The sequence below is a fragment of the Pseudomonas sp. rhizo66 genome (assembly GCF_031931925.1).
Classification (GTDB): Bacteria; Pseudomonadota; Gammaproteobacteria; order Pseudomonadales; family Pseudomonadaceae; genus Aquipseudomonas.
Genome location: NZ_JAUJWZ010000005.1, coordinates 54,849 through 112,519, shown reverse-complemented (window position 1 = coordinate 112,519; position 57,671 = coordinate 54,849). Strand labels below are relative to the sequence as shown.

Annotated in this window: 48 protein-coding genes (2 of these 48 cut by a window edge); 23 read left to right on the top strand and 25 right to left on the bottom strand. The window is 60.9% G+C overall.

Annotation, left to right across the window (positions count from 1 at the left end):
• The 3 genes from ubiX to QZR14_RS07840 all read right to left on the bottom strand — a co-directional run.
• A protein-coding gene (gene ubiX, locus QZR14_RS07850) for a flavin prenyltransferase UbiX (RefSeq protein ID WP_128613637.1) crosses the window boundary here: on the bottom strand, nucleotides 1-337 show its 5' portion. 311 nt of this gene lie to the left of the window's left edge; only the first 337 of its 648 coding nucleotides appear in the window; it begins with the start codon at nucleotides 335-337; the stop codon falls past the left edge of the window.
• Nucleotides 334-1,683 (bottom strand): UDP-N-acetylmuramate:L-alanyl-gamma-D-glutamyl-meso-diaminopimelate ligase, encoded by a 1,350-nt coding sequence (gene mpl / locus QZR14_RS07845; RefSeq protein ID WP_250607731.1) that lies wholly within the window; start codon nucleotides 1,681-1,683, stop codon nucleotides 334-336. Before mpl ends, ubiX begins: the two co-directional genes overlap by 4 nt.
• A 777-nt stretch (nucleotides 1,684-2,460) precedes the next feature.
• Nucleotides 2,461-4,374, bottom strand: a complete 1,914-nt coding sequence (locus tag QZR14_RS07840) for a sigma-54-dependent Fis family transcriptional regulator (RefSeq protein ID WP_250608127.1) — start codon at nucleotides 4,372-4,374, stop codon at nucleotides 2,461-2,463.
• 301 nt (nucleotides 4,375-4,675) lie between these two features.
• Here QZR14_RS07840 and exaC point away from each other — a divergent pair, with 301 nt between their 5' ends.
• The 10 genes from exaC (at nucleotide 4,676) to QZR14_RS07790 (ending at nucleotide 16,809) form a co-directional block, all read left to right on the top strand.
• The gene (exaC, locus tag QZR14_RS07835; protein ID WP_250608125.1) at nucleotides 4,676-6,196 is read left to right on the top strand and encodes an acetaldehyde dehydrogenase ExaC; all 1,521 of its coding nucleotides are present in this window, start codon (nucleotides 4,676-4,678) and stop codon (nucleotides 6,194-6,196) included.
• A 177-nt stretch (nucleotides 6,197-6,373) separates the two neighbouring features.
• Nucleotides 6,374-7,825, top strand: a complete 1,452-nt coding sequence (gene eat, locus QZR14_RS07830; protein WP_311996264.1) for an ethanolamine permease — start codon at nucleotides 6,374-6,376, stop codon at nucleotides 7,823-7,825.
• Nucleotides 7,826-7,877: 52 nt separating this feature from the next.
• Nucleotides 7,878-9,272 (top strand): ethanolamine ammonia-lyase subunit EutB, encoded by a 1,395-nt coding sequence (locus QZR14_RS07825; RefSeq protein WP_311996263.1) that lies wholly within the window; start codon nucleotides 7,878-7,880, stop codon nucleotides 9,270-9,272.
• Complete coding sequence (gene eutC / locus QZR14_RS07820) at nucleotides 9,269-10,102, top strand: ethanolamine ammonia-lyase subunit EutC (RefSeq protein ID WP_442967389.1); 834 nt, start codon at nucleotides 9,269-9,271, stop codon at nucleotides 10,100-10,102. The genes QZR14_RS07825 and eutC overlap by 4 nt, the downstream gene beginning before the upstream one ends.
• Nucleotides 10,103-10,217: 115 nt before the next feature.
• Complete coding sequence (locus QZR14_RS07815) at nucleotides 10,218-10,679, top strand: GNAT family N-acetyltransferase (protein WP_007910890.1); 462 nt, start codon at nucleotides 10,218-10,220, stop codon at nucleotides 10,677-10,679.
• Between the two features lie 229 nt (nucleotides 10,680-10,908).
• Nucleotides 10,909-11,559, top strand: coding sequence for a DedA family protein (locus tag QZR14_RS07810; protein WP_034153744.1), 651 nt, complete (start codon nucleotides 10,909-10,911; stop codon nucleotides 11,557-11,559).
• Nucleotides 11,560-11,563: 4 nt separating this feature from the next.
• Nucleotides 11,564-12,376 carry a zinc-dependent peptidase gene (locus QZR14_RS07805; RefSeq protein WP_311996261.1) on the top strand — a complete coding sequence of 271 codons (813 nt, stop codon included), beginning with the start codon at nucleotides 11,564-11,566 and terminating at the stop codon, nucleotides 12,374-12,376.
• 112 nt (nucleotides 12,377-12,488) lie between these two features.
• Nucleotides 12,489-13,016: an inorganic diphosphatase gene (gene ppa / locus QZR14_RS07800; protein WP_008052339.1), complete on the top strand. Its 528-nt coding sequence runs from the start codon at nucleotides 12,489-12,491 to the stop codon at nucleotides 13,014-13,016.
• Nucleotides 13,017-13,239: 223 nt separating this feature from the next.
• Complete coding sequence (locus QZR14_RS07795; protein WP_311996260.1) at nucleotides 13,240-13,986, top strand: S24 family peptidase; 747 nt, start codon at nucleotides 13,240-13,242, stop codon at nucleotides 13,984-13,986.
• 1,266 nt (nucleotides 13,987-15,252) lie between these two features.
• On the top strand, nucleotides 15,253-16,809 hold the full coding sequence (locus QZR14_RS07790; RefSeq protein ID WP_250608115.1) for a methyl-accepting chemotaxis protein: 1,557 nt from the start codon (nucleotides 15,253-15,255) through the stop codon (nucleotides 16,807-16,809).
• Between the two features lie 60 nt (nucleotides 16,810-16,869).
• Here QZR14_RS07790 and QZR14_RS07785 read toward each other — a convergent pair whose 3' ends face one another.
• Genes QZR14_RS07785 through QZR14_RS07760 form a run of 6 tightly spaced genes read right to left on the bottom strand, consistent with a single transcriptional unit; the run spans nucleotide 16,870 to nucleotide 27,065 of the window.
• Nucleotides 16,870-17,682: a YfaP family protein gene (locus QZR14_RS07785; RefSeq protein ID WP_311996259.1), complete on the bottom strand. Its 813-nt coding sequence runs from the start codon at nucleotides 17,680-17,682 to the stop codon at nucleotides 16,870-16,872.
• Nucleotides 17,683-17,685: 3 nt separating this feature from the next.
• Nucleotides 17,686-19,305: a DUF2300 domain-containing protein gene (locus QZR14_RS07780; RefSeq protein ID WP_311996258.1), complete on the bottom strand. Its 1,620-nt coding sequence runs from the start codon at nucleotides 19,303-19,305 to the stop codon at nucleotides 17,686-17,688.
• Between the two features lies 1 nt (nucleotide 19,306).
• Nucleotides 19,307-23,881 (bottom strand): alpha-2-macroglobulin family protein, encoded by a 4,575-nt coding sequence (locus QZR14_RS07775; RefSeq protein WP_311996257.1) that lies wholly within the window; start codon nucleotides 23,879-23,881, stop codon nucleotides 19,307-19,309.
• Nucleotides 23,878-24,528 (bottom strand): DUF1175 domain-containing protein, encoded by a 651-nt coding sequence (locus QZR14_RS07770; RefSeq protein WP_034153738.1) that lies wholly within the window; start codon nucleotides 24,526-24,528, stop codon nucleotides 23,878-23,880. Before QZR14_RS07770 ends, QZR14_RS07775 begins: the two co-directional genes overlap by 4 nt.
• Nucleotides 24,513-26,225, bottom strand: coding sequence for a DUF2138 domain-containing protein (locus QZR14_RS07765; protein WP_311996256.1), 1,713 nt, complete (start codon nucleotides 26,223-26,225; stop codon nucleotides 24,513-24,515). The genes QZR14_RS07770 and QZR14_RS07765 overlap by 16 nt, the downstream gene beginning before the upstream one ends.
• 48 nt (nucleotides 26,226-26,273) lie before the next feature.
• Nucleotides 26,274-27,065, bottom strand: a complete 792-nt coding sequence (locus QZR14_RS07760) for a YfaP family protein (RefSeq protein WP_250608107.1) — start codon at nucleotides 27,063-27,065, stop codon at nucleotides 26,274-26,276.
• 509 nt (nucleotides 27,066-27,574) lie between these two features.
• On the opposite strand from QZR14_RS07760, the gene QZR14_RS07755 reads away from it, so the two are divergent.
• From QZR14_RS07755 to QZR14_RS07740, 4 genes are all read left to right on the top strand, one after another.
• Nucleotides 27,575-27,817 (top strand): exodeoxyribonuclease VII small subunit, encoded by a 243-nt coding sequence (locus QZR14_RS07755; protein WP_003228627.1) that lies wholly within the window; start codon nucleotides 27,575-27,577, stop codon nucleotides 27,815-27,817.
• The gene (gene ispA / locus QZR14_RS07750) at nucleotides 27,814-28,701 is read left to right on the top strand and encodes a (2E,6E)-farnesyl diphosphate synthase (protein WP_311996255.1); all 888 of its coding nucleotides are present in this window, start codon (nucleotides 27,814-27,816) and stop codon (nucleotides 28,699-28,701) included. Before QZR14_RS07755 ends, ispA begins: the two co-directional genes overlap by 4 nt.
• Before the next feature lie 91 nt (nucleotides 28,702-28,792).
• Complete coding sequence (gene dxs, locus QZR14_RS07745; protein WP_250608104.1) at nucleotides 28,793-30,691, top strand: 1-deoxy-D-xylulose-5-phosphate synthase; 1,899 nt, start codon at nucleotides 28,793-28,795, stop codon at nucleotides 30,689-30,691.
• Between the two features lie 141 nt (nucleotides 30,692-30,832).
• Complete coding sequence (locus QZR14_RS07740; protein WP_311996254.1) at nucleotides 30,833-32,731, top strand: TonB-dependent receptor domain-containing protein; 1,899 nt, start codon at nucleotides 30,833-30,835, stop codon at nucleotides 32,729-32,731.
• A gap of 102 nt (nucleotides 32,732-32,833) precedes the next feature.
• Here the strand turns inward: QZR14_RS07740 and QZR14_RS07735 are convergent, their stop codons facing one another.
• From QZR14_RS07735 to nrdR, 12 genes are all read right to left on the bottom strand, one after another.
• Entirely contained in the window at nucleotides 32,834-33,634 is an 801-nt protein-coding gene (locus QZR14_RS07735; protein WP_311996253.1) for a cobalamin-binding protein, read from the bottom strand.
• Nucleotides 33,634-34,053, bottom strand: a complete 420-nt coding sequence (locus QZR14_RS07730; RefSeq protein ID WP_250608101.1) for an MFS transporter — start codon at nucleotides 34,051-34,053, stop codon at nucleotides 33,634-33,636. Before QZR14_RS07730 ends, QZR14_RS07735 begins: the two co-directional genes overlap by 1 nt.
• Entirely contained in the window at nucleotides 34,050-34,667 is a 618-nt protein-coding gene (gene ribA / locus QZR14_RS07725; RefSeq protein WP_016984117.1) for a GTP cyclohydrolase II, read from the bottom strand. Before ribA ends, QZR14_RS07730 begins: the two co-directional genes overlap by 4 nt.
• A gap of 221 nt (nucleotides 34,668-34,888) precedes the next feature.
• A complete protein-coding gene (locus QZR14_RS07720; protein ID WP_311996252.1) occupies nucleotides 34,889-35,641 on the bottom strand; it encodes a substrate-binding periplasmic protein in 753 nt (250 codons plus the stop codon).
• A 37-nt stretch (nucleotides 35,642-35,678) separates the two neighbouring features.
• Nucleotides 35,679-36,182 carry a phosphatidylglycerophosphatase A family protein gene (locus QZR14_RS07715; RefSeq protein ID WP_007910933.1) on the bottom strand — a complete coding sequence of 168 codons (504 nt, stop codon included), beginning with the start codon at nucleotides 36,180-36,182 and terminating at the stop codon, nucleotides 35,679-35,681.
• On the bottom strand, nucleotides 36,179-37,144 hold the full coding sequence (gene thiL / locus QZR14_RS07710) for a thiamine-phosphate kinase (RefSeq protein WP_311996251.1): 966 nt from the start codon (nucleotides 37,142-37,144) through the stop codon (nucleotides 36,179-36,181). Before thiL ends, QZR14_RS07715 begins: the two co-directional genes overlap by 4 nt.
• Before the next feature lie 27 nt (nucleotides 37,145-37,171).
• Nucleotides 37,172-37,672, bottom strand: a complete 501-nt coding sequence (gene nusB / locus QZR14_RS07705) for a transcription antitermination factor NusB (protein WP_123448286.1) — start codon at nucleotides 37,670-37,672, stop codon at nucleotides 37,172-37,174.
• Nucleotides 37,669-38,145, bottom strand: coding sequence for a 6,7-dimethyl-8-ribityllumazine synthase (gene ribH / locus QZR14_RS07700; protein WP_003228649.1), 477 nt, complete (start codon nucleotides 38,143-38,145; stop codon nucleotides 37,669-37,671). Before ribH ends, nusB begins: the two co-directional genes overlap by 4 nt.
• Nucleotides 38,146-38,236: 91 nt before the next feature.
• The gene (ribBA, locus tag QZR14_RS07695; protein WP_039761895.1) at nucleotides 38,237-39,328 is read right to left on the bottom strand and encodes a bifunctional 3,4-dihydroxy-2-butanone-4-phosphate synthase/GTP cyclohydrolase II; all 1,092 of its coding nucleotides are present in this window, start codon (nucleotides 39,326-39,328) and stop codon (nucleotides 38,237-38,239) included.
• A 16-nt stretch (nucleotides 39,329-39,344) separates the two neighbouring features.
• Nucleotides 39,345-40,007, bottom strand: coding sequence for a riboflavin synthase (locus QZR14_RS07690; protein ID WP_093434480.1), 663 nt, complete (start codon nucleotides 40,005-40,007; stop codon nucleotides 39,345-39,347).
• Nucleotides 40,008-40,054: 47 nt separating this feature from the next.
• Complete coding sequence (gene ribD / locus QZR14_RS07685) at nucleotides 40,055-41,188, bottom strand: bifunctional diaminohydroxyphosphoribosylaminopyrimidine deaminase/5-amino-6-(5-phosphoribosylamino)uracil reductase RibD (RefSeq protein ID WP_250608098.1); 1,134 nt, start codon at nucleotides 41,186-41,188, stop codon at nucleotides 40,055-40,057.
• Nucleotides 41,185-41,649, bottom strand: a complete 465-nt coding sequence (nrdR, locus tag QZR14_RS07680) for a transcriptional regulator NrdR (protein WP_007910946.1) — start codon at nucleotides 41,647-41,649, stop codon at nucleotides 41,185-41,187. Before nrdR ends, ribD begins: the two co-directional genes overlap by 4 nt.
• Nucleotides 41,650-41,777: 128 nt before the next feature.
• Between nrdR and QZR14_RS07675 the strand changes: the two genes are divergently transcribed.
• The 3 genes from QZR14_RS07675 to trxA all read left to right on the top strand — a co-directional run bounded on the left by QZR14_RS07675 (nucleotide 41,778) and on the right by trxA (nucleotide 43,924).
• Nucleotides 41,778-42,242 carry a YbaY family lipoprotein gene (locus QZR14_RS07675; protein WP_311996250.1) on the top strand — a complete coding sequence of 155 codons (465 nt, stop codon included), beginning with the start codon at nucleotides 41,778-41,780 and terminating at the stop codon, nucleotides 42,240-42,242.
• Nucleotides 42,239-42,904: a class I SAM-dependent methyltransferase gene (locus tag QZR14_RS07670; RefSeq protein WP_311996249.1), complete on the top strand. Its 666-nt coding sequence runs from the start codon at nucleotides 42,239-42,241 to the stop codon at nucleotides 42,902-42,904. Before QZR14_RS07675 ends, QZR14_RS07670 begins: the two co-directional genes overlap by 4 nt.
• A 147-nt stretch (nucleotides 42,905-43,051) precedes the next feature.
• Complete coding sequence (gene trxA, locus QZR14_RS07665; RefSeq protein ID WP_311996248.1) at nucleotides 43,052-43,924, top strand: thioredoxin; 873 nt, start codon at nucleotides 43,052-43,054, stop codon at nucleotides 43,922-43,924.
• Between the two features lie 88 nt (nucleotides 43,925-44,012).
• Here the strand turns inward: trxA and QZR14_RS07660 are convergent, their stop codons facing one another.
• Nucleotides 44,013-44,372, bottom strand: a complete 360-nt coding sequence (locus QZR14_RS07660; protein ID WP_311996247.1) for a hypothetical protein — start codon at nucleotides 44,370-44,372, stop codon at nucleotides 44,013-44,015.
• A gap of 135 nt (nucleotides 44,373-44,507) precedes the next feature.
• Between QZR14_RS07660 and QZR14_RS07655 the strand changes: the two genes are divergently transcribed.
• The 5 genes from QZR14_RS07655 to QZR14_RS07635 all read left to right on the top strand — a co-directional run bounded on the left by QZR14_RS07655 (nucleotide 44,508) and on the right by QZR14_RS07635 (nucleotide 48,696).
• Complete coding sequence (locus tag QZR14_RS07655) at nucleotides 44,508-45,107, top strand: DUF2796 domain-containing protein (RefSeq protein ID WP_007910957.1); 600 nt, start codon at nucleotides 44,508-44,510, stop codon at nucleotides 45,105-45,107.
• A 133-nt stretch (nucleotides 45,108-45,240) separates the two neighbouring features.
• On the top strand, nucleotides 45,241-45,951 hold the full coding sequence (locus tag QZR14_RS07650) for an ABC transporter ATP-binding protein (protein WP_016984101.1): 711 nt from the start codon (nucleotides 45,241-45,243) through the stop codon (nucleotides 45,949-45,951).
• A 1-nt stretch (nucleotide 45,952) separates the two neighbouring features.
• Nucleotides 45,953-47,218, top strand: coding sequence for an ABC transporter permease (locus QZR14_RS07645; protein WP_034153719.1), 1,266 nt, complete (start codon nucleotides 45,953-45,955; stop codon nucleotides 47,216-47,218).
• Nucleotides 47,219-47,229: 11 nt separating this feature from the next.
• Nucleotides 47,230-47,748 carry a DUF3299 domain-containing protein gene (locus QZR14_RS07640; protein ID WP_250608092.1) on the top strand — a complete coding sequence of 173 codons (519 nt, stop codon included), beginning with the start codon at nucleotides 47,230-47,232 and terminating at the stop codon, nucleotides 47,746-47,748.
• A 249-nt stretch (nucleotides 47,749-47,997) separates the two neighbouring features.
• The gene (locus QZR14_RS07635; RefSeq protein ID WP_250608091.1) at nucleotides 47,998-48,696 is read left to right on the top strand and encodes an OmpW/AlkL family protein; all 699 of its coding nucleotides are present in this window, start codon (nucleotides 47,998-48,000) and stop codon (nucleotides 48,694-48,696) included.
• A 468-nt stretch (nucleotides 48,697-49,164) separates the two neighbouring features.
• On the opposite strand, the gene QZR14_RS07630 is transcribed toward QZR14_RS07635, so the two are convergent.
• Together QZR14_RS07630 and QZR14_RS07625 are read right to left on the bottom strand one after the other, a co-directional pair.
• Nucleotides 49,165-50,097 carry an NAD-dependent epimerase/dehydratase family protein gene (locus QZR14_RS07630; RefSeq protein WP_250608090.1) on the bottom strand — a complete coding sequence of 311 codons (933 nt, stop codon included), beginning with the start codon at nucleotides 50,095-50,097 and terminating at the stop codon, nucleotides 49,165-49,167.
• Nucleotides 50,090-50,974: a sugar nucleotide-binding protein gene (locus QZR14_RS07625; protein WP_250608088.1), complete on the bottom strand. Its 885-nt coding sequence runs from the start codon at nucleotides 50,972-50,974 to the stop codon at nucleotides 50,090-50,092. Before QZR14_RS07625 ends, QZR14_RS07630 begins: the two co-directional genes overlap by 8 nt.
• 322 nt (nucleotides 50,975-51,296) lie before the next feature.
• Between QZR14_RS07625 and QZR14_RS07620 the strand changes: the two genes are divergently transcribed.
• Nucleotides 51,297-55,583: a DEAD/DEAH box helicase gene (locus tag QZR14_RS07620; RefSeq protein WP_311996246.1), complete on the top strand. Its 4,287-nt coding sequence runs from the start codon at nucleotides 51,297-51,299 to the stop codon at nucleotides 55,581-55,583.
• Between the two features lie 142 nt (nucleotides 55,584-55,725).
• Here the strand turns inward: QZR14_RS07620 and QZR14_RS07615 are convergent, their stop codons facing one another.
• Nucleotides 55,726-57,671, bottom strand: partial view of a mechanosensitive ion channel family protein gene (locus QZR14_RS07615; protein ID WP_311996245.1) — the 3' portion only. It continues 151 nt past the right edge of the window; only the last 1,946 of its 2,097 coding nucleotides appear in the window; its start codon lies off the right edge, out of view; its stop codon occupies nucleotides 55,726-55,728.

Genomic DNA, 57,671 nt, shown 5'->3' with positions numbered 1-57,671 from the left:
TGCCCGTGGAGCAAGGCACCACCACCATCGCCGCCGGAGCGCCCGAACCCGAAGCCACCGGTGACATCCAGTCTTCCTTGCCGTAAACGCGGATCTGCCCGGCGGCGGCTCCGGTGTATTCGGTCAGGAAGGCCTGCATCATCTGCGGCTTGGGCGGCAGCGTGACATCAGTCTCGGTGGCCATCACCAGTTGCGCAGCCTTGGAGATCAGGAAGTGCACCTCGCGATCTTCCCGCACCAGGCAATCGAGCAGGCGCAAGCCGTACTGCGCGCCAGACGCGCCGGTCATCGCCAGCGTGATGCGTTCCGGGCCGCCGTGCTGGGAAAGAGTGTTCATTTCAGCGCCTCGGCGAGTTTTCCGTGCAGGCCGCCGAAGCCGCCGTTGCTCATGATCACCACATGCGTGCCGGGTTGCGCCTGGCTCTTCACGCGTTCGATGATGCCCTCCAGCGAATCGCTGACAATCGACGGCACCGTGCACAGCGCGGCGGTGCCGGCCAGATCCCAGCCAAGGTTGGCCGGGGCGTACCAGATCACTTGATCGGCATCGACCACGCTGTCGGGCAGACCGTCACGATGCGCGCCGAGTTTCATCGAGTTGGAGCGCGGCTCGATGATCGCGATCAGCGGCGCGTCGCCAATGCGCTTGCGCAAGCCGTCGAGAGTGGTGGCAATCGCAGTCGGATGATGAGCGAAGTCGTCGTAGATGGTAATGCCGCGCACTTCGGCGACTTTCTCCATGCGGCGTTTGACGTTCTTGAATGCGCTCAACCCGGCAATGCCCATCGATGGCACCACGCCAACATGCCGCGCCGCCGCCAGAGCAGCCAAGGCGTTGGCGACGTTGTGCTGACCGGTCAGCTCCCACTCGACGGTGCCTTGCGACACGCCTTCGAACATCACTTCGAACGCCGAGCCGTCTTCGCTCAGCAGTTTGACCTGCCACTGTCCGCCGGCACCGGTGGTCTGCACCGGTGTCCAGCAGCCCATTTCGATCACCCGCTGCAAGGCCGGCTCGGTAGTCGGATGAATGACCAGGCCTTCGCTTGGAATGGTCCGCACCAAATGGTGGAATTGCCGCTCGATAGCCGGCAGATCCGGGAAGATGTCGGCGTGATCGAACTCAAGGTTATTGAGGATCGCGGTGCGCGGGCGGTAGTGGACGAATTTCGAGCGCTTGTCGAAGAAGGCGCTGTCGTACTCATCGGCTTCGATCACAAAGAACGGCGTGCCGCCCAGGCGAGCAGACACCGAGAAGTTCTGCGGCACGCCGCCGATCAGAAAGCCCGGACTCATGCCGGCGTGTTCCAGGACCCAGGCGAGCATGCTGCTGGTGGTGGTCTTGCCGTGCGTACCGGCAACCGCCAATACCCAGCGACCTTGCAGCACATGGTCAGCCAGCCATTGCGGGCCGGACACATACGGCAGGCCTTTGTTCAGGACATATTCCACCGCCGGATTGCCGCGGGACATGGCGTTGCCGATCACCACCAGATCCGGTGCCGGATCGAGTTGCGCCGGGTCGTAACCCTGCGTCAGCTGAATGCCCTGGGCTTCCAGCTGCGTGCTCATCGGCGGATAGACGTTGGCGTCGGAGCCGGTGACGTGATGGCCCAGCTCTTTGGCCAACACCGCCATCGAACCCATGAAAGTCCCGCAGATACCCAGAATATGAATGTGCATAGTCGACCTCGTAAAACATGGCCGCAGGTTAGCGTAGGGAGGGGGAAATCGCACTCTTTAGGTGAGGGGCGGGACTGGTTGGGCCTGGCATTTTCGCTCGACTGTAGATTGCGGCCCCTCACCCCAGCCCTCTCCCGAGGGAGAGGGAGCCGATCTCGGTCGCTTTCAAATCCCGAGTTAGGCTCAATATTTCAGGTCGGCGTAAATCGCCAAAGCACTTCGATCAGTCACCTCTTCCTCTGGGAGAGGGAGCCGATCTCGGTCGCATTCAAATCCTGAGTTCGGCTCGATAACTCAGGTCGGCGTAAATCGCCAAAACACCGCGGTCAGTCCCCTCGCCCCCGGGAGAGGGAGCCGATCTCGGTCGCTTTCAAATCCTGAGTTAGGCTCAATATTTCAGGTCGGCGTAAATCGCCAAAACACCGCGGTCAGTCCCCTCGCCCCCGGGAGAGGGAGCCGATCTCGGTCGCTTTCAAATCCTGAGTTAGGCTCGATATTTCAGGTCGGCGTAAATCGCCAAAACACCGCGGTCAGTCCCCTCGCCCCCGGGAGAGGGAGGCGATCTCGGTCGCTTTCAAATCCTGAGTTAGGCTCGATATTTCAGGTCGGCGTAAATCGCCAAAACACCGCGGTCAGTCCCCTCGCCCCCGGGAGAGGGAGCCGATCTCGGTCGCTTTCAAATCCTGAGTTCGGCTCGATATTTCAGGTCGGCGTAAATCAGTAGAGCGACCCGGTCAATCCCCTCTCCCTCTGGGAGAGGGCTAGGGTGAGGGCCTTCTAACTGACACGACGCTCAATGCCATGCTTACGCAGTTTTCTATAGAGCGTATTACGGCTGACCCCAAGCTGTTCCGCTGTATGCGTCATGTGCCACCGCGTCTGCTCCAGCGTTTTAAGCAGCGCAATCCGCTCGGCGTCTTCCAGGGGATGTTCAGACGAATCAGGCTGCAAAATCGGCACCCGCCCCTGCCGAATCATCACCGGCAAATCCTCCAGCCCGATCCGCCCTTCATCACACAACGCCGCCAACGTGCGCAGCACATTGCGCAACTGGCGCACGTTGCCCGGCCAGTTGAAGGCCAGCAACGCCTGACGCGCCGACTCGTTGATCAGGATCGTTTCTCCACCCGCCTCCTCGGCCAACAGGAAATCCAGCAACTGCGATTTATCACTGCGCTCGCGGAGTGCCGGCAGTGCCACTTCCAGCCCGTTGAGCCGGTAATACAAATCCTCGCGGAAGCTGCCGTCCGCAACCCGCTCCAGCAAATTGCGGTGGGTGGCGCTGATGATCCGCACATTGACCGACTCCGGCTCGCCGCCAATCGGCACCACTTGCCGGTCTTCAAGCACCCGCAACAACCGGGTCTGCAAGGCCAGCGGCATATCGCCGATTTCATCGAGGAACAACGTACCGCCATCGGCCTGCTGCAACTTGCCGCGCATGCCATCCTTGCGCGCGCCGGTGAAGCTGCCGCCGCGATAGCCGAACAGTTCGCTTTCAATCAGGCTCTCAGGAATCGCCGCGCAATTGAGCGCGACGAAGGCTTTGTTCGATCGCTGGCTGGCCTGGTGCACAGCCTTGGCGAAGGCTTCCTTGCCGGAGCCGGTTTCGCCATTGATCAACAACGGCACATCTCGCTCGAAGACGCGCAGCGCTTTGCGGAAGTCTGCCTGCAAGGCCTCATCACCGAGACAAATGCCCGACAAGCGCGCGGGTGCCGGAATGACCGGTGCAGGCATGATCGGCGTCGGCCTGCGCGATTCGCCGCGCAACACGGCAAACAGATGCCGACCGTCGCGGGTGCGCAACGGCCAACTGGCGCTGGCATGGGCACTGGCGCGGCCAAGCAATTCATCCAGCGAACAATCGAAAAACGCCTCGACCGGTTTGCCCAGCAAGCCACCGCGAATATGCCCGAGCAGGTTCAGCGCACTCTGGTTGACCGCACTGATCCGCCCTTCGCCGTCAAACGCCAGCAGCCCTTCGCTGAACAAACCGACCGATTCTGCCTGCAAGTGGAAACGCAGCAACCATTGGTTATCGAAACAACGCAGGAAGTAGCAACTCTCGATCATCTTCGCCGAGAGGTTGACCAGCGCCATGGTGTGAAACTGGCTTTGCCGCGAGACATCGTGGCGCGCCGAGGACACGTCGAGTACCGCGAGCAGTTCGCCATGCGGGTCGAACACCGGACTGGCCGAGCAGGTCAGGCCGGTGTGACGGCCGCGAAAATGCTCGTCTTGATGAATGGTCAGCGCCTGCCGCTCGACCAGGCAGGTGCCGATGCCGTTGGTGCCTTCGCAGGCTTCGCTCCAGTCAGCGCCGAGCCAGAGGCCGGCACGTTCGAAAATCTTGCGTTCGGCCGGCGCGGTGACGCAGTTGAGGATCACCCCGCGAGCATCGGTCAGCAGCACCGCGTGGCCGGCGCCGGAGAGTTGTTGATGCAGGCTGCTCATTTCATTGCCGGCGATCTGCAACACTTGCTGCAGACGTTCGCGGCTCTCCAGCACACGGCCGTGCTCAAGTACCGTCGGCGCCATGCTCAGCGCCGGGTCGAGGTGATAGTCCTCCAGACAGCGCAGCCAGGAACGGGCAATCGACGGGTCGGCACCGGGCCCGTGCAGATGCGGTTTGCCCTGGGTCACGGTGAGAACCTGTCGGGCATGGCGACTCAAATGGTTGTCGTGCATTTCTTATTGTTCTCCCCGGGGTTCGACGGCCCAATGCTGAGGTGACGCCCAGCATCCTCCAGCCATCGACGCATTGCAATGCTGGCAAGACTGCCCGGTCACTGGCTGTGCCAAAAGCGGTACAAACTGTCACCCCCTCTGTACCGAAACCATCACAGGCGCGATCCACTCGTCCGACAAAAATCACGCAAGGCCTTGATCTACCTGCCCTGCACGGCAGTGGCCCGACCTTTGCTCTACGCTTATAGCAAGCGCACTTGCGCGTTTCTCTAATAAGTACAAAGCCAAGGAGAACATCATCATGCGTTACGCTCACCCCGGTACTGAAGGCGCCAAAGTCTCGTTCAAGAGCAAGTACGGTAACTACATCGGCGGCGAGTTCGTCGCGCCTGTCAAAGGTCAGTACTTCACCAACACCTCGCCAGTGAATGGCCAACCGATTGCCGAATTCCCCCGCTCCACTGCCGAAGACATCGACAAGGCACTGGACGCCGCCCACGCCGCTGCCGATGCGTGGGGCGCGACCTCCGTGCAGGCGCGCTCGCTGATCCTGCTGAAAATCGCCGACCGCATCGAAGCGAACCTCGAACTGCTGGCGATCACCGAAACCTGGGACAACGGCAAAGCCATCCGCGAAACCCTCAACGCCGACATCCCGCTGGCCGCCGACCATTTCCGCTACTTCGCCGGGTGCCTGCGCGCCCAGGAAGGCAGCGCTGCCGAAATCGACGGCAACACCGTGGCTTATCACATCCATGAACCGCTGGGCGTGGTCGGCCAGATCATCCCGTGGAACTTCCCGCTGTTGATGGCTGCCTGGAAACTCGCTCCGGCACTGGCTGCCGGTAACTGCGTGGTGCTCAAGCCTGCCGAGCAAACCCCGCTGGGCATCTGTGTACTGATGGAGTTGATCGGCGATCTGCTGCCGCCGGGCGTGCTCAACGTGGTGCAAGGGTTCGGCAAAGAGGCCGGCGAAGCCCTGGCCACCAGCAAGCGCATCGCCAAGATTGCGTTCACCGGCTCGACCCCGGTCGGCTCGCACATCATGAAGTGCGCGGCCGAGAACATCATTCCGTCCACCGTGGAACTGGGCGGCAAATCGCCGAACATCTTCTTCGAAGACATCATGCAGGCCGAACCGAGCTTCATCGAAAAAGCCGCTGAAGGTCTGGTACTGGCGTTTTTCAACCAGGGCGAAGTGTGCACCTGCCCTTCCCGCGCGCTGGTGCAGGAATCGATCTACGACGAATTCATGCAAGCAGTGATGAAGAAAGTCAGCCAGATCAAGCGTGGCGACCCACTGGACACCGACACCATGGTTGGCGCGCAGGCGTCCGAGCAGCAATTCGACAAGATCCTGTCGTACCTGGAAATCGCCAAGGGCGAAGGTGCCGAGCTGTTGACCGGCGGCAAGGTGGAAAAACTCGAGGGCAGTCTCGCAACCGGCTACTACATCCAGCCGACCCTGCTCAAGGGCACCAACAAGATGCGCGTGTTCCAGGAAGAAATCTTCGGCCCGGTGGTCAGCATCACCACCTTCAAGGACGAAGCCGAAGCCCTGGCAATTGCCAACGACACCGAGTTCGGCCTCGGCGCCGGGCTGTGGACTCGCGACATCAACCGCGCCTACCGCATGGGCCGCGCGATCAAGGCCGGTCGCGTGTGGACCAACTGCTACCACCTGTATCCGGCGCATGCCGCGTTCGGCGGGTACAAGAAATCCGGCGTTGGTCGTGAAACCCACAAGATGATGCTCGACCACTATCAGCAGACCAAAAACCTGCTGGTGAGCTACGACATCAATCCGTTGGGGTTCTTCTAAACCTGCAGCACTGATCGTTCCCACGCTCTGCGTGGGAATGCAGCCGGGACGCTCCGCGTCCCACCAAAGCCGAACGCAGAGCGTTCGTTGAGGCATCCCCACGCAGAGCGTGGGGACGATCATGCTACCCACCGGCAAAAAAGCCGGGCCAATAAAACAATAAGAACGGTGAAACCTATGCCTAGCGAATCCCCGGCTGGCGCTCCGGCGACCGGCGCCTCCGTCGACTTTGAAAAAGTCGGATCGGATTACTTTCAACAACGCGAACTGAAAAAAGGTGCTGCCGGCTGGGTACTGCTGGTGGGGCTGGGCGTGGCCTACGTGATTTCCGGTGACTATGCCGGCTGGAACTTCGGCCTCGCTCAGGGTGGCTGGGGCGGCATGTTCCTGGCGACGCTGCTGATGGCCACCATGTACCTGTGCATGTGCTTTTCTCTGGCCGAGTTGTCTTCGATGATCCCCACCGCCGGCGGTGGCTACGGTTTTGCGCGCAGTGCATTCGGGCCTTGGGGCGGGTTTCTCACCGGCACCGCGATTCTCATCGAATACGCCATTGCCCCTGCGGCTATCGCGGTGTTCATCGGTGCCTACTGCGAATCGCTGTTCGGCATCGGCGGCTGGATGATTTATCTGGCGTTCTACATCATTTTCATTGCCATCCATATTTTCGGGGTCGGCGAAGCGCTCAAGCTGATGTTTGTCATCACCGCCATCGCCGCGCTAGCGCTGGGGGTGTTCCTGGTGGCGATGGTGCCGCACTTCGATGTCGCCAACCTGCTCGATATTCCGGTGTCTGCTGCGGCGGGCGCCAGTCCGTTTCTGCCATTTGGCTATGTCGGCGTCTGGGCGGCAATTCCCTATGCGATCTGGTTCTTCCTTGCCGTTGAAGGCGTGCCGCTGGCCGCCGAGGAAACCAAGAACCCTAAACGTGACCTGCCGCGCGGCTTGATCGGCGCCATGTTGGTGCTGCTCATGTTTGCCCTGTTGATTCTGATCGTCGGCCCCGGCGGTGCGGGCGCCAACTCGCTGCTGACCTCCGGCAACCCGTTGGTTGAAGCGTTGAGCAAAGCCTATGGTGGCTCGACCTGGATGGGCAGCTTCGTCAATCTTGTGGGCCTGGCCGGGTTGATCGCCAGTTTCTTCTCGATCATCTATGCCTACTCGCGACAGATTTTCGCCTTGTCGCGTGCAGGCTACCTGCCGCGAAAACTCTCCGAGACCAACAAAAGCAAGGCGCCAGTGCTGGCCCTGATCATTCCAGGGATCATCGGTTTTGGTCTGTCACTGACCGGCCAGGGCGACCTGCTGATTCTGGTAGCGGTGTTCGGCGCGACCATTTCCTACGTGCTGATGATGGCGGCGCATATCACGCTGCGCATCCGCCGCCCCAAAATGGATCGGCCGTACCGCACGCCTGGCGGCATTTTCACCTCCGGTGTGGCGCTGGTGCTGGCTTGCATCGCCGTGATTGCGGGGTTCCTGGTTGACCCACGGGTCGTGATCGGCGCCGCTATCATCTATGGAGTGTTAATTGCTTACTTTGCTTTCTACAGTCGACATCACTTGGTAGCAGGTACGCCGGAAGAAGAATTCGCGGCGATTCAGAACGCTGAAAAAGCCCTGCACTGACTGCCGAAAACCACGGCGCGGGTCTGACCTGCGCCGTCACGGAGAATTCTGTATGGCGAGTTTCGCTCACACGGTCGGCGCCCAGACCTATCGCTTCGACAGCCTCAAGGACGTCATGGCCAAGGCCAGCCCGGCGCGTTCCGGGGACTTTCTTGCCGGCGTCGCCGCGCTCAACGACGGCGAGCGCGTAGCCGCACAAATGGCCCTGGCCGACATCCCGCTCACGCATTTCCTGCAGGAAGCGCTGATTCCCTACGAGTCCGATGAAGTCACCCGGCTGATCATCGACACCCACGACAAGCAAGCCTTCGCCGTGGTCAGCCACCTCACCGTCGGCGGCTTTCGCGACTGGCTGCTCAGCGACGCCGCCGACGAAACCAGCCTGCGCAACCTCGCCCCCGGCCTGACCCCGGAAATGGTCGCCGCGGTGTCGAAGATCATGCGCGTGCAGGATCTGGTGCTGGTGGCGCAAAAGATCCGCGTAATCACAAAATTTCGCGGCACCCTCGGGCTGCGCGGGCGTTTGTCGACCCGCCTGCAACCCAATCATCCAACCGACGAACCGTCCGGCATCGCCGCGAGCATTCTCGACGGTCTGCTCTACGGCAACGGCGACGCGATGATCGGGATCAACCCGGCCACCGACAGCATCGCCTCGATCTGCGCGATGCTGGAAATGCTCGACGCGATCCTCCAGCGCTACGACATCCCGACTCAGGCCTGCGTGCTGACCCACGTCACCACCTCCATCGAAGCGATCAATCGCGGCGTGCCGCTGGATCTGGTGTTTCAGTCGATTGCCGGCACCGAAGCGGCCAACGCCAGTTTCGGCATCAACCTGAATGTCTTGCAGGAAGGCTACGACGCCGGCCTGAGCCTGAATCGCGGCACTCTCGGGCAAAACCTGATGTATTTCGAAACAGGTCAAGGCAGCGCGCTGTCGGCCAACGCCCACCACGGTGTCGACCAACAGACCTGCGAGACGCGGGCCTACGCTGTGGCACGACATTTCAAACCGTTTCTGGTGAACACCGTCGTAGGATTTATCGGCCCGGAGTACCTGTACAACGGCAAACAGATCATCCGCGCCGGCCTCGAAGACCATTTCTGCGGCAAGTTGCTCGGCGTGCCGATGGGTTGCGATATCTGCTACACCAACCACGCCGAAGCCGATCAGGACGACATGGACACCCTGCTGACCCTCTTGGGTGTGGCCGGGATCAATTTCATCATGGGCATCCCCGGCTCCGACGACATCATGCTCAACTACCAGACCACCTCGTTCCACGACGCGCTCTACGCCCGCCAGACCCTGGGCCTGAAACCGGCGCCGGAGTTTGAGCAGTGGCTGGCGAACATGGGCATCTTCACCCAAGCGGACGGAAAGGTTCGTTTCGGTAACAACTTGCCGCCGGCCTTTCGCCAGGCGCTGGCGCAACTGGGATGAGTCACATGGAAAAACCGCCCGTCGACCCGCAAAACCCTTGGCTGGAACTGCGTCGCCTGACCCCGGCGCGGATCGCCCTCGGCCGCACCGGCACCAGCCTGCCGACCAACGCACAACTGGACTTTCAGTTCGCCCACGCGCAGGCACGCGACGCCGTGCACCTGCCGTTCGATCACGCCGCGCTCAGCGCGCAACTGACGGAACGTGGCCGCGAAAGCCTGCTGCTCCACAGCGCCGCTGCGGATCGCAACAGCTATCTGCAACGCCCGGATCTGGGGCGCAAGCTCAGCGATGAATCGGCGCAGGCCTTGCGCGAATATGCCGCGGCGCATCCGGGCGGCGTCGATCTGGCGATTGTCGTGGCTGACGGTTTGTCGGCATTGGCAGTGCATCGGCATACTTTGCCGTTTCTGACCCGACTGGAGGAGCAGATGAACGCTGACGGCTGGTCAACAGCACCGGTCGTTCTGGTGGAACAGGGTCGCGTTGCGGTCGGCGATGAAATTGGTCAATTGCTCGGCGCAAAAATGCTGGTGATGCTGATCGGCGAACGCCCAGGCCTCAGTTCGCCAGACAGCCTCGGTTTATATTTCACCTACAATCCAAAGGTCGGCCTGACCGACGCCTACCGCAACTGCATTTCCAATGTACGGCTCGAAGGCTTGAGCTACGGCATGGCGGCGCACCGCTTGCTTTATCTGATGCGCGAAGCCTGTCGGCGGCAGTTGTCGGGGGTCAACCTGAAGGACGAAGCACAGGTTCAGACGCTGGAGTCGGACGCCGGTGTAGACATGAAAGGTAATTTCCTACTGGATCCGCCCACAACCTGAACCGTTTCCGCATTGCGTTTCTGCGCTGCTTTAAGGCAGGATCGATGCACGGCCGCACGGGTTTCCCATCGCCGTCAGAGCAGTTGAAGACAGCCACTTGAAGACGAGACCTATCATGCGGATTATTCAAGCGACCCTCGAACATCTGGATTTGTTGACCCCGTTGTTCGTCAAATATCGCGAGTTCTACGGTTCCCTGCCTTACCCGGATTCCTCCCGTGCCTTCCTTGAAAAGCGTCTGCGCCGCAAGGAATCGGTGATCTATCTGGCTCTGGCCGACGATGACGACAAGAAACTGATGGGTTTCTGTCAGCTCTATCCAAGCTTCTCTTCGCTGTCGCTCAAACGCGTGTGGATCCTCAACGATATCTACGTCGCTGAAGACGCGCGCCGGCAACTGGTCGCTGACAACCTGATCCGCACGGCGAAGAAAATGGCCAAGGAAACCCAGGCCGTGCGTATGCGTGTTTCGACGAGCAGCAATAATGAGGTCGCGCAGAAAACCTACGAATCCATCGGGTTCAAGGAAGACACCGAGTTCAAGAACTACGTGCTGCCGATCAGCGAAGAACTCTGATTGCGCACGCCACCTGTGATGAGGGAGCCTGCTCCCTCAGCCACGCCGAATGCAGCCTGACAATTGTTCACACCCCGACATCCCCCGCTACAAAACCAACGCGCTTTTCATCCTTCAGACCGTATAATCCCGATCTTTCCGGCTTGTAAGAAAAACTACACCCCGCTGTAGGCTTACACGAAGTCATCCGCACAGGCCTGCCGAGTCGGGCCGCCATACAGGTGCCTCCATGGATTTCAACCCGCTCGACCTTATCCTGCATCTCGACGTCTACCTCGATTTGCTGGTGAACAACTATGGGCCATGGATCTACGCCATCCTGTTTCTGGTGATCTTCTGTGAAACCGGTCTGGTGGTGATGCCCTTCCTGCCGGGCGACTCGCTGTTGTTCATTGCCGGTGCCGTGGCGGCGGGCGGTGGCATGGATCCGGTACTGTTGGGCGGTCTTCTGATGCTCGCGGCCATACTCGGTGACAGCACCAACTACGTGATCGGACGAACGGCCGGCGAGAAGCTGTTCAGCAACCCGAACTCGAAAATCTTCCGTCGCGATTACCTGCAGAAAACCCACGATTTCTATGACAAGCATGGCGGCAAGACCGTAACCCTGGCGCGCTTCCTGCCGATCATCCGCACCTTTGCACCGTTCGTCGCCGGTGTTGCGAAGATGCCGTACGCACGCTTTTTCGGTTTCAGCGTGTTGGGCACCATCCTCTGGGTCGGTGGACTGGTAACCCTGGGCTACTTCTTCGGCAACGTACCGTTCATCAAGAAAAACCTGTCGTTACTCGTGGTAGCGATCATTCTGCTATCGCTGGTGCCGATGATTCTCGGCGTGGTTCGCAGCCGTTTCGGCGGCACCAAAGCCCAATCGCACTAAGCCGATGTGGTCGCTGAGCGCCTGGCGTCGCCGGCGCATTCTGGCGAAGCACCCGATTGCCGACGACATGTGGCAACGGGTGCGCCATCACCTGAGTTTTCTTGACGGTATCAGTGCCGCTGAAGACCAGTGGCTGCGCGAAGCCTGCGTGCTGTTCCTCGAAGACAAATACCTGAGCGCCCTGCCCGGTGTCGAACTGCATCAGGAACAACGCCTGCTGCTCGCCGCTCAGGCGCAGTTGCCGCTGCTGCATCTCGGCGATTTGAACTGGTATCAGGGTTTCCACGAGATCGTCCTCTACCCCGACGACTTTCTCAGCCCGCAACGCCATCGTGACGCCAGCGGCGTCGAGCATGAGTGGGATGGCGAGCACAGCGGCGAAGCCTGGCAACAAGGGCCGATCATCCTCGCCTGGCCGGGCGTGATGGCCAGTGGCGGCTGGGAAGGCTACAACCTGGTGATCCACGAACTGGCGCACAAACTCGACATGCTCAACGGCGACGCCAACGGCCTGCCGCCGCTGCATGCGGACATGCGGGTCAGCGACTGGGCCGAGGTGATGCAAAAAGCCTACGACGATCTCAACCGTCAGCTTGACCACGACCCGGACGCCGAAACCGCCATCGATCCCTACGCCGCCGAAAACCCGGCGGAATTCTTCGCGGTCACCAGCGAATACTTCTTCAGCGCCCCGGATCTGCTGCACGAGGCTTATCCACAGGTCTACTTGCAACTGAAGCTTTTCTACCGGCAGGATCCGTTGAGCCGGTTGCGGCAACTTCAGGCCACAGACCCGGTCTATCAGGCGCACGACTAAGGTCTGCACGACTTTCGGTACATGGCGTCGACGGCAGAATATGCCTATAATCGCCGCCACTTTTTGGTCAATCCGGCCAAGTGTTTTTGGTCAACTACGGGGGCAACGCCCAATGAGCTACAGCAAGATTCCGGCTGGCAAAGACCTGCCGAACGACATCTACGTCGCGATCGAGATCCCGGCCAACCACGCGCCGATCAAATACGAAATCGACAAAGACAGCGATTGCCTGTTCGTTGACCGTTTCATGGCCACCCCAATGTTCTACCCGGCCAACTACGGTTACATCCCGAACACCCTGGCTGACGACGGTGATCCCCTCGACGTACTGGTTGTGACCCCTTACCCGGTTGCTCCAGGCTCGGTGATCCGCGCGCGTCCAGTCGGCATCCTGAACATGACCGACGACGGCGGCGGCGATGCCAAAGTCATCGCAGTGCCACACGACAAGCTGTCCCAGCTGTACGTCGATGTGAAGGAATACACCGACCTGCCGCCACTGCTGATCCAGCAGATCGAGCACTTCTTCGCGAACTACAAAGATCTCGAAAAAGGCAAGTGGGTCAAGATCGAAGGCTGGGCCGGTGCAGACGCCGCCCGCGACGCGATCACCAAGTCGGTTGCCGCCTACAAGGGCTAAGCACCTGCGCTACGCGTGAGGCTTGAAGAAAACCCCGGTTGATCCGGGGTTTTTTGTGCCTGGCAAAAGCCGTCTTAAACAGAGTGTTTATGGCGGGCTACAGAAAAGTTTTGCCCTGTGTAATTTCCCACAAGAACGTCTTACATCCCGTCGCAAAATTCAGCCCGTTTTTGAACGTCCGGTTTATTCAAACCGCTCTGGCACGGCCGTAGACTCCGTGTTTATGAGAAAGAACACTAGCGGTCCAAGATTCAAGGCACTCCTGGAAGCTGCGAACATCTCGACGACGGGTTTCGCAAAGTTCTGGGGCACGGAAGCCCAAAATGTCCACAACTGGTACACCCGGGGCGTCCCGGCGTATCGCATGGAAGAAGTCTCACGCCTGCTGTCCGTCAACAGCGAATGGCTGAAAACCGGCGAAGGCACAAAAGAGTTGCCGAGCCTGACTCCCCCTGCCAGCAACGGCGACAGCTTCGACGCCCACGATCCTCGGGGCACCTACCGATTCATCCATCCCAACGACATCGAACTGGCTTTCTTCAAAGAAACGCCACTGACCAACGGCTCCGACAAAACCCACGTCATCCAGGACCCGGACCTGTCCATCCGCCTGCTGCGCGCACCACTGGATCAACTGGAAATCCGCCATGCCGATGCCATCTGCGCGCACATGATCGGCAACAGCATGGCCGAACGCATCGAAGACGGCTCCATTGTCGCCATCGACCGCAGCCTGACCCAGGTCGTCGACGGCGAGATCTACGCCATCGAACACGACGGCATGCTGCGCATCAAATACCTGCATCGCATGCCCGGCAACGGCTTGCGCCTGCGCAGCCACAACAACGCCGAATACCCGGACGAAGTGTTCCGCCCGGCACAGATCGAGGAGCAACGGATTCATATATTGGGCTGGGTGTTCTGGTGGTCTACGGTGAGCAAGCGGCGGCCGGTGGTGCCGTTTCTATGACTTGATGCGGTTTTTCAAGTTTGCACTGAACCCTGTGGGAGCGAGCCTGCTCGCGAAGAGGCCCGGACAATCGGTACAAATCCCGGATTTCTGGCGAAGAAGTCGCTCTAACCCGCACTTCAGGCTGGGAATCCACAACAAAACTCAGTATCCTGCGCCCCACATTTGCGCATCGACCCGCCCCGCGGCTCAGAGAGCGCCCGACGCGGCAGACCAACGTCTGACCAAGTCCCACAGCCGGACGCAGATCCGGATGTACGTTTTGAAGGCTGGCGCGGTTTACCAAAAATAAACCAAGCCAGTCCCCGAGAAGCCGGCCACAAGCCGGCTTTTTAATGCCTGTAGAAAAACCAGGTCAGGTGCTTCCGATGATCAGAACCTTCTGGCATGCCCCCCCGATCTGTTGCATGGATAAATAAACGCGAAGTACATCCAGCACGGGTTTTATACCTGGCTGACCGCGCTGAAACGAATCAGGCAATTTTCCATCGCCGGTCAACTTCTAAAAGGCACCGCGCATCCAGATGGCCCACAAACAAAAATAAGACCTATGAATAACTGAAACCAAGAAAACTCAATATTTATAAAGCCTCTTCGCCATTAGTCGAATACTGGCCCGTTGACACCGGCGATTATAGTACCCACCACAAAAGCCAATCCGACCACCAGTTAGTTCTGGAACTAAAATGTCTTTGAGCCAATACCCGCTGGGTACGATACCGATAGATGAGAAACTACTGCAATTCCTCCACGCTATAGACAGCGCGCGCATCGCTTGGAAAACTGCAGTCAATCAAATAAACGCAGCATGTGATGACGTGTGGCTGGCTCGAATGTGGGAAGTGGAAAAGCTCGAAGGCCAGTACAGAACTTGTCAGGACCAACTGTTCTTTTACCTGAAGCAGCTGGTTCACCTCTAAGCTTTGCAGTTCATACAGCAACTGCCCCCGCAGAAAAGTCCGTGGATCCGGGCTATCCAGATCACGACAACTCTGCCTATTCGACTAAAGAATGAAGCATGTTGTTTTATCTTCCTTTGATGTCTGTGGCCAACCGCCGAAGAGCGCTCACAACTCAGGCGGGCTTTAAGCTGTAACCTTTCAGTTAGCCGGCATCATATAGCAGCGGTGCTGAATATTTTTCTGAGCAACAGACTAAAAATTACTCACCCGCAATTAATAGCAGCCGCAAAGTTAAAGATTCACGACTCATGGTCGACATCAGAGCACCAAGATCAATCTAAACCCATTATTACCTGGAGTCCTTATGTTCGGCTGGATCAGCGATATCCGTGTCAGCGCTAAACTTAGTCTGGGGTTTGGACTGGTATTAGGACTTACGTTGTTAATCGCAGCCTCTGGCTGGTATACCGTTAACGCACTGACCGAGCGCGGCATCAAGATTGAGAAAATTGCTCAAGTCAGTAATTACACGAAAGACTTGCGAATCATTCGTTTACGCATAGGTGGCAATCCTCAACCGGATGCCTATCGACCCTTGCAGCAAACGCTAGATAGCCTGCTGGCCCACCTGACCAGTATCAAAGGAGAATTCATCGTACCGGTAGATCACGAGCTGATTCAGCAACAGATCAGCGCAGCGACGGAATATGGACAACTGCTGCAAGAACTGGTCAAGCCCAACATTGATCAGGCCCCCATGTTCAAACGAATGGCGCAGTTGGGCGATCAGTTGCTCGACACCACGCAAAAACTCATTGATTCGCAAAACACCAAGCGCGCTACCGATGCCGAGTCCGCCAAAACCCTGCTGAGCCTTGTAGCCGCCCTGGCTTTGCTGCTCGGCACACTGGCGGCATGGGTTATTACTCGACAGATCGTCACCCCGCTAAGAGGCACACTTGAGGCGGTCAATCGTATTGCCGAAGGTGATTTAAGCCACCAGATTCAGGTTGATCGGCGTGATGAGTTGGGCCTGTTGCAATCGGGTCTACAGCGGATGACGCTCAACCTGCACGAGCTGATCGATGGTATTCGCGCCGGTGTCATCCAGGTAGCAAGCGCTGCAGAACAGCTATCGGCCATTACCGAGCAAACGAATACAGGCGTGAACAATCAGAAGGTCGAGACTGATCACGTTGCCACTGCAATGAACGAAATGACCGCCACTGTGCAAAACGTCGCACGCAATGCCGAAGAAGCGTCGGCTGCCGCAACTGTCGCAGATCAGCAAGCCTGCGAGGGGGAGCAGATCGTCGGTGACGCCATCGCTCAGATCAAGCGTCTGGCGGAGGAACTCAACTGCTCGGCAGAGGCTGTGCGCCACCTTCAGGAACAAAGCGACAAAATAGGCGGTGTGCTGGATGTGATCAAGGCCGTGGCCCAGCAAACCAACTTGCTGGCGCTGAATGCCGCCATTGAAGCGGCTCGCGCAGGGGAGGCTGGTCGCGGTTTTGCAGTGGTTGCCGATGAAGTGCGTAATCTGGCCTTGCGCACCCAGCGCTCCACTGAAGAAATTGAAAATCTGGTCGCCGGTGTGCAAAGCGGCACTCATGCCGTCGCTTCAGGCATGGACAGCAGCCTGCTCCTGAGCGAAAGCAGCGTGGACTTTACCCATCGCGCCGTCAACGCTCTGGAAAACATTACCGCCAAGGTATCCATTATCCAGTCCATGAATCAGCAGATAGCCACCGCGGCGGATCAACAAAGTGCCGTAACCGAGGAAATCAATCGCAGCGTGATCAACGTTCGCGACATTTCAGATCAGACAGCAAGTACCTGTGAAGAAACCGCGTCGTCGAGTATTGAACTGGCGCGGCTGGGGCATGAACTGGAAGCTCTGGTTGGTCGTTTCAAAGTATGAGCCCGAGGCAGGCGCTGCCCGCTCATGGCGGCGCCTGGCCTCACACCGTCGAGAGTAAATTCACGGATAACTGAACGCCTTAACCAACGTCAGCTCACCCACCGCCCGCATCGGGATCAAGAACGTCTCCATCTTCTCGCTCGGCGTCCCTTCCTCAGTAATCACCGTCACCTGCGCCGTGGTCAGCGCCTGCACGGCATCATCCCCACCCTCGTCATCCCCGCGATACCCACCGCCGTAGTAATTCACATACACCAGATACTGCCCCTTGATCGGCGCCGGCATGGCGAAGATTTCCGGGCCGTAGCCGGTGGTGACGTCGACATCGAGTGCGGCGCCGTTAGGTGCGACGCGATTGCCGTACCAGATGTGCGCACCGTCGGGAGTGATCAAGTGCAGGTCGAGGTCGGTGCCGTCGCTGTCCCATGCCAGCAGTACGCGCAACTTGGCCGGAGTAGCGCCGCCGCTAGTGTTGAGGAATTGTGTGCGGTGGCGTTGCTGGCCGTCGGGGCTGCGCACTTCGACGCTGTTGCTGCCGTTGGGGAAGGAGAACGGGCGGTCGAAGCGGCCGCTGTCGTCGATTTTCAGCGGCATGCTCACGCCGTTGACGATCAGGCGGCCGGGTTCGTTGTCCTTCCGCGCAGCTTTGATCTCACCGTTGATACGGGCGGTGTTGGCCTGGCCGAGCGGGGTGTTGACCGATGAGGCCGGGTAGTTGACGGTTTGGCGGAAGCTTTCGCCCTCGCCTTCCGGCGCGCCGCTGCGCCAACCTCCGATCGGGGTGTCGAGTTTGACGCCGTCGGCAGCGATGGCTGGCGAGAGCGCAGTCAAGGTGCAGAGCAGCAGCAAGACCTGTGGATAACGGAGTGTCATGGTCTATTCCAGCAAAAGATGACGGGCGAGCCCTTCGATGTAGGTTTCATCCTGGCCACTGGGATGTGCTTCAAAGGCCAAGTGCAGATATTCGTGGGTCAGGTCGAGGCGATCCTGCAAGGTCAGCACGCCGCGCACGTAGATGCGTTGGCGTTCGCGGTCGACGAAGGGCCTGCCGAAAGCCAGTTTGCACACGGCAAATGTGTTGACCTCGTTGTAGCCGGTTTCGCTTTCCAGTTTCGGGCGCCAGCCGCGTCGCTGTTTCTGTAGCCAGTCCTGCGCGGCGGGCAGCGCTTCGCAGGAAGCGACCGGGTTGTCCCAACGACTGAGGCTGGCGCGCGGATAGGCGTGCAGCAGAATCGCGTCGTAACGCTGACCGGCATTAGCTTGCTCGACGGCTTGTTGCCAGGCGAGTTTGTCCGGGCCGGGTTGATCGGAGTGATAGGTGACGGTGCTGCCGGCCAGCACGAGGTCTGCCGTCCATGCGGCGATGTTGCGGGATTCGGCCGAAGCCGGTCGCGGTGCGACGCGTTGGCGATTGCTGCTGTCGTCGATGCTCAGGCAATCGCCGTTGCGCGTGGCGTTTTGCAGCAGATAAGTGCGAATCGCCACGGCGAGGGCTTTGGCGGCTTCGGCAGGTTCCGGTTTGGCTTCGCGCTCCAGTACGCGGGCGACGTACTCTTCGCGATCAAGCCTGGCGACCAGTTTGTCGTTGAGCAGAAACAGTTCGCCGTCGCTGTGGATATCCAGCGCGTTGCCATTGGCGAATTCGACGCGGTAGTCGCCCTGCAACGGACCGGATGTGGCGACGCGATCACCCGCTGACACCTTGGAAACCGGGTACTTCGAAAACAGGCTGACTTCGACACAACGCCCCGTCTCAGCGGGCCATGCCGCGGGCAACACCGTCGCCAACGCCTGCCCATAATGGCGCAAGACCATCTGACTGGTGCCTCGCCCACCCGCCCAGACCGGCGAGCCGTCCGCCGTCCAACCGGCGAAACCACCCTGCCGCGACTGCGGATCCTGATCGCCGAGCCAGCTCCAGGTTTTCACCCGCAGGCGTCCGCCGAGTTCGCCGACGACATTGCCATCCGCCGCATTCAGTACCACATCGAGCAACACTCGACGCGCCTGATCCTGCGCCGGTAACGAGGCCAAAACCTTCAGCAACTCAGCCACGGAAACCCGTTGAGCTGGCTGCACCGAGGGTAAATCCAGCAACCACGACGGCGCCCGCCGCGCCTGCCAATACGTGCGCCAATCGGCAGAAGAAATGCCCAACCGCGCAGGCTCAAAATACAACCCGCAGGATTTCACCAACGCCTGATCACGCTCGATCCTGCCACCCGCCGAGCAGCAATAAACCTCTTCCTTCGATTGCCCGCGACATTCATACGCCGGCTCGCGAGCACCGGTATCGACCAGCCACGCATAGACAAACAATTTCCACAGACTGCCCAGCGGCGTATCCAGCGACGTCGGCAACGGTTCACGAGCGATCAGTTGCGTCTGGTTCAGCGACAACAACTCGCCCTTATAGGCAACGCGCAACAGCTCATCCTGCGCCGTCGCCAGCGCAGGCATCACACACATCAGCAGCCACAGCAGCGGCCGGGTCATGTCAGTTGACCGTGACCTGACCAAGGGCGGCTTTCGCTTCCTGGGCCTGATGCTGCGGCGCGTAGACCTGTTTGAAACGCACTGGCGGCAGGCTGAACTGGCCCTTCTGCGAGAAGCGCACCAGATGGCGCAGGCGCAATTCGCCGCTCAGCGCATCGACCGGCACCGCGTAGGCCAGTTGTCCCGGTTCGAATCGCGCCTTCTCCAGCGCGGTCGGCTCGGTACCGTCCTTGCCCTGCAACTTGATGCCCCACGTGGTGCGCTCGACATCGGCGCCCGGTGGCAGCGGCACTTCGAGCATGCCGTAGCGCAGCGGTTTCGGCGCTTTGCTGGTGAGGATCACTTCGTCCAGGTACAGGCTGTCACTGGACAGCGGCTTGGTCCCGACCGGCTCCAGTTTGAAGGTGAAGGCTTCATCACCCGGCACCAGTCGCGACAGGCGACGGGTGATGGTCACGGCCATCGGATCGACCGCCGGTTGCTGGGTCTGGAAACTCAGTGCCGCGCGTAGCGGGCGCTCTTGCGTGCCGGACACCGTCAACACGCTCGGCACCGGATTGGCGCCTTGCCAAGTCCAGTACATCTCACCGGTAGCGCCGTAGTTTTTCTTCCAGCCTTCACCCGGCGTCAGGGCAATGGTCGGCGAAGCCTGGGCGATGCTGCGTTGCAGCCAGGTCAGCGCCAGCGCACGTTCGAGGGTCGATTGCTGCGGCAGCAATCGTTGCAACAACGCCGTCGCACGCGCCTGATCGAACGCTTGCAGCGACAGGTTCAGCGCTTCGGCAAACGGCTGCGAGCTGACCGCCAGACGCTGTTGCGCCGCAGCTACTTGACGATTGAACGCATCCGGCAAGGCAACCTTCGACTGTGTGGCCAACGAAGCAGTCAATACCCGCGCCGCCGCCAGACCGAGCGCCGAATCCGGATCACTCATCACCAGACTGTCTTCGCCATCGTCCATCAGGGTTTCGGCGTTGCCTTCACCGGCCTTGGCGAGATCCTCCATCAAGCCGCTGAGCAAGGTGTTCACTGGCAGATGCATCTGCTTGGCGAACGACAGAATCAGCGCCCGTTGCAGCAATGGCGTGTTCGGCGCTTGCTTGGCGTACACCTCCAGCACTCGCTGCCAATGCTCCGGCGGCAAGGTCAATTCCAGCACCTGGCTAGCGTTCCAGTCGGCGTAGTAGGCGTAGGCGGTGAGGAATGCATCCGGTTCACCGTCGTAGCCCCACCAGGTGAAGCTCGCCGACGGCCCGGCCATTTGCACCAGACGCAGACGGCTGTTCTGCATGATCAGACGCAAGCGATCACGGATCTGCGGATTCGATGCCAGCGATGGATAGGCAATGCTCAGCGGCAGCAAACGGCTGGCGGTCTGCTCGACGCCGCCATACGGATAGCTGAGCAGATCATCGAGTGCGGAACGGAACAGCGCTTGCGGACTGTCATCCAGACGCAGGCGAATATCGCTGGCGTCGGCCGGCAGGCTCAACGGTGTGTCACCGCTGGCGACATCAAGGCTTTGCGTCTGCGTCACTTGCCAGCCGTCACCGGTCGCACTCAGGCGCACGGCCAGAGAGTCAGCGGTCTTGCCGTCCTGCACCAGCTCCGCCGTCCACTCGCCGGAAGCCAACGTGAACGCCGGCAGCGGCAGGTAGTTGATGCCGTTGTTCAGGGTCACCGGCAGGCGTTGTTCGGCGCCCGCGTAATGCGTGACCAGTTCAGCCTTGAGCGGTTTCTCGGCCTGACTGAACGCGAACACGCCGAGTTGCGGCTGATCACCCTTACGGAATTTGCTCGGCCCGCTCCACTTCAGGTACAGCGGTTTTTCCGAACGGACGAACTGCTTCTTCTGCCCGACCTGACCATCATCGGCGATCGCGCGGGCGGTGATGCGCCAGCGGGTCAGCGAGTCCGGCATCTTGAAGGTGAAACGGGTTTTACCGTCGGCACCGGTCAACAACTCCGGCTGCCATGCGGCGGTGTCGACGTCTTCACGACGCGGACGCTCCAGCACTTTCACCCCTCGCTCGCTGCGGTTGGCTTTGCCCGGCGCACCGGGGCTGCCCGGCAACGCGACGTCGTAGCTGATGAACGACAGGCTGGCACTGGTGCGTACGTTGTTACGGCGCGGGTGATAGAAAAACTGGTCGATGGTCGGCGCGACTTCTGGTTGCAGCGCATAGACCATTTCATCGACGACGCTGACGGTCAGATGCGCCGGTACCGCTTTGCCGGCGAACTGCGTAGTCAGGTCAACCGTGACCGTATCGCCCGGCAGATACACCGCTTTGTCAGTGCTGATCGCCACGTCGATTTGCGGCGCAACCACCTTGATCCCGGCGTTCTGGAAGCTGTACTGACCGCCCTTGGTGTACAGCACCGAGAAGGTCAGGTTCGGTGCAAAGTTGTCCTTCACCGGAATTCGGGCGCGGTATTGGGTGTCGCTGAGTTTTTCCAGTTTCAGCCAGTCGCCGCCCTTGGCCAGCAGCGCAGTGGCTTCGACCTTGTCGCGCTCCAGCGAGAGCAGCGCATCGCTGACCGGCTCAGGGAAAGTGATCAGCGCCAGCGCTTCATCGCCAGCCTTGTATTCAGGCTTGTCGAGGACGATTTCCACAGTGCCCGGCACGGCTTTGACGCCATCGCCAGTGACCGAATGCCCGGTGGCGCCGAGGACGCGACCGTGTTGATCTTTCAAGGTCAGGTTGTAAGTGCCAGGGCGTTCGAAGGCCATGCTGAAGCCTTTGTCATTCGCCGCAAGTTTGCCCTCGCCTGTGCTCTGGTCTTCCAGACGCACCCAACCATACGTGCTTGGGGTCACCGCTTTGCTTTGCTCGGTGCCGCCCTCGTTGGCGTAGCTGAACGCAACCTTGTCACCGACTGCACTGAAGCGTTGCGGCGCGCTCAGGCGGAAACTCGCCGCGCCACGGTCGATGAGGATTTCCTTGGTGGTCTTGACCCGATACGCCGCACCATCGCTGGCGAACACGGTGAGCATGTAGCGGCTCGGTTTATCGGCCGCCGGCAGATCAAGGGTCGCGTTGCCTTTGCTGTCGGTGGTCAGTTCGGTGCTGGTCAGCTCCACCGGGAATTGCCCGAGGTATTGCAGCTCGTTGTCGACCATCGACAGTTGCTGGGCGCGCAGGCTCAGGGTCAGTTTGGCGTTGGCCACCGGTTTGCCGTCCGGGTACAGCAGCACCAGACTGCCTTTCACCGGTTCGCCGGTTCGGTAATCCTGTTTGGCCAGGTTCAGCGAAATCTCGAAGTGCGGCTTGATGTATTCCGCCACTCGGAAAGCGCTGCTGTAGGCCTGATCCTTGTAGTTGAAACGAATCTCGTAACCGCCCGCCACCGCGTTGTCCGGCAACTGGAAGCGGCCCTGAGTACCGGCCTTCGAATCGAGCTTCAGATCGAGGTGTTGCAACTCGGTACCGGTGGCATCGAGTACGCTGACCGTGACATCTGCCGCACCGGGCAACACCGAATCCCGTGCGTTCTTGAACTCGCGACCAACGATTTTCAGCGACACCCAATCACCCGGGCGATACAGCGGTCGGTCGGTGAACGCGTAGAGTTTGGTGTCGTAGATTTCGCTGTCGTAATAGAAGTTCTCAGAGACGAACACCCCACCCTCTTCGTCCTCGCCAATCACGAACGATCGCTCCGGGCTGACGTGCTTCAGGCGCAGCAAACCATCGGCATCGGTGGCACCGCTGCTCATCACGCCGAGGCCGTCAGTCCACAGCACATTGACCTTCGGCACCGAACTGCCTTCGTGTTTGCGCGCCGCCCAGACCAGCAATTCATCACCGGCAATCTTGCTCACCGCGACGGTGTTGGAAACGAACACCATGGTGGTCGCGCGGTACTTGCCGATCAGTGCTTCGACCAGATACAGACCCGGCTTCAGATTGCCCAGCGGGATATAAACGTTACCCGGCGCGACGCTGACAAAATCGCTGGAAGACCCGGCCAGATTGACCCCGGCCGGTGGCTGAATCGGCTTGGCCTGCCACAGCGGATAACGGAACTGGCTGACCACCGGCAGACCCGGGATCAGCGCAAATTGCGGCTGCGCGTCGTACGCGGTCGGCGCGGCGATGGCGTTGCCCATCTTCAGTTCCGGCACTTCTTCGGTGACCTGTTTACGCGATTCATAGGAGAACGCGCGCTGCATCACCCGACGGGATTTGCGGTACCAGTTGTCCCACAAGTACGCGAGGGTGTTGGACAGCCCTTCGCCCTTGAACTGGCCGTCGCTGACCACGCGATGCAGGTTCTTCTGCCGTTTGAGGAAATCCAGCGGCTTGTCGATGCGGTACACGCGGATGTCGGCGCCGCCGTAAGGCTCCATGCGGAAACGGCGGTAGTCACGACCCGGCGCTTCAAGACGCACCATCGCCTGCTCGTCCGCCGCGAAACTGCTGTCGGCGAGCAGGAAGAAGCTTTCACCGGCGACCGGCGTATAACCGCTCGGCTCGACCGAATCTTCGGCGCTGACGATGGCCACTGGCAACAACAGCGCCAGCAGCAGAGGAATTCGGGAGCAGAGTCGCAACATGCGGGCACCGGTCATTGGGAGAGAAAGTTCAGTCGATAGACGCCGATGAAGTTGGGATTGGCTGCGTCGGGTATCCATCGGGTGTCCTTCCATGTCATGAGTTGCTGCAGGCTTGCCGAACGCATGCCGTTGTCTGTGGGGGTAGTGGTGCCGGTGTGATAGGCGATGTAGCGGCCCATCCAGATCATCAGGTGCTGGTCGTCACCCTGATCGAAAAACATCAAGTCACCGGGCCGCGCCTGCGACACGTCGCGGCTGACCAGATGGCTGTTGAACTGAATCAGTTTGATCGCGTTGACGTACGGCCCGACCTTGCCGCCGCCCTGCTGCCATTGCTGAGCGAGCTTGCGCTGCTCATCGCTGAGTGACAGCTCTGGCGGCAGGTAGCGATTGGACAGGCCATTGCTGCGCAGCCATTTGTCGTCGTGGACCTTCAGCGCTTCGTTGGCGGCAAAACGCACCAGGCCGGCACAATCCTGCTGATACCAGCGCGGGCTCGGGCCCTGGCTCAGTTGTTCCTGGGCGATGCGCACGAACCAGGCGCGAAACACCTGGGACTGCGCCGGATCCAGTGCCGGCGCTTCAACGGCGCGGGCGCCCGCACTGAGCAGCAGCGCGAGCAGGCCGAGGCTGCGGATCAATGCGGTCACAGCGCTTTCCATTCCAGCGGCAGCCATTGCCAGTGGCCGTCAGGCTCGCTGCCTTCCGGCAGGGTCAGCGCATATTTGCCGTAGCCACCGAGGGTGCGCAGTTTCGGGATCAGGTAGGTTTGCGCGGCGTTGTAAAACACCGGTTCCATGTCCTGGGGCAGGCTGTCGAGGGTTTCCTGCTGCATCAGTTGCGCCATCGAATCCGGGCCGAAGTAGATCGGCATCAGCACGTCTTTGGGCAACACGTCGGCCATCGGCGGGAAGCGTTTGTCGAGGGTGCCGAGGGCCTTGTCGACGAGTTTGTCGTCGAGGGAAAACAGCAACGTCGAGCCGTGACGGGCGAGGCTGACTTTCATGAACGCCTTGCCGCTGATTGCGTCCGGGTTCTCGGCAGTCTTCGCCGCATAAGGGCCAAAGTTGGAGCTGACCTGACGCTGCCAGACGTGGTTTTGGCCTTCTTGCTTCTCAACCACCGGGAACACGTTTTCGTCGACATTGGCTTCGAACGCACCAACCATCGAGCCAAACAGTTTGCCGAGGTCGCCATCGAGTTTGCTGCTGTCTTCGTCTTTCAGACTGGCCACCAGCAACGGCGTGTACAGCCGCGAATCGGCGTACCAGCACAGACCTGCCGCGCCGGCCACGTGTTCGGTGAGGGTTTGCGCCACGGTTTCTTCAGCGCCGAGTTTCACCAGCAATGGTTTTTGCGGTTCGGCCGCGACCGGCAGGGTCACGCAGGCACTGGCGCCGAGTGGCATGGCTTGCCAGACCGGTTTGAAATCGAAGTCGGGCTGGTTGTCCAGTTCGTCCATGGCGAGGTAGCTGTGCCAGCCCTTGTCGTCCATGTCGAAACGCAGCCCGGCGAAGTTCGGGATGAAACGCTGATAACCCATGGCGAGAACGCTGGAGTTGACCGACAGGCGCTGCTTGGTTTCCGGGGTTTTCGCCGGCAGACCGAACGCTTCGGGGAACAGTTTTTCGCCGTTGAGCAGCGCCGCCAGCGCCTGTGGCGAAACGTGGCCGGATTCCTCGGAGGCGCCGCTTTCCGGGTCGTAGTACTTGGCCGGGTTTGACAGCACCACCAGTTTGTCGCCGTGGGAAGCGAACAGCAGCGCTTTGCTGGCGTTGTAGGTCAGTTGGTACAGCGGCACGCTATCGCCGCCGACTTTGAGTTCGCCCATCTGGCTGAGCTGCGTGTCATCCAGCGCAACTTTCGCCAGCGGCTCGAGCAGTTTCGCCAGTCCACCACGATCCATCACCAACAGAAAATCCTTCAAGCGACCATCCGCGCCACGCCACAGCGCAACGTCGGCCGGCTGATCGAAAAGCTGCTCGATCAGGCTGTCCTGCAATTTCAGGTCATGCTCGTAGATGATCCGCCGCAGACTGCCAATCAGCCCCAGGCGGTCGGCGTGGGTTTCGTAATAAAAGACGAAATCTTCGGTCAGCGTGGCCTTGAGGAACGGCACCGTCAGCAGGTCCTTGGGCAACTGGCTCAGCGAGCGGGTCTCCAGCAATGCATCCGGACGACTGAGGCCGAGCTTGTCGCTGGCCAACTCCGCCGGCGGCGCCTTGGGCTTGAGCAGCAGCCAGCCAAAACCGCCCGCCACCCCGGCCACCAGGCACAACCCGGCCAGCAGCAACGGCCAGCGCCGCGAAGGTTTGGCCGCTGGCGTGTCGGCAGCCGAAGTCACAGTGTTATCGCTCATCTTCTCGCTCATTTCCCAAAGCTCAGGATTTCATCCGTGGCGGAATGCTTAATAGTTGAAAGTCTTGACCAGCAGCAGATCACCGATCGCCCGCAGGGGCACGATGAACGTTTCGCGTTTTTCGTCGACGGTGTTTTCGTTGAGCACCAGCGTGATTTGCGAGGTGATCACCTCGTTCTGGTTGCTGGCCTCCTCGAAGTTATAGCCGCCGTTGCCGAAGTTGCCCCAATAGTTGACGTAAACCAGATAGGTGCCGTGCAGCGGCGCGGTCATGGTGAACATTTCCGGGCCGGGGCCATCGACGCCATCCGGGTCGAGACCACCGCCATTGCTCAACGCCGGCCGCGCCCAGAAGGCATGCTGACCGTCGGGCGTGACAATGTGCAGATCAAGCTCGGCTTTCGGATCGTCCCAGCCCAAGACAAGACGAATCCGCGCCGGCGTGCGCGAGTTATTTGCTTCATAAAATTGCACGCGCTTGAGCGACTGGCCTTCGGCGCTGATCACCTCGACGCTGTTGGAGCCAGCGCCAAAGGCATACGGCCGGGCGAAACGGCCCTGGTCGTCGGTGTACAGATTCAATGGATTGCCGTTGACGGCGAGGCTGTGCGGCGGGCGCATAGGGCCGAGGGCCTTGAGCTGGCCCTGAATCATCGTGCGATTGCGCTGGATGCCGCGATCGATCGGCGGCGTCGGGTAGGCGACTTGCGGGTTTTCCGTGCGATCGAGCAAGCCGTGATAGCGCCAGCCACCGACCGGCTCCGACAACTCGGCCGTCGGCGCAGCCAGCAGCGCGGGCGCGCAGGCCAGGCCGATCAGCAACCAAAGAATTGAACGCATGTAATGCCTCCTGCCATGCCTGAACGAAACCTTGCACCCGATCCTCGGTACTTCACAGCGGTGAAAACTGCGTTTCGTCTGAAAGACCCGTGACTGTAGGGTCGTAGAAGGCGCGAAGATTAGCGATTCGGTGGTTTTTTAACAATCGGATACATGTGCTTTTGCGGTGGCAATCACGCAGCTTTATTGGGCGTGAGCCGAATAGCGCAGTTATTCGGCTCACAAAATGAGCCGAATAAGCCTGAATATTCCTGAGTCACCACAAATCCTGTGGCGAGGGAGCTTGCTCCCGCTGGACTGCGCAGCAGGCCCCGACCGCCCGACACGGTTCAATTGTTAAATCGCGGTGGCTGGTTTTGAGGTTGCTGAACAACCCAGCGGGAGCAAGCTCCCTCGCCACAGAGGTTTATGCGGCCCTTGGCGGTGCCTGCGCAAGCCCCGCTCATTTGCCCATAAACCCCCTATCTGCTAGTGTCGCGCCGGTTTAACGTCAACCGGAAACTGCCGCCATGGCCCGCAAAAAAGCTGCACTGGATTTCGAACAGTCCCTCGCCGACCTGCAAACATTGGTCGAGCGTCTGGAGAACGGTGAATTGTCGCTGGAAGACTCGCTGACCGCTTTCGAGCAGGGCATCGGCCTGACCCGTGACTGCCAGGCAGCGCTGGCGCAAGCCGAGCAGAAGGTGCAAGTGCTGCTGGAGCGCGATGGCGAACTCGCCGAGGAACCCTTCGACGCGGAACAGCCAGAATGATTGCGGCGTACACGGCTAGCAGCCAGACCCGGGTTAACGCGGCGCTGGAAACCCTGTTCAACGCGCCGTTGCCAGAGTTGGCGCGGCTTTACGAAGCCATGCGCTACAGCGTGATGAACGGTGGCAAGCGCGTGCGTCCGCTGCTCGCCTACGCGGCATGCGAAGCACTGGGCGGCAATGCCGAGCAAGCCAACGGCGCGGCCTGCGCGGTTGAGCTGATCCATGCCTATTCGCTGGTGCACGATGATTTGCCGGCGATGGACGACGACGATTTGCGTCGTGGCCAGCCAACCACTCATAAAAAATTCGATGAAGCCTGCGCGATTCTTGCCGGTGACGGTTTGCAGAGTCTGGCCTTCAGCGCCCTGCTCGACCCGCGCCTGAGCGACTGCAGCAGCGATATCCGCCTGCAAATGGTCACTGCCCTGGCTAACGCCGCCGGCCCGGCAGGCATGGTCGGCGGTCAGGCCATCGACCTTGGTTCGGTCGGCCTCAAACTCGATCAGAAAGCCCTCGAACAGATGCACCGGCACAAGACCGGCGCGCTGATTGAAGTCAGCGTCAAGCTCGGCGCGCTGGCCAGCGGCTGTGCCGAACCGGATGAACTCAAGGCCCTGCAAACTTATGCACAGGCCATCGGTCTGGCCTTTCAGGTGCAGGACGACATCCTCGACGTCGAAAGCGATACCGAAACCCTCGGCAAACGCCAGGGCGCCGACATCGCCCGCGACAAGCCGACCTACCCGGCGCTGCTCGGTCTCGACGCTGCCAAGGCTTACGCGCTGGAGCTGCGCGATCAGGCGCTGCACGCCCTGCGACCGTTTGACGCGGCGGCCGAGCCATTGCGCGAGCTGGCCCGGTATATCGTCGAGCGGCGCAACTGACGGCGTATCCGCCAAAAAAGACCAACGCGTGGGCAGGGGGCGATGCATCAGGTAAACTGCGGCATCTTTTATACCTATAACGATTCGCCTGATGCCCACGACGTTTCATGAGATTCCCCGCAAGCGCCCGACTACGCCCCTGCTCGACCGCGCGAATACGCCGGACGGCCTGCGCCGGTTAGGCGAAGCCGAGCTGGAAACCCTGGCCGATGAGTTGCGCCTGGAATTGCTCTACACGGTCGGCCAGACCGGTGGGCATTTCGGTGCCGGCCTGGGCGTCATCGAGCTGACCATCGCGTTGCATTACGTCTTCGACACCCCGGACGACCGTCTGCTGTGGGATGTCGGGCATCAGGCGTATCCGCACAAGATCCTCACCGGTCGCCGCGAGCGCATGGGCACCTTGCGCCAGAAGGACGGCATTGCCGCTTTCCCGCGTCGCTCCGAGAGCGAGTACGACACCTTTGGCGTCGGCCACTCCAGCACATCGATCAGCGCAGCACTGGGCATGGCCATCGCCGCCCGCCTGCAGAACAGTGATCGCAAGGCAATCGCGGTGATTGGTGACGGCGCATTGACCGCCGGCATGGCTTTCGAGGCGCTGAACCACGCGCCGGAAGTCAACGCCAACATGCTGGTGATCCTCAACGACAACGACATGTCGATCTCGCGCAATGTCGGCGGCCTGTCGAATTATCTGGCGAAGATCCTCTCCAGCCGCACCTACGCGAGCATGCGTGAGGGCAGCAAGAAAGTCCTGTCGCGCCTGCCCGGCGCCTGGGAAATCGCCCGGCGCACCGAAGAATACGCCAAGGGCATGCTGGTCCCCGGCACCCTGTTCGAGGAGCTGGGCTGGAACTACATCGGTCCGATCGACGGCCACGACCTGCCAACGCTGATCGCAACCCTGCGCAACATGCGCGATCTGAAAGGCCCGCAGTTCCTGCATATCGTCACCAAGAAAGGCAAAGGCTTCGCCCCGGCGGAAGTCGACCCGATCGGTTACCACGCCATCACCAAACTCGAACCACTGGACGCTCCGGCCGCCGCGCCGAAGAAGGCCGGCGGTCCGAAGTATTCGGCGGTGTTTGGCGAATGGCTGTGCGACATGGCGGCGGCTGACCCGCGTCTGGTCGGGATTACCCCGGCGATGAAGGAAGGCTCGGATCTGGTGGCGTTCAGCGAACGCTTCCCGCTGCGCTACTTCGACGTGGCGATTGCCGAGCAACACGCGGTGACGTTCGCCGCCGGCATGGCCTGCGAAGGCGCAAAACCGGTGGTGGCGATCTATTCGACGTTCCTCCAGCGCGGTTATGACCAACTCGTCCATGACGTCGCGGTGCAGAACCTCGACGTGCTGTTCGCCATCGACCGTGCCGGTCTGGTCGGCGAAGACGGCCCGACCCACGCCGGCAGCTTCGATCTGTCGTACCTGCGCTGCATCCCGGGCATGGTCATCATGACCCCGAGCGATGAAAACGAACTGCGCAAGATGCTCACCACCGGCCACTTGTACAACGGCCCGGCGGCGGTGCGTTACCCACGCGGCACCGGTCCGAACGCGACCATCGACAAAGACCTCGAACCGATCGAAATCGGCAAGGGCGTCGTCCGTCGTCAGGGCAGCAAAGTCGCTCTGCTGGTGTTCGGCGTGCAACTGGCCGAGGCACTGAAGGTCGCTGAAAAACTCGAGGCCACCGTGGTCGACATGCGCTTCGTCAAACCGCTTGATGAAGCGCTGGTCCGCGAGATTGCCGAGCGCCACGAATTGCTGGTGACGATCGAAGAGAACGCGATCATGGGCGGCGCCGGCGGCGCGGTCAGCGAGTTCCTGGCGCGGGAGAACATCCTCAAGTCGATGCTGCATCTGGGCTTGCCGGATATCTACGTCGAACACGCCAAGCCTGCGCAAATGCTGGCCGAGTGCGGGCTGGATGAGGCGGGGATCGAAGCGTCGATTCGTGAGCGTCTGGAATTGCTCAACAAGTAACACGCAATACCCCTGTGGGAGCGAGCCTGCTCGCGAAAGTGGACCGTCAATCAACGCAGTGTTGACTGATGCACCGCATTCGCGAGCAGGCTCGCTCCCACATTTGATTTGTGTACGTCAGAAATACCCAACGGACCACCGATGAACCTCTCGCGCCTCGCCCTGCCCTTCCTCCTGCTGCCAGCCGCGGACGCTCTCGCCGACACCTTCGAACGCGACCAAGCCCTGAAGCTGCCCGACACGCTGATCAGCGCCAACCGCCAGGTCGAAGCCCGCAACGACAGCAGCGCCGCCAATACCGTGTTCACCCGCGAAGACATCGAGCGCCTGCAACCGAGCGACGTGCCTGATCTGCTGCGCCGCGTCCCCGGCGTGCAAGTGGCGCAGGCCGGCGGGCGCGGCAGCCTGCCGGGGATCTACATTCGCGGTACGCAGTCGGCGCAGAGTCTGGTGCTGGTCGATGGTCAGCGCATCGGCAGTTCCACTTCCGGCGACAGCAACCTGCAGCATCTGAACATCGAGCAGATCGAACGGGTGGAAGTGCTGCGCGGTTCGCGATCGGTGATTTACGGCAGCGATGCGATTGGCGGGGTGATTCAGATCTTTACCCGGCGCGGCACGGAGCAAGGTTTGCAGCCACGGATGCACGTCGGATTCGGCAACAACCAGACCTGGGAGCGCAGCCTCGGCTTGTCCGGCGGCGATGAGAAAACCCGCTTCAACCTCGGCGCCAGCCTTGATGAAACCGCCGGGGGTGACCGCACTCACGCGTCGTACCCAAGCGATGCGGATGAAGACGCCTATCGCAATAAATCCGTCAGCCTGAGCCTCAGCCATGCGCTGACCGATGACATCGAAATCGGCGCCAATCTGCTGGATAACCGGGGCAAGAACGAGTTCGACAACCCGTTCGGCCGCTTCGACATGAATACGTTCGAATCAGTCCAACAGCAGCCGTACAGCGACTTCAATGTCAGCAGCGTCAGCAGCTATGTCGATGCACGGGTCAACGAAACCTGGAAAACCCGCGTCGAATTCGGCCACACCGAGAACCGCGAAAAGAGCCTCGACAAGCTCAGCGACGAACGCACCGTTTTCAACACCTACCGCGACTCGGTGAATTGGCAGAACGATCTGACGCTGGATGCGCATAACAGCCTGATCCTCGGCGGCGACTGGTACGAAGACCGGGTCAACAGCAGCACCGCGTTCGACGAAGACAGCCGCTGGAACCGCGCCGCATTCATTCAGCATCGTTATCAGGCCGACAGTTTCTCCACAGAACTGGGCTTGCGTCACGACGACAACCAGCAGTTCGGCAGTCAGAACACCTGGAGCGGCACCTTTACATTGCCGCTGAACCCGGACAACGATCTGTTGCTGAGCTACAGCGAGGGCTTCCGCGCACCGACTTTCAACGATCTGTACTACCCGGATTTCAGCAACCCGGATTTGAAACCGGAAACCTCGAAAAGCTATGAGCTGCAGTGGCGCAGTCAGTTGACTGACAGCAGCCGTCTGGAGGCGTCGATCTATCGTACGGATCTGCAAGACGCGATCATCTTCGGCAGCAATTCACGGCCGGAGAACGTCGCTTCGGCGCGGATCAACGGTTTTGAAGCGGCACTGAAGCAGGAGTTGTTCGGCTGGCAAAGCAACCTTGGCGTTTCGATCATCGATCCGCGTGATCGCGATACCGGCCACACCTTGGCCCGGCGTGCGCGGCGCACGTTGAGCTGGGATCTCGATCGTCAGTTTGACCAGGCCAGCCTCGGCGCCAGTTGGCAGGCGGTCAGCAGCAGTTATGACGACCTGAAAAACGAGCAGCCGCTGGGTGGCTATGCGCTGTTCGGCTTGCGCAGCAGTTGGGCGCTGAATCGCGAGATCAAGCTGGATCTGAAGGTCGATAACGTTTTCGACAAAGGCTACAGCCGGGCGAATTACAGCTATGACGGCAGCCAGTATGGTTATCGCGAGGAAGGTCGCGTGTGGATGTTTGGCGTCACCTGGACTCCCGAAATCCACAGAAATCCACTGTAGGAGCTGCCGAAGGCTGCGATCTTTTGATCTTGATCTTCGGCGAGTCCAATTCCGTCATAAAGCAAAATCAACAGATCGCAGCCTTCGGCGGCTCCTACAGGGTTACCTGTCCGGCGCGATCAACTGGCAGAGCTTGGCTGTGGCACTGATCATTTGACCGCTCGGGCGTTCGAGGCCTTTGTCGGTGACCAACAGTAATTGCTGCTGTTTTACAGCCGCCACCTGCGGCCAGGCGCTCCATGCGTTCAACTGCGCCTGATTACCCGCCAAAATCACCTCAGGATCGCGCTGCAACACCGCCTCGATACTCACCTGCGGCGCCGGCAGACTCAGGTCGCGAAACACATTCCGCGCCCCGCACACCTCCAGCGCATCACTGATGATTTGCCCGCCACCGACGGTATACAGGGGCTTGTCCCACACCTGATAAAACACCCGCAACGGCACTTCCCGGCGATAGCGCTGGCGTAGCTCCGCGAGTTGTTGGCGCAGTTCGATCGCTCGCACCACCCCACGCGCAGGCCGCCCCAATTGCGCGGCAATGGCTTCAATCTGGGTGGCGAGTTGCTCAAGAGAATGCGGTTCGGCGACGAAGGTCGGGATGCCCAGGCGCTTGAGCTGATCACGCTGCGCCGGGCCGACACTGCCGGGCCACAGCAGCAACAAATCAGGTTTGAGGCTCAGCAACTGCTCCATATCGAGCTGGCCATAGCGGCCGACAGAAGGAACGCTGGCAATCGCCGCTGGCCGCTCACCTGCATCCAGCACCCCGACCAGCAGATCAGCCGAATTCAGCTCAACGACAATTTCAGAAAGCGACGGGGCGAGGCTGACAACCCGCAGTTGCGCCAACGCAGAGCCACTGACGGCCAGCACCAGCAGCGCCAGCCAGAGACGACGCATCAGCCGAGTTGACGCGGGATACGGTAGAGATAAAACAGTACCGCCGTGGACAACGCCAGCAGCATCAACGGTACGGCTTCAAGACCGACAAACACCGCCAGTGCGCCGATCCACGCCGGCAAAGCTGCCGCGAGAAACGCCGCACGACGACGGGCTGCGAGAGCAATCCACGCGGCGGGCTCATCTGGGGTATCAAGGGCTTTTTGCGTAGCGATCAGCGCATGTTTGTAACGGCCGAAAAACTTCAGGCTGACAAACATTGATGCCACGCCGGCAATAAAGAACGGCATCGCCAGTACCGGCAGAACCCCTTTGCCCTGACCAAACAACGCGTTGAGCACGAATAGCGGCACCAACGCCAGCGCGAGGTATTTCCACCAATCAACCGACAATCGGCGCCGCACCTGGCCCCGTGTCACGCGCGATCAACCTCGCCTTGATGCTCGTTGCCCATCATGTGGTCGAGCTTGCTGGCCTTGGTCGCCAGATAGAGTTTGTTATGCGGGTTGTGACCGGTGTGCAACGGCACGCGCTCGGCGACGGTGATGCCCATGTCGGTCAGGGCTTTGACTTTGCGTGGGTTGTTGGTCATCAGACGCAGGGACTTGACGCCCAGATGCTCGAGCATCGGCAGGCACATGGCGTAGTCGCGCTGGTCAGCGGCAAAGCCCAGACGCTCGTTGGCTTCAACGGTGTCGGCGCCGCCATCCTGCAACTCGTAGGCACGGATCTTGTTCAACAAGCCGATGCCACGACCTTCCTGACGCAGGTACAGCAACACACCACGGCCTTCACGGGCGATGGCCTTAAGCGCGCCTTCCAGTTGCGAGCCGCAGTCGCAACGCTGGCTGAACAAGGCATCGCCGGTCAGGCATTCGGAGTGCAACCGGCCGAGTACCGGGGCACCGTCGGCAATTTCACCCAGGCTCAGCACGACGTGCTCGCGGCCGGTGGCTTCATCGAGAAAACCGTGCATGGTGAATTGCGCAAAAGGCGTTGGCAGCTTGGAAGCGGCGACAAAGACGACAGGCACCGGTGTGCTCCTGATCTAAAGAGTCTGAAAATTCGCAGGCCGGCATTGTAACAGCAGCTTCCTACCGGCGCTTAGGCTGAATTATCGGGCATAACGATCAAAAAGTTTGATAACTACCCGGTCGACATGGAACCCTGCAGGAGCTGTCGAGTGAAACGAGGCTGCGATCTTTTGATCTGGTTTTAGAATCAAGATCAAAAGATCGCAGCGTGCCGCAGCTCCTACAGGGGATTCGTCGCGCCCGTAGTGAACGGATACGGCTGCTTCCACTTCTCGAAGATCGACTTCAACTCGCCGCTCTTCACCAACTGCTCCATACGCTGGTCATACAGTGCCATCAGCGCCCGCGCCTGCGGGGTGTCGGCAAAGCCGAGATACAGCGGCAACTCGGCCAGGTGTGAATAGCGATACTGCGCCGGATCGGCTGCGATTTTCACCACGGCTTCAATCTCGGTCAGCGCGTCGATGTAGTAATCCGCCCGCCCCTGCTTGAGCATCGACAGAATCCCGGTACGCCGCTCGATCTGGTTGTAGCGTTTGATGTTGGGCAGGTAGTTTTCGTAGCGATAACCGCGCACCCAGGCCAGGCGATACTTGCGCAGCGTCGCTTCGGTGGGAACCGGATTACTCGCCAGGCCCAGTGCGTAAATGTGGTCGGAATCGAAATTCCAGCGCGGGTACAGGACTTGCTCGGCTTCGTCGCGGTAGGAGCCGACCAGCGCGTCGACCTCCTTCAACTGCACCAGCCCGACCGAACGGGTGTAAGGCACGCTGCGGATATCCAGCTTGACCCCGGCCGGTTCGAACACCTTGCGCAACACGTCCCAGCCCAGGCCATGGCCGTCGGCAGCGGTGTAATCTTCCCAGTCTTCGCTGGCCAGATGGATGACCGCAGGCGTCGGCGCAGCTTCCTGCGCACCAGTCACAGTGCTCAGCAAAGCCAAAACCACGAGTGCCAACCAGCGCCGAGCCATCCCTAGTCCCCTCACTTGCCCCTGATATCCCTTGGAATCAGGCGAAAATCCACACCAGCCCCTGCATCGCCAGCCAGGCAAACACACCGGCCAGCACGTCGTCGAGCATGATGCCGACACCGCCATGCACATGCCGGTCGATCCAGCGAATCGGCCACGGCTTGAGAATGTCGAAGAAACGGAACACCAGAAAACCCGCGAGCAACCAGTACCAGCCTTCCGGCACCAGCCACAGAGTGATCCACATCCCGACCATCTCGTCCCAGACGATGCCTTCGTGGTCGTGTACCCGCAAATCGTCGGCGACTTTGCCGCACAGCCAGAAGCCGAACAGCATGGTGATCCCGAGCATCAGCCAGTAACCCCAGTCGGGCAGCATCTGCCACAACGGGATAAAGGGTAGCGCAACCAGCGAGCCCCACGTGCCTGGCGCCTTGGGCAAGGTGCCGGAACCGAAGCCGAACGCAAGAAAATGCCAGGGATTGCGCCAGACCGACGGCGGAACGAATTCGGCCGGAACCTGTTTCGGGTGATCTGTCACGGTGTCTCCTGAAAATGTTGATAACCCCGGATTTGCGGGGTGATGTCGTGCCCTTCGCGATCCAGCAGAACCACGCCCTGACCTTCTGATACGCGACCGATCACATGGATCGGCCAGCCATTGGCCAGCAGCGCCGGCAACTCGACGGACGGCAGGGTGAAGGCCAGCACGTAATCATCGCCACCGCTCAGCGCGGCACGCTCGGCGCCGCGCTGACCGAGAAACGCCACTAATGCATCCGACAGCGGTACGCGCTCGCGTTCAATCTCAAGTCGCACCTTCGACGCCAGCGCAATGTGGCCGCAGTCAGCAAGGAGGCCATCGGAGATATCCAGCGCAGACGTGGCTTTGCCGCGCAAAGCCTGGCCAAGGGCGAGTTGCGGCTGCGGCGACCAGTAATGATCGAGCAGCGGTTGGGCGATATGCGCTTCGGCCTCACGCTGCCCCAGCACCAGCGGCAAGGCGCCGGCGGCATTGCCCAGCTCACCGCCGACGCAGAGCAAATCGCCCGGTTGCGCGCCGCTGCGGGTCAACGCCTGACCGGCCGGAACACGACCGAACACCGTTACCGTCAGGCTCAACGGCCCACGCGTGGTATCGCCGCCCACCAGCGCCACGCCGCAGTTCTGCGCCATGCGGTTCAAACCGCGGGCATAGGCTTGCAGCCAATCGGCGGTCACCGTCGGTACAGTCAGGGCAAGGGTAAAGGCAACGGGCGTGGCGCCCATGGCGGCCAGATCGCTGACCGCCACGGCCAGCGAGCGCTGACCGAGAAGAAACGGATCGCAGGGGTCGGCGAAGTGCACACCGGCCACCAGCGTATCGGTAGAAATCGCCAACTGCTCCCCGGAAGGAACAGCGAGCAAGGCGCAGTCGTCGCCGATCCCCAGCGCAACGCCTTCGCCGCCCTGCGCACAAGGCGCGGCGGCGAAGAAATTGCGGATCAGCTCAAACTCGCCCATGGCTGAGACAAAGTGCTCAAGCGCCGATCAGCGCTTGAACGCCTTCACTTCAGCTTCACGCAGGCGCGGGGCCAGCTTGTCGAGCACACCGTTGACGAACTTGTGGCCGTCGGTCGAACCGAAGACTTTCGCCAGCTCGATGCCTTCGTTGATCACCACGCGGTACGGCACGTCGACGCGCTTGAGCAGTTCCCAGGTCGACAGGCGTAGCACGGCCAGCTCAACCGGGTCCAGCTCTTCGATCGCCAAGTCCAGGCAAGGCGTCAGGGCGTTGTCGATTTCGGTCTTGAACTGCGGAACCCCGTGGAGGATTTCGCGGAAGTAGGCACCGTCGACATCGGTGAAATCGTTATCAACGCGAAACTGCGCTTCGATCTCGTTCAGCGATTGCTTGGCCATGTGCCACTGGTACAGCGCCTGGGTCGCGAGCTGACGGGCTTCGCGACGCTTGACGCTTTTCGAGGGCTTGCCGGCATCCGCAGGTTTCGGATCGCGCGGGTTGAAACGATCGCTTTCGTCGCTAATCACTTGGCCTCCAACTGCGCCAGCAGGCTGACCATTTCCAGAGCGGACAGCGCAGCTTCGGCACCTTTGTTACCGGCCTTGGTGCCGGAACGTTCGATGGCTTGCTCGATGGAATCAACGGTCAGGACGCCGAAGGCAACCGGAACGCCGAACTCCATGGACACCTGGGCCAGACCCTTGGTGCACTCGCCTGCCACGTATTCGAAGTGCGGAGTGCCGCCACGAATGACCGCGCCGAGGGCGATGATGGCTGCGAATTCACCTTTCTGGGCGACTTTCTGCGCAACCAGCGGGATTTCGAAGGCGCCAGGTGCGCGGATGATGGTGATGTCGCTTTCGCTCACGCCGTGGCGAACCAGGGCATCAACTGCACCGCTGACCAGGCTTTCAACGACGAAGCTGTTGAAGCGGCCCACTACCAAAGCGTAGCGGCCTTTAGGGGCGATGAAGGTACCTTCGATGGTCTTCAGGGTCATTCGTCAGTTCTCTTAAAGAGCCGGGACGCGTCTGCTACGCGTCCCTCAGTGATTTATTTGCCGCGAATCGGAGACAGGAAACAACCGGTCATTATTCGGAGGGCACGTATTCTACAACTTCCAGATCGAAACCGGATATCGCATTAAATTTCATTGGTGCAGACATCAGGCGCATTTTGCGTACACCGAGGTCACGCAGGATCTGCGAACCGGCACCGACGATGCTGTAGGTGGTCGGCTTTTTCGGCGCTGCCTGCTCACCGGTTTCGCGGATGTGCGCCAGCAACACGTCGCCATCGAGCGGGTGACCGAGCAACAGCACCACACCGCTACCCGCCTCGGCGACCGCGGCCATGGCGGCACGCAGGCTCCAGCGGCCCGGTTGCTTGACCATCAACAGGTCGCGCAGCGGGTCCATGTTGTGCACGCGAACCAGGGTCGGCTCTTCGGCGCAAACAGTGCCCAGGGTCAGTGCCATGTGCACGTCGCCTTCCACCGAATCACGATAGGTCACCAGGTTGAATTGGCCCAGTTCGCTGTCCAGTGGCTGTTCGGCAATCCGCTGAACGGTACGTTCGTGGATCATCCGGTAGTGAATCAGGTCGGCGATGGTGCCGATCTTGATGTTGTGTTCAGCGGCGAAAGCTTCCAGTTCGGCGCGACGGGACATGGTGCCGTCGTCGTTCATTACTTCGCAGATCACGCCGCTCGGCTCGAAACCGGCCATGCGCGCGAGGTCGCAAGCCGCTTCGGTGTGGCCGGCGCGAGCGAGGGTGCCGCCGGCCTGCGCCATCAGCGGAAAGATGTGGCCCGGACTGACGATATCTTCAGCCTTGGCGTCTTTGGCGGCAGCCGCTTGCACGGTGCGCGCACGGTCAGCGGCGGAGATGCCGGTGGTGACGCCTTCGGCGGCTTCGATCGACACGGTGAACTTGGTGCCGAAACCCGAACCGTTGCGCGGTGCCATCAATGGCAGCTTCAACAGTTCGCAGCGCTCGCGGCTCATCGGCATGCAGATCAGGCCACGGGCGTGCTTGGCCATGAAGTTGATGTGTTCGGCCTGGCAGCATTCGGCGGCCATGATCAGGTCGCCTTCGTTCTCGCGGTCTTCGTCATCCATGAGGATGACCATCTTGCCTTGGCGGATGTCTTCAACCAGTTCTTCGATGCTATTGAGCGCCACAAGGCACCCCCTTCAGTCAGGATTTGAGGTAGCCGTTGGCGGCCAGAAAGCTTTCAGTAATACCGCCAGCGCTCGGCTCTGCGGCCTTGTCGCCGAGGAGCAGACGCTCCAGATAACGTGCCAGCAAGTCGACTTCCAGATTCACCCGGCGACCAGGCTTGTACGACGCCATGATGGTTTCGCTCAGGGTGTGCGGGATGATTGTCAGCATGAATTCGGCGCCATCGACTGCGTTCACGGTCAGGCTGGTGCCGTCGACGGTGATCGAGCCTTTATGGGCGATGTACTTGGCCAACTCCTTCGGCGCGCGAATGCGAAATTCCACAGCACGGGCATTGTCGCTGCGCGAGACGATTTCGCCGACACCGTCGACGTGGCCGCTGACCAGATGCCCGCCGAGACGGGTGGTCGGGGTCAGGGCTTTTTCCAGATTGACCGGGCTGCCGCTTTTCAGGTCGTTCATGGCGGTGCAGTCGAGGGTTTCGCGGCTGACGTCAGCGGCAAAGCCGTCGCCCGGCAGCTCAACGGCCGTCAGGCAGACGCCGTTGACGGCGATGCTGTCGCCGAGTTTGACGTCGCTCAGGTCGAGCTTGCCGGTGGCGACGTGTACCCGCACATCACCGCCCTTTGGGGTCAGTGCGCGGATACTGCCGATGGATTCGATGATGCCGGTAAACATGGGGTTCTCCTTGAGAACTGGGCCAGCGCTAACGCGATGGCCGAGAATTATACGCTCGCTGAAAGGACAGGGATGGCAGTGACTCGCCAGTCATCGCCCACCGCGCGAATTTCAGTGATTTTCAGCTCCGGTGCATCCTTCATATAAGCCAGCGGCCAGTCCAGCAGCGGACGCGCCGTGGAACCAAGGAACGTGCCGGCGATGAAGATCACGAACTCATCGACCAGACCGAGCTGAGCAAAGGCACCGGCCAGGCGTGGGCCAGCCTCGACCAATACTTCGTTGGTGCCACGCTTGGCCAGTTCGATCAGTAATTGATGCAGGTCGACCTGGCCATCTTCACCCGGCACGATCAGGCACTCGGGGCCGTGGGCGTATTGCTCTTCGATCGCGACGCAGGTGGCGACCAGCGCCGGACCGGCCTTGAAGAACGGCGCATCCAGCGGTACGCGCAGGCGTCCGTCGATCAGCACGCGCAAGGGCGGACGGCTCATCGCCAGCGCGGTTTGCTCGCTGTCCAGACCGAGTTCGTCAGCGCGTACGGTCAACCGCGCGCCGTCGGCCAGCACCGTGTCAGCGCCGGTCAGCACCACCGCCGCCTGAGCGCGCAGACGCTGGACAGCCGAACGTGCGGCCGGGCCGGTGATCCATTGGCTCTCGCCGCTTGCCATCGCCGTGCGCCCGTCGAGGCTCATGGCCAACTTGACCCGCACGAACGGCAAGCCGTGCTCCATGCGTTTCAGAAAACCTTGGTTGAGCTTGCGCGCCTCGCCTTCGAGCACGCCGCTTTCGGTGGCGATACCGGCATCGGCCAGGCGCTGCAAGCCACGACCTGCGACCTGCGGATTCGGATCACGCATCGCCGCCACCACTCGAGCGACACCGGCATTCACCAACGCATCGGCGCACGGCGGCGTCCGGCCATGGTGGCTGCACGGTTCCAGCGTCACATAAGCGGTCGCGCCCCGGGCCAGATCACCGGCGGCACGCAGGGCGTGAACTTCAGCGTGCGGCTCACCGGCGCGCTCATGCCAGCCTTCGCCGACAATCTGCCCGTCGCGCACCACCACGCAGCCCACCCGAGGGTTGGGATGGGTGGTGTAGTGACCTTTGCGCGCCAGTTCCAGCGCGCGAGCCATGAAATGGGCGTCGAGGATGGCCTGCTCGCTGGCGCTGGTCATTCTTTCACCGGTTCGCGGGCGAGGCGGTCGATTTCTTCGCGGAATTCGTTGAGGTCCTGGAAGCGCTTGTACACCGAAGCGAAACGGATGTAGGCGACTTCATCAAGCTTTTGCAGCTCGGCCATCACCAGTTCGCCGACCACGAGGGATTTGACCTCGCGTTCGCCGGTGGCGCGCAGCTTGTGCTTGATGTGAACCAGCGAGGATTCGAGGCGCTCGACGCTCACCGGGCGTTTCTCCAGCGCGCGCTGCATGCCGGCACGGAGTTTTTCTTCGTCGAACGGTTGGCGGCTGCCGTCGGTTTTGATCAGGCGCGGCAACACCAGTTCAGCCGTCTCGAACGTCGTGAAACGTTCGCCGCAGGCCAGGCATTCACGCCGGCGGCGCACCTGTTCGCCCTCGGCGACCAGACGCGAGTCGATGACCTTGGTGTCGTTGGCACCGCAGAAGGGACAGTGCATGGTGGCTGGCAACAAAAAAAGGGAGGGCCATGGTAGCGCATCCCGGTGGCAAGACAAGCCATAGGCTTTGCGGTATACAGAACGGCATGATCGTTTGATCCATGGATTTCATTTTGCTGGAGCATCCAATGCCGTTACGTCCGCTCGTTTTGCTCAGTCTTTTCAGCCTGCTGGTGGCCTGTGGCAGCGATGCACCCAAGCCCCAGCCGCCGACACCTGGCCCGGCACCGCAGCAAGCGCAGAAAAAAGCCAAAGAGGCCGCCGACCTCGGGCCGCTGCCGGCCTATCAACGGGAACTGAGTGGCACCCTGCAAGGCGTGCCGGCCGGTGCCGAAGTCGAACTGGCGCTGCTGGTGATCGATGCAAAGGATCGCCCGCAACAACTGCTCGCCAGTTCCAGCCTGATCGGCAACAACCAGATCCTGCCATTCCACGTGCGTTTCAATCCCGAGGCCTTTCCGGCGGGGGCGCGGGTTGAGCTGCGTGGCCGGGCGAGTCAGTCCGGCCAACTGATCCTGCATCTACCGTCGCAAACCATTACCCAGCCGACCACCCAAGCGTTGGGCCAACTGCAATTCGTCAAAGCACCATGAGTGCACCGCTCGACCTGCAACAGGCATTGGGTGAATTGCTCGGCGACGCCAGACTCAAGGCCTGCGCGTTGCCCGGGACTGATTTACAGCTCTGGCTGATCGACGGCGACAACATGGCGCGCGAATTCAGCCAGGAAGAAACCCAGCGAATCCTGCATGAACCGCCGTACTGGAGTTTTTGTTGGGCCAGCGGCCTGGTGGTGGCGCGGTATCTGGCGCAGTTTCCGCACTGGGTGCGCGGCAAGCGCGTGCTGGATTTCGGCGCCGGTTCCGGGATTGCCGGGATCGCGGCAGTCAAGGCCGGGGCGCTGGAAGTGGTGGCGTGCGATCTCGATCCGCTGGCGATCGCCGCGTGCCGGGCGAATGCCGAACTCAATAATGTGCAGATGAGTTATTCGACGGATTTCTTTGCCGAAGCCGATCGCTTTGATCTGATTCTGGTCGCCGACGTGCTGTACGACCGGGCGAATCTGCCGTTGCTCGATGCGTTCTTGAGTCGTGGCCGTGAAGCGCTGGTGGCGGATTCGCGGGTTCGGGATTTTCGCCATCCGCTGTATGAGCGCATTGAAATGCTCGAGGCGATGACCTTGCCGGATCTGGCGGAGCCGGAAGAGTTTCGGCATGTCAGCCTTTACCATGCGCGTCGTGATTGGAATCGTTAAAAGATCGCAGCCTTCGGCAGCTCCTACAGTGATCGGCTTTATCGTCCATATTGCGGGCGGACGCTGAACCTGTAGGAGCTGCCGAAGGCTGCGATCTTTTGCGCCACCGCTTATAGTGCGTTCATTAACGCTTCTACGAGATCCCCCATGAGTGAGCAAACGCCGTACATCTTCGACGCCACGACGGCCGATTTCGACCAGTCGGTGATTGAGGCTTCTTTCAACAAACCGGTGCTGGTGGATTTCTGGGCCGAATGGTGTGCGCCGTGCAAGGCGCTGATGCCGATGCTGCAAGGTATTGCCGAGAGCTATCAGGGCGAATTGCTGCTGGCCAAGGTCAATTGCGACATCGAGCAGGACATCGTCGCCCGCTTCGGTATTCGCAGCCTGCCAACCGTGGTGCTGTTCAAGGATGGTCAGCCAGTCGACGGCTTTGCCGGTGCACAACCGGAATCCGCGGTACGCGCTCTGCTTGAACCGCATGTGCAGATGCCGCCACCGGCTGCAGCCGATCCGTTCGAACAGGCTCAGGCGTTGTTCGACGAGGGCCGTTACGCCGATGCCGAAGCGGCGCTGGTGGTGATGCTCACTGAGGACAACACAAACGCCAAAGCGCTGATTCTCTACGCACGCTGCCTGACCGAACGCGGCGAACTGGACGAAGCGCAAACCGTGCTCGATGCAGTCAAAAGCGATGAACACAAAGCCGCACTGGCCGGGGCCAAGGCGCAGATCAAGTTCCTCGGTCTGGCGCGTGACCTGCCGGATGCCGCTGACCTGAAAGCGCGCCTGGCGAAAGATCCGCAGGACGATGAGGCGGTGTATCAACTGGCGATCCAGCAACTGGCGCGTCAGCAGTACGAAGCGGCGCTGGATGCTTTGCTCAAGCTGTTTATCCGCAACCGCAACTATGGCGAAGGTCTGCCGCACAAGACCTTACTGCAAGTGTTCGAGCTGCTGGGCAATGATCATCCGTTGGTGACGATGTACCGCCGCAAGATGTTTGCTGCGCTTTATTAAGATCAAAAGATCGTAGCCTGCGGCAGCTCCTGCATTGGGATCGTGTACACCCTTGCAGGAGCTGCCGCAGGCTGCGATCTTTTGCAACTCACTCGATCCAGCTGTAGAGCGGCGTATCCCCGCCGCTCACCACTTTCACGTCCGAGCTATGACGCAAACGCACCAGCAAGCGCTTGCCCGCTGCCGCACTGCCGGCCAGCCCTTCCAGCTGATCGAGCAGATCCGGCCCGCTGAGTTGCCCGGCCTTGCGCAACAGGTCCTTGGCGACCTGCCACAAGGCATCGTCCTGATTCAGCGGTTTCGCCGCCGGGGCTGATGCGACCGCCTCAGATTGAGCGACCGGCGCCTGCCCATTCAGCGCTGAACCGAGCTTCGCCCAATCGCCGTCATCCAGTTCAACAGTCAAATCCACCGGCATGTCGCCGACGGTTCCGCGTATCCGCAACATTGAGTTCGCTCCTGCACTTTTCTGACCTGCATGCTCCCACGGGACTTGTGCAACGCCAAGCGCACGGGCAAACTCTGCGCACTTTCGTTATAAGATTACATAACAAACTCTTCACTTTACTTCCCGGAGACCGCCATGCGTCGTCTGCTGCTCGCTTTGCCGTTTGCCCTGTTGCCGCTGGCCATCGCCCACGCGGCTGATGAGCATGACCACGATCACGACCATGAACACGGTAGCCTCGGTGCGCATGAACATGGTGTTGGCCGTCTGAATGCCGCGCTCGATGGCCAGACCCTGGAGCTTGAGCTGGAAAGCCCGGCGATGAACCTCGTCGGTTTCGAACACGTTGCGACTTCGGATGCCGATAAAGCCAAAGTTGCCGCCGCCCGTGCGCAGTTGGAAAAACCGCTGGCCCTGTTCAGCCTGCCTGCCGCTGCCGGTTGCAAAGTGGTCAGTCAGGAACTGGAAAGCCCGTTGTTCGGCGACAAGCCGGATGCCGACGACCATGACGACGATGAAGCGGACAAGGACGGCCACGAGCACCACCACGACCACAGCGAAATCCACGCGCACTACCAATTCAACTGTGCCACGCCGGGTGCGTTGAAGACCCTTGATCTGGCGAACGTCTTCAAGACCTTCCCGGCGACCCAGAAAATTCAGGTACAACTGATCAGCGCCAGCGGCCAGCAAGGCACCGAAGTGACGGCCAAGGCGGCTGCCCTGAAATTCTGAATAACCTGAAAATCCCCTGTAGGAGCTGCCGAAGGCTGCGATCTTTTGATCCTGGGCTTTTGAAGCAAGATCAAAAGATCGCAGCCTTCGGCCGCTCCTACGGGGGTCCGTTTATAACCACGAAATCGGTGCCATGACCCAAGCACTCATCGAACTGTCCGACCTGGGCTTCAACTGGCCCGGTCACCCGCCGCTGCTGGACATCCCGGCGTTTCGTCTGGAAGCCGGTGAAACCCTGTTCCTCAAAGGCCCGAGTGGCAGCGGCAAGACCACCCTGCTCGGCCTGCTCGGTGGCGTGCAGAAGCCCGGGCGCGGCAGCATTCGCCTGCTCGGCCAGGAACTCACCGAACTCTCCGCTGGCGCCCGCGATACCTTCCGCGTCGATCACACCGGCTACATCTTCCAGCAGTTCAACCTGCTGCCGTTTCTCTCGGTACGCGAGAACGTCGAGCTGCCGTGCCACTTTTCCAAGCTGCGTGCGCAACGAGCGAAACAGCGCCACGGCAGCGTCGATCAAGCCGCCGCTACCCTGCTGGCGCACTTGGGTTTGAAGGATGAAAGCATCCTCAGCCGCCGTGCCGACTCGCTGTCGATCGGCCAGCAACAACGGGTCGCTGCCGCACGCGCGTTGATCGGCCAGCCTGAATTGGTGATTGCCGACGAACCGACCTCGGCACTGGACTACGACGCGCGGGAAAACTTCATTCGCTTGCTGTTCGCTGAATGCCGCGAAGCCGGTTCCAGTCTGCTGTTTGTCAGCCACGACCAGAGCCTGGCGCCGCTGTTCGACCGTCACCTGTCCCTGGCCGAGCTCAATCGCGCCGCCACGTCTGCCGAGGTCTGAGATGTATCTGTTTCGTCTGGCCATGGCCAGCCTGGCCAACCGCCGCTTCACCGCCCTGCTCACCGCGTTCGCCATCGCCCTGTCAGTGTGTCTGCTGCTGGCCGTCGAGCGGGTGCGCACCGAAGCCAAAGCCAGTTTCGCCAGCACCATAAGCGGCACCGACCTGATCGTCGGCGCCCGCTCCGGCTCGGTGAATCTGCTGCTGTACTCGGTGTTCCGCATCGGCAACGCCACCAACAACATCCGCTGGGACAGCTTCGAACACTTCGCCAGCAACCCGAAAGTGAAATGGGCGATTCCGATGTCCCTCGGCGACTCCCATCGCGGCTACCGCGTGATGGGTACTACTGAAGCCTACTTCGAGCATTATCAGTACGGCCGCCAGCAGCATCTTGAACTGGCTGACGGTCGCGCGTTTGCCACCGATCCGTTTGAAGTGGTGCTTGGCGCTGAAGTGGCCGATGCGCTGCATTACAAACTCGGCGATCAACTGGTGCTGGCCCATGGCGTGGCGGCGATCAGTCTGGTCAAACACGACGACAAACCGTTCACCGTGGTCGGCATTCTCAAGCGCACCGGCACCCCGGTCGATCGCACGCTGCACATCAGCCTCGGCGGTATGGAAGCGATCCACATCGACTGGCACAACGGCGTACCGGCGCGTGGCAATGGGCGGATCACAGCGGATCAGGCGCGCAACATGGACCTGACGCCGCAAGCGATCACCGCGTTCATGCTCGGCCTCAACAGCAAGATTTCCACCTTCGCCCTGCAACGCGAGATCAATGAATTCCGTGGTGAACCGATGCTGGCGATTCTGCCGGGCGTGGCCTTGCAGGAGTTATGGAGCCTGATGAGCACCGCTGAAAAAGCACTGTTCGTGGTTTCGCTGTTTGTGGTGTTGACCGGGTTGATCGGCATGCTCACGGCGATTCTCACCAGCCTCAACGAACGGCGTCGCGAGATGGCGATCCTGCGTTCGGTCGGGGCGCGGCCGTGGCATATCGCGAGTCTGCTGGTGTTGGAGGCGTTTGCCCTGGCGCTGACCGGGGTGATTGCCGGGGTGGCGTTGTTGTACATCGGCATCGCCGCCGCGCAGGGTTATGTGCAGGCCAATTACGGTTTGTATCTGCCGCTGGCGTGGCCGAGCGAGTATGAATGGACGCTGCTCGGTGGCATTCTGGCGGCCGCACTGCTGATGGGCAGCGTGCCGGCCTGGCGCGCGTATCGCCAATCCCTGGCCGATGGCCTGTCGATCCGTTTATGAGGATGTTCACCATGCCCCGCGCTGCACTTGCGCTGCTGTTGCTGATCGCCCTGCCCGTGTGGGCAGCGGCGCCGAAAGACCTGACGTGGTCGGAAATGATCCCGCCGGACGCCGCGCCGGAAGTGCCGAACATGACGCCGCTGCACGACCTGTCGAAGATGAGTGATGCGCTGTCCGCCGAGTCGGCACCCGCGGCCAAACAGGACCTGCCGAACGCGCCGGTGGTGCAGGCACTCGACGGGCAGAACATTCGTTTGCCGGGTTATATCGTGCCGCTGGAAGTCAACGAAGAAGGACGCACCACGGACTTTTTGCTGGTGCCGTATTTCGGCGCCTGCATCCATGTGCCGCCCCCGCCGTCGAACCAGATTGTGCATGTGAAAAGCGAGTTGGGCGTGAAGCTTGACGAGCTGTATCAGCCGTACTGGGTCGAAGGGCCGTTGCAGGTCAAGGCGTCGAGCAGCGAACTGGCGGATGCCGGGTATCAGATGGATGCCGACAAGATTTACGTGTATGAGCTGCCGGAGTAAATCCCGGTAGTTTTGTGCTGTTTGTTAGGGCCCAATCGCTGGCAAGCCAGCTCCCACAGGTTTCGTTGGCGATCACAAAATTTGTGAACGACTCGATCATTGTGGGAGCTGGCTTGCCAGCGATGGGGCCCTCCAAGTTCCCACAGAAACCCGCCCCTTCACTGTTTCATTGAGCTGAGTCAAAAGACCGTATCAGTTGGCTTCGTACCATAGGACATCAGACATTTCTAACGTCCTTTCGGAGCCCCCATGAACAAGTCCTTGCTCAGCGCCTCGCTGTTTGCCCTCGCGCTCGCAGCCCCGCTCGCCCACGCCCACGAAGCCGGTGACATCCTCATCCGCGCCGGTGCGATCACCGTCAATCCGAAGGCCGACAGCTCCAGCGTCAAGGTCGATCAGGGTCCGTTGAGCGGCACCAATCTGGGCGGCAAGGCGACTATGAGCAGCGACACTCAACTGGGTCTGAACTTCGCTTACATGCTCACCGACCACGTCGGCCTCGAATTGCTCGCGGCCACGCCGTTCGAGCATGACGTCAAGCTCAAGGGCACGGCCCTGCCAGCAGCCAATGGCAAGCTCGGCACCCTGAAACACTTGCCGCCGACCCTCAGCGTCGTCTACTACCCGCTGGATGCGAAGTCGCCGTTCCAGCCGTATGTCGGTGGCGGTATCAACTACACCTGGATCTATGACGAACACGTCGGCAGCGAAGCCAGCGCCAACGGTTTCAGCAACTTCAAGGCAAAAAACTCTTGGGGTCTGGCCTGGCAGGTCGGCGCAGACTACATGCTGACCGACAACATCATGGTCAACGCCCAAGTGCGTTACATCGACATCGATACCCGCGCCACCGTCGAGAACAACGCCGTTGCGCCGGGCACCCGCGCTCGGGTCAACGTGGATGTCGATCCGTTCATCTACATGGTTGGCTTGGGCTATAAGTTCTAAGTCGAGTTACCGAACGTTCACGTGGTGGTGAATGAGGCTTGGTGGTGAGCAGGCATAGAACTGACGGCGACCGTACGCAGTTGATCGGGGGATAACATCCCCTCGCCACAGGAGTAGCGACATATTCCGGCCGTGAAAAAGGCGCCTGTCAAAGGGCGCCTTTTTCATGTCTGCTGGAAACCTGTGGCGTGAGCTGGATTTCCCCCTCACCCCAGCCCTCTCCCTCAGGGAGAGGGGGAAAGGGAGCCGATTTGTGTGTTCTTCAAAATCTGAGTTCGACTCGATATTTCAGGTCGGCGTATCTCATCCAAACACCTCGGTCAGTCCCCTATCCCCCGGGAGAGGGAGCCGATTTGGGTGCCTTTCAAAACCTGAGTTCGACTCGATATTTCAGGTCGGTGTAACTCGAAAGAACACCTCGGTCAATCCCCTCTCCCTCTGGGAGAGGGTTAGGGTGAGGGGCTCTTTTCAGGCACGCCCCAACAACCGTGCCAAACCGACGCTCATCGGCGTCTGCTGCGGCAGCTTGAAGCGCTCCAGCAAACGAGCGTTGTTCGCCCGCGAATGACGGATGTCGCCGGAGCGCGCCGGGCCATAGCTGATCGGCGGCAGTTCACCGACCACCGCTTGCAGTGCTTCCAGCATTTGTTTGAGGCTCATTGCCTGATTCCAGCCGACGTTCACCGGGCCGACTTCCACTTCAGGCTTTTCGATCCCCTGCACCAGCAAATCGACCAGGTCTTCGACATACAGAAAATCACGCGTTTGCTCGCCATCGCCGAACACCGTAATCGGCAGGCCTTTCTGCGCGCGCTCGCTGAAGATGCTGATCACCCCGGAGTACGGCGAGGAAGGGTCCTGACGCGGGCCGAAGATATTGAAGAAGCGGAAAATCACCGGTTCCAGGCCATGCTGACGGCGATAGAAATCGAAATAGTGTTCGCCCGCCAGTTTGTCCGAGGCGTACGGCGTCAACGGGGCTTTGGGCGTGTCTTCATCAATCGACTCGCCCTCGCCATTGTTGCCGTAGACCGCCGCACTGGACGCATACAGCACACGCTTGACCCCGGCCAGACGCATGGCTTCGCAGACATTCAGCGTGCCGATGAAATTGCTCTGGTGAGTCTTCACCGGATTGTCCACCGAGGCTTGCACCGACGCCACGGCCGCCAGGTGAGCGACGGCGCTGCAACCTTGCATGGCTTTGGCCACCAGCGCCGCATCGGCGACATCGCCGACGATCAGCTCAACCTTCGGGTTATCCAGCGGCAGGTTGCTGCGCTTGCCGGTCGACAAATCGTCGAGGATGCGCACCGAATGCCCCTTGGCGAGCAAGGCGTCGGTCAGATGCGAGCCAATGAAGCCGGCTCCGCCGGTGATTAAAACAGTCCCTTCAGCCATGACGGTAAAACCTATCCAGTAAGCCCGGGAGTGCGGCACGCCAGGCGCGCGGTTTGATCCCGAAAGTGTGCAGAATTTTCTTGCAGGCCAGCACCGCGTGTTGCGGCTCTTCGGCAGCGTCCGGTCGCGCGGCATGAGCCTGGGCGGTCGGGGCTTCGATGGCCAGGGCATGCAGGCTGCGCGCTTCGGTGAGAATCGCCTGACCCAGCGCCAATGGTGTGGTCGCTTCGTGGCCGGCGTAGTGGTAAGTGCCCCACAGCGGCGCGGCGCAATCGAGTTGCTTGAGCACGGAAATGATCACCCGAGCGGCGTCATCGACCGGCGTCGGATTACCCCGGCGATCATCGGCCAGGAGCAATTCATCCGGCTGTTCGGCACGCGCCAGGAAGCGCCCGAGGGTGCCCTCCGGGCTGTCATCGAGCAACCAGCCAAAGCGTAGCAAAACGTGTTGCGGGCACGTGGCGCGCACACTTTGTTCAATTCGCCACAACGCCTGACCGCGCAGGCCCAGCGGCACCGGTTCGTCTTTTTCGCTATACGCCGTGGCACGCGAGCCATCGAACACCCGATAACTGGAAGGCTGAACGAGGACGATGTTGTGGTGCTGGCACAGTTCAGCCAGACGCTCGATCGCACGCTCCTGCCCGGCCATGCGGCTTTCGCTGACGGTTTCGGCCTGGAACCAGTCGAAATAGTAGGCGAGGTTGATCAATGCATCGGGACGGGTGTCGTCGAGCAATTGGGTCAGGCTCGCGGCATCCCAGCCGTTTTCGGGCGGGCGGGGGGCGAGGAAACCGATGTCTTCCTCTGCACCGAGGCGAATCAGCGCCTGCCCAAGGGCATTTCCGCCGCCCAGTAACATAAGGCGCATTCGCATAGAGTCAGCAGGCCCAGTCTGATTGGAACGATGGCTTTAGCGACGGCTCTTGTGAAACCGTCGTCGATAATTGCCGGAATCGTTGCATTTTGCGGGTTTAGTGCGCAACCGTCATCCGTAAAGTGTAGATCGCCGGGATTTGTGTCGTGGCAACAGGCCCCATCGCTGGCAAGCCAGCTCCCACAGGGTTGAGCGCCGATTATCATTCTGTGAACGACATCAATCCTTGTGGGAGCTGGCTTGCCAGCGATGAGGCCCTGCTAGCCAGTGAAGATCCAAGCGGTACTTGCATCTTCCCACTCCCGCCCGCATAACTTTAGCCATGAATCTGCCCATCCCCACGGACGCGGCCCTGGCAGGCTTTCACCCCGCCGTCAGCGCCTGGTTCAGCACGACTTTCCCGACGGTCACCGCCGCCCAGGCCCGTGCATGGCCGTTGATCCGCCAGCGCCGCTCGACGCTGATCGCCGCGCCGACCGGCTCCGGCAAGACCCTCACCGCTTTTCTCGCCGTGCTCGACGACCTCGTCCACCGGGGCCTGGAACATTCCGACGGCCTGCCCGACGAAACCCTGGTGGTCTACGTCTCGCCACTGAAAGCGCTGTCCAACGACATTCGCATCAACCTGCAAAACCCGTTGGCCGGAATCACCGAACACTTACGGCAGATGAATCTGCCCGAGCTGGCAATCACCACCGCCGTGCGCACGGGCGACACCCCGCAAAAAGACCGTGCGGCCATGCGCAAGACCGCGCCACATATTCTGGTGACCACCCCGGAATCGCTCTACGTGCTGCTCGGTTCGGAATCGGGACGGAAAATGCTCGGCACCACGCGCACGTTGATCATCGATGAAATCCACGCGATGGCCGCCGGCAAACGCGGCAGTCATCTGGCCCTGAGCCTTGAGCGACTACAGGCGTTATGCAGCGAACCGCTGACCCGCATCGGATTGTCGGCCACGCAGAAGCCGGTCGAAGCCGTGGCGCAATTTCTCGTCGGCCATGAGCGCCCCTGCGAAATCATCGACATCGGCCATGCACGGCCTCGGGATCTGGGCATCGAGGTGCCGCCCGTGGCGTTGTCGGCAGTCATGGCCAACGATGTCTGGGAGCTGGTCTACGACCGCCTCGCCGAACTTGCCCGCGAGCACCGCACCACGCTGATTTTCGTCAACACCCGGCGCCTGGCCGAACGCCTGAGCCGACACCTCAGCGAACGCCTCGGCAAGCATGCGGTAGCCGCGCACCACGGCAGCCTGGCCAAGGAGTTTCGCCTCGACGCCGAACAACGGCTCAAGCGCGGCGAGCTACAGGTGTTGATCGCCACTGCCTCGCTGGAACTGGGCATCGATATCGGCGAAGTCGATCTGGTCTGTCAGATTGCCTCGCCGCGTTCCATCGCCGGGTTTCTGCAACGCGTCGGCCGTTCCGGACACCAGGTGGGCGGCACGCCCAAGGGCCGTTTGTTCGCCACCACCCGCGATGATCTGATCGAATGCGCCGCCCTGCTCGACTGCGTGCGCCGAGACGAACTCGACACCCTGCACATCCCGGTCGCGCCGCTGGATGTTTTGGCGCAGCAGATCATCGCCGAGGTCAGTTGTCAGGAATGGCCGGAGGACGCCTTGCTGGCGATGTTCCGCCGCGCCTCGCCCTACCGCGATCTCGACGAAAAACACTACCAGGCCCTGCTGAGCATGCTCGCCGAGGGCTACAACGGTCGCCAGGGCATCCGCAGCGCCTACCTGCACCGCGACGCCGTCAGCCGCACCTTGCGTGGCCGTCGGGGTTCACAGCTGACCGCCGTGACCAGCGGCGGCACCATTCCCGATAACGCCGATTACAGCGTCATGCTCGAGCCGCAAGGCTTGAACATCGGCAGCGTCAACGAAGACTTCGCGGTGGAAAGCATTGCCGGCGACGTGTTCCAGCTCGGCAACACGTCCTATCGAATCCTGCGCGTGGAAACCGGCAAGGTGCGCGTCGAGGATGCCCACGGCCAGCCGCCGACGATCCCGTTCTGGCTCGGCGAAGCGCCGGGGCGCAGCGATGAATTGTCGTCCGCCGTGGCGCGCCTGCAAGCACAGCTCGATGAACTGCTCAGCGCCAGCCCCGGCAATCTGCAGCCGGCGCTCGACTGGCTGACGCAGACCCTCGGTCTCAACCTCGCCAGCGCCGAGCAACTGGTCGAATACCTGGCCCGCGCCCGCCAAACCCTCGGCGCCCTGCCCTCGCAGGACACGCTGCTGATGGAGCGTTTTTTCGACGAGTCCGGCGGCACGCAATTGATCATCCACTCGCCGTTCGGCAGCCGCATCAACCGCGCCTGGGGTCTGGCCCTGCGCAAGCGTTTCTGTCGCACCTTCAACTTCGAATTGCAGGCCGCCGCCAGCGAGGACGCGATCGTTCTATCGCTGTCCACCAGCCACAGCTTTGAACTCGATGACGTCTGGCGTTACCTGCACAGCAACAGCGCCGAGCACATTCTCATTCAAGCGGTGCTCGATGCGCCGCTGTTCGGCGTGCGCTGGCGCTGGAATGCCGGGGTGGCGTTGGCGCTGCCGCGTTTTACCGGTGGGCGCAAAGTTGCGCCGCAGTTGCAGCGGATGAAAAGCGAAGACCTGATTGCCAGCGTATTTCCCGATCAGATTGCCTGCCTGGAAAACCTCGCCGGCGAGCGCGAGATTCCCGAACATCCCTTGATTGAGCAAACCCTCGACGATTGCCTGCACGAGGCCATGGACAGCGAAGGCTGGCTCAATCTGCTGCGACGCATGGAGCGTGGCGAGGTGCGTCTGATCAGCCGCGATCTGCCGGCGCCCTCACCGCTCGCGGCGGAAATCCTCAGTGCGCGGCCGTACACCTTTCTCGACGATGCACCGCTGGAAGAACGTCGCACCCAAGCGGTGATCAACCGGCGCTGGAGCGATCCGCAATCGACCGATGATCTCGGTGCGCTGGATGCGGACGCGATTGCCGCCGTGCGTGAAGAGGCGTGGCCGACGCCGAACGCTGTGGATGAAATGCATGAGGCGCTGATGAGCATGGCGTGCATCAGCGAGGCAGAAGTACAAGCCAACGAAGGTTGGCGTGCATGGCTGGAAACCCTGGCCAGCAGAGGTCGCGCCTGCCGTCTACAAATTGATGCCGAGCATTGTTTATGGCTCGCCCGCGAACGACTGAGCTGCCTGCAGGCACTTTATCCACAGGGCGAATTGCAGGCCGAGCTGGAGCCGCTGCCGGGGTTCGATCAGGCCTGGACATTCGATGAAGCGCTGGTTGAAGTGCTCCGCGCACGCCTCGGCGCCTTCGGCCCTCTGCCGTTATCAGATATCGCCGAACCACTGGCGCTGCCGACTGCTCAAGTCCATCAGGCCCTCGCACAACTGGAACGCGAAGGTTATGTGCTGCGTGGCCCATTCACACCGAAGCTGAAGGTCGAGGAATGGTGCGAACGCCATCTGCTCGCGCGCATTCATCGCTACACGGTCAAGCGCCTGCGCCGGGAAATCGAACCGGTCGCGTTGCAGGATTTCATGCGATTTCTGTTCGACTGGCAGCATCTGTCGCCCGCGACGCGCGGCCAGGGCAGCGCCGTGTTGCCAGCGATTGTCGGCCAGTTCGAAGGCTACGCGGCGGCCGCTTCGGCATGGGACAGCGACATTCTTCCGGCACGCCTCAAAGACTACTCACCGAGTTGGCTGGATGACTTGTGCCGCAACGGCAAACTAGTGTGGACGCGCCTCAGTGCCCGGCAGAAGGTCAGCGGCACGGCGTTGCGCAGCACGCCGATCGTGTTGCTGCCGCGCAGTCAGGTCGGTTTGTGGAGTGCGCTGGCCGAACAGACGCCGGTGAGCGAACTGTCGCCAAAAACCCGGAAGGTCTTTGAAGCCTTGAGTCAGCACGGCGCGCTGTTTTTTGACGAGCTGAGTCATGAAGCGCACCTGCTGCGTACGGAGCTGGAAATCGCCTTGCAGGAACTGGTCGGCGCTGGCCTGGTGAACGCCGACAGCTTCGCCGGCCTGCGCGCGTTGATCACGCCGCCGAGCAAGCGCCAACAGCGCAGCAGTCGTCGTGGGCGCGGGGCGTTTGTCGGCGGGATGGATGACGCCGGGCGCTGGGCATTGCTGCGGCGCGGAGCGGCTGTGGATAACAGCGAAACCCTGGAGCATGTCGCGATGACCTTGTTGCGCCGCTACGGCGTGGTGTTCTGGCGCTTACTGGAGCGCGAGGCAGACTGGTTGCCGAGCTGGCGTGAATTGCTGCGCACGTTTCATCGGCTGGAAGCGCGGGGCGAGATTCGTGGCGGGCGCTTTGTCAGTGGGTTGGCGGGCGAACAGTTTGCCTTGCCCGAGGCGATTGCGCTGTTGCGCGAAGTACGGCGGCGGCCGCATGACGGCAGTTTGGTCGTGGTGTGCGGGGTCGATCCATTGAACCTGGCCGGGACGTTGTTGCCGGGGGTGAAAGTGCCGGCTTTGGTGAGTAATCGGTTGGTGTATCGCGATGGTTTGCCGGCGGCTGCGGAGATTGCCGGTAAGCAGCAGTTCTGGCTGGAGCTGGATCAGATTGATATGGAGCAGGTGCGCAGCAAGCTGATCCGGCATTAAGGGTGACTGTTCTGGCCTCATCGCTGGCAAGCCAGCTCCCACAGGGTTTTGGGTGATGCTGGAATAGAAGGCACACCACAAATCACTGTGGGAGCTGGCTTGCCAGCGATGAGGTCAGCACTAACACCAAAAAATCCACCGGTTAAGTCCGCGATTCCTGAGGCAACTCGGTCGCCACCACAGCCCCCTCTTGCTGCGACCGCTTCGGCAGCAAAACCTGTTGTGGATAAGTCTGCGCGAAATGTACGGACTCAGTGTTATCCACAAGCTTTTTCAAGCGCTGGTTGAACGCCCGGCTCACCGCATACTGCCCACCCGAGACCGTGCGGAACTGTGCGGTCAACACCACGCCATTCAAATCCATCCTGTCCACACCAAACACATCCAGCGGCCCTTGCAGGTTGTACTTGAGGAAAGGGTCTTCGCGAATCGAATCACCGGTCTCGCGGATCAGCTCGATTGCCTTGTCCACGTCCGTGTCATAGGTGAACTGCACCGAGAAAAACGCAAAGGCAAACTGCCGCGATTGGTTGGTCACTGCTTTGATCTGGCCGAACGGCACCGAGTGCACAAACCCTTTGCCGTCGCGCAAACGCAGGGTGCGAATGGTCAGCCCTTCGACGGTGCCGGCATGCCCGGAATCAAGCACCACCCAATCGCCAATCGACAGCGTGTCTTCAATAATGATGAATAGCCCGGTAATCACGTCCTGCACCAGTTGTTGCGAGCCGAAACCGATGGCCAGCCCGACCACCCCGGCACCGGCCAGCAGTGGCGCAACGTTGATCCCCAGATTGGCCATGGTGGTGATCGCGCAAATCACCACGAGGATGATTTTGATCGCGTTGCGCAACAGCGGCAGGATGGTTTTCACCCGCGTACTCGGCTGGCGTGCCGCGCGTTTGCTGAGCGGCGGCTTCAGCGCTTCCTGAATCGCGGTGTCGAGCACCACCCACAGCAACCACGTGACCAGGAAGATCAGGCCTATGCTGCTCAGCGCGTTGCTGATGGCTCGTCCGACCGTGCTGCTCTGGGCAAAATCGAGCAGCGAAACGCCCCAGATCCGCCCGAGAATATCGATGAAGGCGATAGCGATGACGATCCGCAGCAATGCGTGCAACAGGCTGAGAAAACGTTCTTTGTAGGCACTGCTGCGCTGGATCGCTTCGGCTTTTCGTGACTTGAACAGGTGCTGCAGGATCGTGCTGAGGAACACCGTGCCGATCAGCAATACCGTGGTGAACAATGCGCAGCGCAGGGCCTTCTGATTGTCCTCGCCGATGCCGATCAGATTGACCGCCGAGACCAGCACCATCAACACAATCGGCCAATACCACAGTCCCGAGAAAATCCGCAGCGACTCCTGCAAAGAAGGTTGTTTCAGGCGCTGGCTCAACGGACGATTGCGGATCAGATGCGCCACCGGGCGGCGCAGGCGAATCACCAGCAGACCAAAAATCACCGAGGCGATCAGCCCAGTAAACACCGCGACGCTGCTGGTGATATTGCCGCCCAGTTGGCGGGCGATCTGCGGGCTGGTCAGCGCATCGCTGAGGGCGGCGAGGAAACCGATCAGGAACAGCGGTCGTGGGCAATAATCGCGGATGATCCGCGCCGCCGGACGTTTATGGCCGACGTTGAACATCACCACCACACACAACAACATCGAGGTGGAAAAAATGCCGCTGCTGGTCGCGTAAGCCAGACACAGCGCCAGCGCGCGTCCGACTGAAGCTTGCAGAAAATGGCTGACGTACAGGGTCAGCGGCAGGCAGATCAGCGCCGGTACGGTGTAGGGCAGCAGGTAACCGAGCAGGTCCTGACTGCGCTGGCGGGTGCGCAACCAGCGCCCTTGACGCAGACGCTTGGTCAACAGGCTGCCAAGCACGGTCAACAACGCGAAACTGCCCAGCCAGACGCCCGACAGCGTAAGAAAGTCCCCGGCAACGCTCCAGCCCGAGCGGTTCGACGGTTGGTTGACCAGTTTGTCGACTTCATCGGCGGCGCGATCGGCGCGCAGACGCCAGGCGTCGACCAGGTGTTCGTTGATATCGAGTTTGTCCTGCACATCGTCGATGCTCGAACTGA

What these genes read in the sequence shown, in the direction of transcription:
- dxs (WP_250608104.1), top strand. Translation starts at nt 28,793, where the DNA reads ATGCCCACGACGTTTCATGAGATTCCCCGCAAGCGCCCGACTACGCCC.
- nrdR (WP_007910946.1), bottom strand. Translation starts at nt 41,649, where the DNA reads ATGCACTGTCCCTTCTGCGGTGCCAACGACACCAAGGTCATCGACTCG.
- QZR14_RS07735 (WP_311996253.1), bottom strand. Translation starts at nt 33,634, where the DNA reads ATGCGTCGTCTCTGGCTGGCGCTGCTGGTGCTGGCCGTCAGTGGCTCT.
- QZR14_RS07640 (WP_250608092.1), top strand. Translation starts at nt 47,230, where the DNA reads ATGCCCCGCGCTGCACTTGCGCTGCTGTTGCTGATCGCCCTGCCCGTG.
- thiL (WP_311996251.1), bottom strand. Translation starts at nt 37,144, where the DNA reads ATGGGCGAGTTTGAGCTGATCCGCAATTTCTTCGCCGCCGCGCCTTGT.
- ispA (WP_311996255.1), top strand. Translation starts at nt 27,814, where the DNA reads ATGATTGCGGCGTACACGGCTAGCAGCCAGACCCGGGTTAACGCGGCG.
- QZR14_RS07770 (WP_034153738.1), bottom strand. Translation starts at nt 24,528, where the DNA reads ATGGAAAGCGCTGTGACCGCATTGATCCGCAGCCTCGGCCTGCTCGCG.
- QZR14_RS07790 (WP_250608115.1), top strand. Translation starts at nt 15,253, where the DNA reads ATGTTCGGCTGGATCAGCGATATCCGTGTCAGCGCTAAACTTAGTCTG.
- QZR14_RS07755 (WP_003228627.1), top strand. Translation starts at nt 27,575, where the DNA reads ATGGCCCGCAAAAAAGCTGCACTGGATTTCGAACAGTCCCTCGCCGAC.
- QZR14_RS07840 (WP_250608127.1), bottom strand. Translation starts at nt 4,374, where the DNA reads ATGCACGACAACCATTTGAGTCGCCATGCCCGACAGGTTCTCACCGTG.
- eat (WP_311996264.1), top strand. Translation starts at nt 6,374, where the DNA reads ATGCCTAGCGAATCCCCGGCTGGCGCTCCGGCGACCGGCGCCTCCGTC.
- QZR14_RS07650 (WP_016984101.1), top strand. Translation starts at nt 45,241, where the DNA reads ATGACCCAAGCACTCATCGAACTGTCCGACCTGGGCTTCAACTGGCCC.
- ppa (WP_008052339.1), top strand. Translation starts at nt 12,489, where the DNA reads ATGAGCTACAGCAAGATTCCGGCTGGCAAAGACCTGCCGAACGACATC.
- eutC (WP_442967389.1), top strand. Translation starts at nt 9,269, where the DNA reads ATGAGTCACATGGAAAAACCGCCCGTCGACCCGCAAAACCCTTGGCTG.
- QZR14_RS07660 (WP_311996247.1), bottom strand. Translation starts at nt 44,372, where the DNA reads ATGTTGCGGATACGCGGAACCGTCGGCGACATGCCGGTGGATTTGACT.
- QZR14_RS07785 (WP_311996259.1), bottom strand. Translation starts at nt 17,682, where the DNA reads ATGACACTCCGTTATCCACAGGTCTTGCTGCTGCTCTGCACCTTGACT.
- trxA (WP_311996248.1), top strand. Translation starts at nt 43,052, where the DNA reads ATGAGTGAGCAAACGCCGTACATCTTCGACGCCACGACGGCCGATTTC.
- QZR14_RS07825 (WP_311996263.1), top strand. Translation starts at nt 7,878, where the DNA reads ATGGCGAGTTTCGCTCACACGGTCGGCGCCCAGACCTATCGCTTCGAC.
- QZR14_RS07760 (WP_250608107.1), bottom strand. Translation starts at nt 27,065, where the DNA reads ATGCGTTCAATTCTTTGGTTGCTGATCGGCCTGGCCTGCGCGCCCGCG.
- QZR14_RS07805 (WP_311996261.1), top strand. Translation starts at nt 11,564, where the DNA reads ATGTGGTCGCTGAGCGCCTGGCGTCGCCGGCGCATTCTGGCGAAGCAC.
- QZR14_RS07635 (WP_250608091.1), top strand. Translation starts at nt 47,998, where the DNA reads ATGAACAAGTCCTTGCTCAGCGCCTCGCTGTTTGCCCTCGCGCTCGCA.
- QZR14_RS07720 (WP_311996252.1), bottom strand. Translation starts at nt 35,641, where the DNA reads ATGGCTCGGCGCTGGTTGGCACTCGTGGTTTTGGCTTTGCTGAGCACT.
- QZR14_RS07675 (WP_311996250.1), top strand. Translation starts at nt 41,778, where the DNA reads ATGCCGTTACGTCCGCTCGTTTTGCTCAGTCTTTTCAGCCTGCTGGTG.
- QZR14_RS07690 (WP_093434480.1), bottom strand. Translation starts at nt 40,007, where the DNA reads ATGTTTACCGGCATCATCGAATCCATCGGCAGTATCCGCGCACTGACC.
- ribD (WP_250608098.1), bottom strand. Translation starts at nt 41,188, where the DNA reads ATGACCAGCGCCAGCGAGCAGGCCATCCTCGACGCCCATTTCATGGCT.
- QZR14_RS07620 (WP_311996246.1), top strand. Translation starts at nt 51,297, where the DNA reads ATGAATCTGCCCATCCCCACGGACGCGGCCCTGGCAGGCTTTCACCCC.
- QZR14_RS07795 (WP_311996260.1), top strand. Translation starts at nt 13,240, where the DNA reads ATGAGAAAGAACACTAGCGGTCCAAGATTCAAGGCACTCCTGGAAGCT.
- QZR14_RS07655 (WP_007910957.1), top strand. Translation starts at nt 44,508, where the DNA reads ATGCGTCGTCTGCTGCTCGCTTTGCCGTTTGCCCTGTTGCCGCTGGCC.
- QZR14_RS07645 (WP_034153719.1), top strand. Translation starts at nt 45,953, where the DNA reads ATGTATCTGTTTCGTCTGGCCATGGCCAGCCTGGCCAACCGCCGCTTC.
- QZR14_RS07740 (WP_311996254.1), top strand. Translation starts at nt 30,833, where the DNA reads ATGAACCTCTCGCGCCTCGCCCTGCCCTTCCTCCTGCTGCCAGCCGCG.
- QZR14_RS07775 (WP_311996257.1), bottom strand. Translation starts at nt 23,881, where the DNA reads ATGACCGGTGCCCGCATGTTGCGACTCTGCTCCCGAATTCCTCTGCTG.
- QZR14_RS07625 (WP_250608088.1), bottom strand. Translation starts at nt 50,974, where the DNA reads ATGCGAATGCGCCTTATGTTACTGGGCGGCGGAAATGCCCTTGGGCAG.
- mpl (WP_250607731.1), bottom strand. Translation starts at nt 1,683, where the DNA reads ATGCACATTCATATTCTGGGTATCTGCGGGACTTTCATGGGTTCGATG.
- QZR14_RS07780 (WP_311996258.1), bottom strand. Translation starts at nt 19,305, where the DNA reads ATGACCCGGCCGCTGCTGTGGCTGCTGATGTGTGTGATGCCTGCGCTG.
- ribH (WP_003228649.1), bottom strand. Translation starts at nt 38,145, where the DNA reads ATGACCCTGAAGACCATCGAAGGTACCTTCATCGCCCCTAAAGGCCGC.
- QZR14_RS07630 (WP_250608090.1), bottom strand. Translation starts at nt 50,097, where the DNA reads ATGGCTGAAGGGACTGTTTTAATCACCGGCGGAGCCGGCTTCATTGGC.
- QZR14_RS07815 (WP_007910890.1), top strand. Translation starts at nt 10,218, where the DNA reads ATGCGGATTATTCAAGCGACCCTCGAACATCTGGATTTGTTGACCCCG.
- exaC (WP_250608125.1), top strand. Translation starts at nt 4,676, where the DNA reads ATGCGTTACGCTCACCCCGGTACTGAAGGCGCCAAAGTCTCGTTCAAG.
- QZR14_RS07810 (WP_034153744.1), top strand. Translation starts at nt 10,909, where the DNA reads ATGGATTTCAACCCGCTCGACCTTATCCTGCATCTCGACGTCTACCTC.
- QZR14_RS07765 (WP_311996256.1), bottom strand. Translation starts at nt 26,225, where the DNA reads ATGAGCGATAACACTGTGACTTCGGCTGCCGACACGCCAGCGGCCAAA.
- QZR14_RS07670 (WP_311996249.1), top strand. Translation starts at nt 42,239, where the DNA reads ATGAGTGCACCGCTCGACCTGCAACAGGCATTGGGTGAATTGCTCGGC.